This window comes from Thalassovita taeanensis, assembly GCF_900110775.1.
Taxonomy (GTDB): domain Bacteria; phylum Pseudomonadota; class Alphaproteobacteria; order Rhodobacterales; family Rhodobacteraceae; genus Litorimicrobium; species Litorimicrobium taeanense.
This window is the reverse complement of the sequence record NZ_FOEP01000014.1, coordinates 55,664-108,880: the sequence shown is the minus strand read 5'-3', so window position 1 is coordinate 108,880 and position 53,217 is coordinate 55,664. Positions and strand designations below refer to the sequence as shown.

The window sequence follows — 53,217 nt, the reverse complement described above, 5'->3', positions numbered from 1 at the left end:
TGAAAACGACTACGCGGCACTCGGAGACACTTCAACACTCGCAGATCCAACCGTCGTCAACGACCTGATCCAAAACAGAATGAATAGGGGGTAACGGCAATGAATGCGACAAGTACACCCACCCCTGCTGTTCTGATCCTGCTGGGCCCGCCGGGGGCTGGCAAGGGCACGCAGGCCCGAATGCTGGAACAGCGTTTTGGCATGGTTCAGCTCAGCACCGGCGATCTGCTTCGCGCCGCGGTGGCGGCAGGCACCGAGGCTGGCAAAGCTGCCAAAGCGGTAATGGAGGCGGGCGGTCTGGTGAGCGACGACATCGTTGTCGCTATCCTGCGTGACCGCCTTGCCGGGCCGGATTGCGCGAAAGGTGTGATTTTGGACGGGTTCCCACGTACCACGGTACAGGCCGAAGCACTGGACGGACTTCTTGCCAGCACCGGCCAAAAAATCAACGCCGCCATTAGTCTTGAGGTCGATGACGCCGCCATGGTGGACCGGATTTCAGGCCGGTTCACCTGCGGTCGTTGCGGCGAAGGGTATCACGATGCGTTCAAGCCGCCGATGCAGTCGGACATTTGTGACAACTGCGGCGGCACTGAGATGAAGCGGCGTGCCGACGACAACGCCGCAACCGTCAGTCAGCGGCTTGAGGCTTATCACGCTCAGACGGCTCCCCTGATCGCCTACTATGGCGGGCAGGACGTTTTGCGACGCATCGACGCCATGGGCGCGATTGATGCGATTGCCCAAGATCTTGCAGTCATCGCCAAACAGGCGACGGCGTAAGTGTCACCGCCCCGCCGCGAGACATCCGGTCGGGCACAGGAGGAAGAGGAGGACCGCAATGGCGGAAAAACACACCACGAGCGCAGGGGATCAGGCCTATTGGTCGGCCAACGTGCGCATCATTCTGATCAGTCTGGTCATCTGGGCGATCGTGCCCTTTGGCTTTGGTATTCTACTGCGTCCGGCCCTGTCGGGCATCATGATCGGCGGCAGTGATTTGGGCTTCTGGGTTGCTCAGCAAGGCAGCATTTTGGTGTTTCTGGCGCTGATCTTTTTTTACGCCTGGCGCATGAACAAGCTGGACCGTGAATTCGGCGTCGAGGAGGAATAAGAAACATGGATCAGTTTACCCTTAACCTGCTGTTTGTGGGCGCATCTTTCGCGCTCTATATCGGCATTGCGATCTGGGCTCGCGCCGGGTCGACCGCAGAATTCTATGCCGCCGGCCGCGGGGTTCACCCCGTCACCAACGGTATGGCCACCGCTGCTGACTGGATGTCTGCCGCCTCGTTCATCTCGATGGCGGGTCTGATTTCGTTCGTCGGCTATGACAACTCGACCTACCTGATGGGCTGGACCGGCGGCTATGTACTTCTGGCTTTGCTGCTGGCGCCATATCTGCGCAAGTTCGGCAAGTTCACCGTGCCGGAATTCATCGGCGACCGTTTCTATTCGAAAACCGCGCGCATGGTTGCCGTGATCTGTCTGGTGGTTGCATCGACCACCTATGTGATCGGTCAGATGACCGGCGTCGGCGTGGCCTTTGGCCGCTTTCTGGAAATCTCGAATGAAGCCGGTCTGCTGATCGGGGCCTGCGTCGTGTTTGCTTATGCCGTTTTCGGCGGCATGAAAGGCGTGACCTATACTCAGGTGGCACAGTACTGCGTGCTGATCATGGCCTATACCATCCCGGCGATCTTTATCTCGCTGCAACTGACGGGCAACCCGATTCCGGCGCTTGGCCTGTTTGGCGATCACCAGGCGTCTGGCACTTCGCTGTTGCTGAAGCTTGACCAGATCGTGACCGAGCTTGGATTCAGCAGCTACACCGGCCACCACGGGGATACGCTGAACATGGTTCTGTTCACGCTGTCGCTGATGATCGGTACCGCGGGTCTGCCGCATGTTATCATGCGCTTCTTCACAGTCCCCAAAGTGTCCGACGCGCGTTGGTCGGCTGGCTGGGCCTTGGTGTTCATCGCGCTGTTGTACCTGACGGCTCCGGCGGTTGGCGCCATGGCACGTCTGAACATCACCGAGCTGATGTGGCCGAATGGCACCAACGGCGACGCCGTGTCGATGGAAACCATCAAGTCGGATGAGAAATACGGCTGGATGGAAACCTGGGAAAAAACCGGCCTGCTGGGCTTTGAAGACAAGAACGGCGACGGCAAGATCCAGTACTATAACGACAAGAACCCCGCCATGCAGGCCAAGGCGGAAGCCAACGGCTGGCAGGGCAACGAGTTGACCAAGTTCAACCGGGATATCCTTGTTCTGGCCAACCCCGAAATTGCCAACCTGCCGGGTTGGGTGATCGGTCTGGTTGCGGCGGGTGGTCTTGCGGCGGCTTTGTCCACGGCGGCGGGCCTGTTGCTGGCGATCTCTTCGTCGGTCGCGCATGACTTGATCAAGGGTCAGCTTAACCCGAACATCTCGGAAAAGGGCGAGCTGATGTCGGCGCGTGTGTCGATGGCGGTGGCAATCGCTGTGGCGACCTATCTGGGTCTTAACCCCCCGGGTTTTGCGGCGCAGACGGTGGCCTTGGCCTTTGGTCTGGCGGCGGCGTCGATCTTCCCGGCGTTGATGATGGGGATCTTCTCGACCCGCATCAACAACAAGGGTGCCGTGGCAGGGATGCTGACCGGTCTGATCTTCACGCTGGTTTATATCTTCCTGCACAAGGGGTGGTTGTTCATTCCGGGCACCAACAGCTTTGCCGATACAGTTGATGGATCACTTCTGGGCATTCAGTCCACTGCCATCGGATCCGTTGGGGCCGCGCTGAACTTCATCGTTGCCTATGTCGTTTCCAACGCAACCGAGGACACGCCGCAAGAGATCAAAGAACTGGTCGAAAGCGTGCGTGTGCCGCGGGGCGCTGGAGCGGCTCAGGACCACTAAATCTCATCGGGGCGGGTGCGAAAACGTGCCCGCCCCTTGATCCTTTCCCTTCCGCCTGAAACGCTCGGGCGGAAGGCGGCGTTTAAATCACGCCGCATTTTATGCCTGACCGGAGGGGACAATGCCGACGCGCCTGCCTGATCTGCACAGATTTCTGTCGTCGGTGCATCCCTATGATGTGCTGCCGCCCCAGGCCCGCGATGCGCTGGCGGCAACGCTGCGTCTGCGCCGGGTCGCTGCGGGCGACCGCGTCTATACTCTGGGCGAGCCGCTCGAGGGGCTGTATCTCATCCACCACGGTCAGATCGAAATTCGCGATGCCAATGATGTGCCGGTGTCGCTGCTGGGGGTGCGCAACAGCTTCGGCGAACGCGGGCTGCTGCGCGACGGGCTGGCAGCGACCACCGCCACCGCAACCCAAGACAGCGATCTTCTGCTTCTGCCGACGCCTGCCTTCATTGCGCTGCGGGCCGAGCACGCTGCCGTGCGCCGATTCTTCGACCGCTCGCGCGCCGACAAACCGCGCAGCAATGACTTGAGTACGATCAAGGTCGAAACCCTGATGGCCCGCAATCCTGTCACCTGCGCGGCTGACGCGACCGTGCAACAGGCCGCACGGCTGATGCGCGATCACCGGATATCTTCGCTGTGCGTCACCGATGGGGCGTCGCTGATCGGCATCCTGACCATCCGCGACCTGTCAAACAAGGTGCTGGCCGATGCGCTGCCGCTGACCACGCCGGTGGCACGGCTGATGACCAAAGCGCCACTCACGCTTGGCCCGAGTGCCATTGGGTCGGACGTGCTGCACGCGATGATGGAGCAGCATATCGGCCACATCCCGGTGTGCGAGGGCGGCAAACTGGTGGGCATTGTCACCCAGACTGATCTGACCCGGTTTCAGGCTGTCTCCTCTGCCGAGCTTGTATCGGAAATTGCTCGCGCCAGTACGGCCGCGGATATGGCGCGGGTCACTGCGCGCATCCCGCGGCTGTTGGTGCAACTGGTCGCCGCAGGGAGCCGCCACGAGGTCGTGACGCGCCTGATCACCGACATTGCAGACACCACCACCCGCCGCCTGCTGACGCTGGCTGAGGCGCAGCTGGGCAAGCCGCCCGTGCCCTATCTCTGGCTCGCCTGCGGCAGTCAGGGACGGCAGGAGCAAACTGGCGTTTCGGATCAGGACAACTGCCTGTTCCTTGACGATGCGGTGACACAGGCCGACATGCCCTATTTCCATGCGCTGGCGAAATTCGTCAGTGATGGGCTGCACATCTGCGGCTATGTTTATTGTCCCGGTGACATGATGGCGACAAACCCGCGTTGGTGCCAACCGCTGCGCGTCTGGCGCGACTATTTCCGCAGCTGGATCGCCACACCGGACCCGATGGCGCAAATGTTGGCCAGCGTCATGTTCGACTTGCGTCCGATCGGCGGGAACGCAGAGCTGTTTGACGACCTGCAAGCAGCGACCCTCAAGGCTGCGAGTGGCAATTCGATCTTCGTCGCCCATATGCTCAGCAATTCGCTGAAGCACACGCCACCGCTGGGCCTGCTGCGCGGCTTTGCCACAATCCGGTCGGGCGAGCACAAAGATACACTTGATCTGAAACACAACGGTGTGGTGCCGGTGGTTGATTTGGGGCGGATCTATGCGTTGCAGGGGCGGCTTGAGGCCGTCAATACTCGTGCCCGGATCGAGGCGGCAAGCGGGGCAGGGGCGCTGAGCACGTCTGGTGGGCGTGATCTGCTCGATGCCTATGACCTGATCGCCGAAACCCGACTGTTGCATCAGGCGAACCAGGTCAAACGCGGCGCACCTCCGGATAACTTCATGCCGCTGGCCGAGCTGTCGGATTTCGAACGCAGCCATCTGCGCAACGCCTTTGTCGTGGTTAAAACTCTGCAATCGGCTGCGGGGCATGGGCGGGGCATGATAGGCTAGCATCTGCCACTGTAATAAATGTCGCCATTCAGGCGGCAGGAGGAGGAGGGAAAATGTTTCTGGAACTGATTGCGACCTTTATCGCAGGCGTGGCCGGGGCTGGTATCGTCATGCTGTTGAACAAAGGCCTGAGCGGGCGTTTGCCGCGCTGGCTGGTGCCGGTGGGCGCCGGTGCCGCAATGATCGCAGCAACAATCTCGAATGAATACAGCTGGTATGGCCGCACAACCGCCAACCTGCCGGGCGGTATCGTGGTCGCCCAAACCGTCGAGAGCAAAGCGATTTATCGCCCCTGGACCTATGCCTGGCCCTTTGTCGAGCGGTTCATGGCGGTCGATCTGGCCAGCCTGCGTAGCAACCCTTCGGTGCCCGGTCAGCGCATTGTGGACTTGCTGTTTTTTGGCCGCTGGGCCCCGGTGAACAAGTTGCCTGTTCTGATCGATTGCGCGGGGCAGCGACAGGCACAGCTTATTGATGGTGCCGAGTTTGACGCGACCGGTGCTGTCACCGATGCCGATTGGGCTCCGGTCGCGGCTGACAACCCCGCGTTCAAGATTGTCTGCGAGGCCACTTGATGCTGGCCCGGCTCAGCCTTCGCCTGCGGGTCTTTCTGTTCTTTGCCTTTCTGGGGCTGGGGGCCGTGGCCATTGTGCTGGGCGCGCTGGGGGTCGGGTATGGTCGGGCGCAGTCGGGGGATATGACTTCGGCCTTTGTCTTTGTGGCTGTCTTGTCGGTGTTCGGGGTGCTGGGACTGACGGCTGGCGTCTGGCTGTTGTTCGATGAAAACCTTGCCAAGCCGATTGAACGGCTGGCCGCCGACATGCGGGTGCGTGCCCATACTGACGGCGCGACGGCCATCGATATGCAGGCGACGCGCTATCTGGGCGATCTGGCCCCGGCAGCCGACGCCGTGGGCCGCCAGTTGAGCGAAAGTGCCACCTCCACTGCCGCGACCGTGGCCAGTGAAACCGCCCGGCTTGCGCTTGAGCGTGACCGACTGACGGCCCTTCTGACGGATATTCCGGTGGCCATCATCCTGATCAGCCCGGCGCATCGTATTGTGCTTTACGATGGGCAGGCGGCGGCGGTGTTGGCGCAGGTCCACACCCCGCGCCTGAATGCCTCGATCTTCGACTATTTCGATCCGACTGAAGTCGAGCGCGCTTGGGCCAGTGCCGTACGCTTTGGCCGCGAGATCAGCTTCACAATGTCGGGGGCCGATGGGCAGCAGACCTATACCGCGCGGATGAAGCCGCTGGAAAATGGCGCGGGCTACATGTTGATGATCGACGAGGCCGCAGCGATGATTTCACCCGAGACCGCCCGGCCTCTGATCTATGATTTCGACCTGCTCGAACAGGCCTCTGGCACCTCGGCGGACGACAAGCTTCTGTCGGATCTCGTCTTCGCCGTATTCGACACAGAAACCACCGGGCTGCTGCCGCACAAGGACGAAGTCGTTCAAATCGGCGCAGTACGGATCGTTCGGGGTCGTATTGTTGCGGGTGAGAAGGTCGACATGCTGGTCGATCCACAAATTCCGATCCCGGTCGTGTCTACCAAAGTACACGGGATCACGCAGGCGATGGTTCAGGGGGCACCGACGATCGACGTGGCGGCGCGGCGATTTCACCAATTTGCGCAGGATGCTGTGATCGTCGCACACAACGCGCCGTTCGACATGGCTTTTCTGCATCGGCACAGTAAGCGGATGGGGCTGAGTTGGGATCATCCGATTCTGGATACGGTTCTGGTGTCGGCTGTGCTGTTTGGGGCCAGCCAGACCCACACGCTGGATGCGTTGTGCGACAGGCTGGGCGTGACCATCCCCGCCGCGCAGCGCCACACGGCGATGGGCGATGCGCGTGCCACCGCCGAGGTCCTGTGCAAGATGTTGCCAATGCTGGAGGCGCGCGGGATTGGAACCTTTGGCGGCATCCTGACCGAAATGCGTCGCCATGGTCGGCTACTGGAAGACCTCAACTGACAATGTCTGCGGAATGCTATAGTTCTGTGCCAATCCTGCCGCAATTTTAGGCCATACTCTGCCGTATCCTAGGAACGAGCAGGAGTGCATACCCCGATGTTACAGCCAGCTATGAAGCCGCCACTTGACCCGTCGCAGGCGCTGGCGCGCCATATGCGGCTGTTTGAACTGATCCGCCAACAAAACCTTGGCACCATCCGCGAGGGGACCGGTCGCGATATGCCGCTGCCCGTTGCCACCGCTGATTTGTTGGCGCGGTCAGCAGTTCAGTCCTTGCGCCCGGTGGCAGGTCTTGCCGCCGCTGGCCGGGCGATCCTGTAGTCAGGCGTCGTCGCCGCGAAATCCTGTGGCGACCACAAATTTTTCCGAACTGTCCGAGCGCGACGCCGGCGGCTTGACGTTCATCACCTTGGTGAATTTCAGCTTGAGCAGCTTTTGAAGATCGCCCTCGGCACCACCGGCCAGAACCTTGGCGACGAATGTGCCACCGTCCTCCAGCACATCAAAGGCGAAGTAGGCCGCCGCCTCGCAAAGCGAGATGATGCGCAAATGGTCGGTCTGTTTGTGCCCTGACGACGACGCCGCCATGTCGGACATTACCACATCGGCCTTGCCGCCCAGCCATTCCTTGACCTGTTCATCGGCGCCTTCGTCCATGAAATCCAGTTGGTGAATTTCGCAGCCTGCAATCGGCTCAACCTCTTGCAGATCGACGCCAAGAATGGTGCCGATTTTCTTGCCCGGCTTTTCGCCCAACGCGTTGACCCGTTTGACCGCCACCTGGCACCAGCCGCCGGGGGCACAGCCCAGATCGACGATGCGCGCACCGGGGACCAGAAACCGGAACTTCTCGTCTAGCTCGAGGATCTTGAAGGCCGCACGTCCGCGATAGCCTTCGATCTTGGCGCGTTTGACATAGGGGTCATTCAGTTGCCGCTGCAGCCAGCGGGTCGAGCTGAGCTTGCGCCCACGGGCAGATTTCACCTGAACCTTGAGGTCGCGCTGTCCGCGGCCCGAGATATTCTTGCCCGAAGGCGTTTTCCCCGAAGGGGTTTTGCCGGAGGAGGGTTTGTCGTTCATCAGAAAGGTCCGTCTTCGAGAACGCCATCAGCGCTCATTTGTGCATATAAAAGCCCTTCGCGCAGGCCACGGTCCGCCACAGACAAGCGATCTGTGGGCCAGCAGCGCAACAAGGCCTGAAGAATGGCCGCGCCCGACATGATCAGCGTTTGCCGGTCCTGTCCAATGCGCGGGTCGCGGCGGCGTCCGGCGGGGCCAAGATTCAAATACCCCCGGATCACCTTGTCAATTTGATCCGAGGTCATCCGCAGCCCGTCCACCTTCGTCCGGTCATACCGTTTCAGCCCCAGATGCGAGGCCGCCACAGTGGTCACGGTGCCGCTGGTGCCGACAATCTGGAACCCCTCGCGGGTCTGTTCGTCCTTGTACGGCGTGAACTCGGCCAGGTTTTCCTCGAAAAACCAACTCATCAGCGCAAACCGGGCAGCGTCATCCTCAACATCGTTGAACTGATCGCGCAATGTCGCCACCCCCAAGGGCACCGAGATCCAGTCCACGACCTTGGCTGCGGGAAACGGGCTTTCGGCGGGGTGAAACCCGGCATGCAGCCGCATGATCGCGCGCGGGCGCTCGCGGTTCGGCACCGAAGTCAGGTCGATCCACACCAGCTCGGTCGAGCCGCCACCAATATCAACCACCAACAGTTGTTCGGTTCTTGTGCTGACCAAGGGCGCACAGGAAATCACCGCCAGCCGAGCTTCTTCCTCGGGTTGGATGATCTCAAGCTGTAACCCGGTTTCACGCCGAACCTGCCGAATGAAATCGCCGGCATTTTCGGCCCGTCTGCACGCTTCTGTTGCCACCAGACGCATCCGCTGCACCTTGTGCCGCTTCAGCTTTTGCTGACAGATGCGCAGCGCCTGAATGGTACGACCCATCGACGCCCGACCCAATAGGCCCGTGCTTTCCAAACCCGATCCAAGCTGGACGGATTTAGAGAAACTGTCCACCACATGAAACTGGCTGCCCTTGGGTTGGGCAATCAGCATGCGGCAGCTATTAGTGCCCAGATCCAGCGCGGCATACAGTTCGGCTGGGTCCGGTGTATTGGGCGCGGGGCTCTCAACCGGTTTCGGGAACGCGCCCGCACCTTTGGGACGCTTGGGCGTCATCAGTCACGCCCTCCATTTTCGAGTTACCCACAAGGTAGTGGTAACTGGGCGCCCGTGCAAGCGTTGCCGCTGCGCTCATGTTGATGATGAGGATTTTTCCAATCAGCCCCCATAGCCCTTAGGGCGGGTCAACCGATACAAGCGGATACTGGGAATTGGTCGCTGGATGTGGCCGAGTTGTCGAAATCCGCCCATATGTCGCAAACGGGCTGGATTAGAGATGGACTGAGCGATCAAAGGGAATCATCGAATGCCTGACGTGACTATCGTGTATTGGCGGGACATTCCCGCGCAGGTGATCGTCGGCAAAGGCCGTCGTGGCGCCAAAAAGCAACTGCACGAGCGGTTTGAGCAGGCAATCGACCGCGCTGCCATGAAAACAGGCGCCGCCGACACCGATGACTATCTGGCGGAATGGCGCAAAGCTGCGCCCTATGTCGTTGATGGTGACCAATCCGAGATCGTTCTGGCCGAAGCCGCAAAGCTGGAGGCCGAATACGATCAGGACCGCCTAAAGACCCTGATCGCCAATGATGGGTGGGCGGCGTCTGAATGACCCCGCGCACCGCTGCTTTATGGGAGGCCATGATGGCTCTGCTGAATTTCCGCAAACGCGACGACATGGTGAAACCCGCAAGTGCTCAGGTCGAGGCTTTCCTGAATGGCTATTCGATCGAGGTGATGCCGCGCACCGCTGAAAAGGTTGATAACTTTCGCGATCTGCTGCCTGCGGGCACCCGCGTCTATATCGCCCATATCGACGGCACCCCGATCGAGGACATGGTCGCCACGGCCAAGCGCCTGGCCGCTGATGGCTTTACAGTGATGCCGCATTTCCCGGCGCGGATCATCAAGGATAAGACCACGCTGGCGGACTGGATCGCGCGGTATCAGGGCGAGGCGGATGTGAAACAGGCGCTGCTGCTGGCCGGAGGCGTGGCACAGCCGGTCGGCGAATTTCATTGCTCGATGCAACTGATGGAAACTGGCCTGTTCGACAAAGCCGGGTTCACGCGCCTGCACGTGGCGGGCCACCCAGAGGGCAACCGCGATATTGATGCTGACGGCGGTGATACGTTGGTGATGGAGGCGCTGCGCTGGAAGCAGGCATTTTCTGCCACGACAGATGCGCAGATGGCACTGGCCACGCAGTTCTGCTTCGATGCGAAGCCGATCATCAAATGGGCCGACGGCCTTGCGGCGGCAGGCATCGACCTGCCGATTCACATCGGCATTGCTGGGCCAGCCAAACTGCAAACGCTAATCAAATTTGCCATCGCCTGCGGTGTTGGTCCCTCGCTGAACGTGCTGAAAAAGCGCGCGATGGACGTGTCCAAGCTGCTGCTGCCGTATGAACCCACCGATGTGGTTGCTGAACTGGCCGCACACAAAGCCGCCAACCTGGCCTTTAACATCGAAAGCGTGCATTTCTTTCCTCTTGGCGGTATCAAGACCAACGCCGCCTGGGCCACCCAACATGGCGGCGCTTCAGGCGTTCCGGCCAGCCAACAAGGATAATTCATGACCCGCACCATCGTTGAATCGAAAACCAAAACCGCCATCATCGGCTTTGACCAACCGTTCTGCGTGATCGGCGAGCGGATCAACCCGACCGGCCGCAAGAAGCTTGCTGCCGAGCTTGAGATGGGTGATTTTTCCACTGTAGAAAAAGACGCGATCGCCCAGGTTGCAGCCGGGGCCACGGTGCTGGATATTAACTCGGGCGCGGTTTTTTCCAACAAGATGGGTGAAGACCCGCGCTATGCCGACAACAACTTTGTCGAGCCGCCGCTGATGAAAGAGCTGATTGAGCGGGTGCAAGCCATCGTTGACGTGCCTTTGTGCATCGACAGCTCGGTTCCCGGTGCGCTTCAGGCCGGGCTTGAGGCCTGCGAAGGCCGCCCGTTGCTGAACTCGGTGACAGGCGAAGAAGAGCGGTTGGAGCTGGTCTTGCCGCTGGTCAAGAAATACAACGTGCCGGTTGTGGCCATCTCCAACGACGATACCGGTATCTCCGAAGACCCCGACGTGCGTTTTGAAGTGGCGAAAAAGATCGTTCAGCGCGCCGCCGATTTCGGCATTCCCGCGCATGACATCGTGGTTGATCCGCTGGTCATGCCGATCGGTGCAATGGGCACTGCGGGCTTGCAGGTCTTCGCACTGGTGCGCCGTCTGCGCGAAGAGCTGGGCGTGAATACCACCTGTGGCGCGTCGAACATCAGCTTCGGCCTGCCAAACCGTCACGGTATCAACAATGCGTTCCTGCCGATGGCGATGACCGCAGGCATGACCTCGGCCATCATGAACCCGGTAGCCCTGCCGGTGCCGATGGCCAAGATCGAAGAGCGCAAGCTGGAGCTTGCCGCCGCCGGGATCATCCTGCCCGACGACATCGATCTGGAACTGTTTTGCCAGCTAACCGGGTTGGGCAGCACCAAACCCCGCGCAGGCAAGGAAATGGAGGCGATCCGGGCAGCCAATTTCCTGACCGACAATGATGCATCGGGGGCCGAATGGATCCGCTTCAACCGCGCGCCTGCCAAGCCGGGCGAAGAGGGCGGTCGTGGTGGTCGCGCCGGGGGGCGTCGTCGTCGCGGCTGACCAACCTGTCGGTGTGACAAAAGGCCGTGCATCTGCGCGGCCTTTTTCTTTGTCTGCCCCCGCGATAGAAAGAGACAGGGCAGGGAGGACGTACATGACAGCGTTGGTGGGCGATATCGGAGGCACCAATACGCGGCTTGCGCTTGCGCAGGATGGCCACCTGCTTGGCAACAGTATGCGGGTGATGGCCAATCGCGACCATGCGGATTTCTCGTCAATGCTGACGGGCTACCTGCGCGCGCTTGATCTTTCATCGGTGTCGGCCGTCTGTTTGGGCGCTGCAGGCCCGGTTCAGGACGGTGCCGTACAATTGACCAATGCCCCGTGGCGGATAGAATCTGCTGCGGTAACCGCGCTGACAGGAGCATCAAACACCATCCTTCTCAACGACCTGCAGGCCATGGCTCATGCGCTTCATGGTTTGGGTGGGCAAGACCAACACACCATTCTGGCTGGCGCAAAAAACGTGCCCACAGCCGCCCCGCGCCTGATCGTGGCCCCCGGCACCGGCATTAACGCCGCAGTGGCTCATATGACCAGGACTGGCGTGTTTGTTCCGCCCTCAGAAAGCGGGCATGTTGCGCTGTCGGCTCACGACAGCATCGACCTGGCGTTTTGCGACTTCGCCCGTGCTGAGCTGGGCCATTGCCCGGTCGAAGCCGCACTTTGCGGTCCGGGGTTGGAGCGGCTGTATCGCTTCTTTGGCGGCAAAGACGCGGCCAAAGCGCCCGCGATCCTTGGCAACTTTGAGACCGGGCAAGACCTTGCAGCGACCCGCGCTGTTGATCTGTTTGGCCGATATCTGGGGCGCTACTGCGCCGATCTATCGCTGATCCATCTGCCCTTTGGGGGGATTTTTCTGGCCGGGGGCGTTGGGCGCGCCATCGCCTCGATCCTGCACCGCACGGGGTTTGCCACATCTTTCCATCGCGGCGGGCCATATGCCTCGATCCACAAGTCGATCACGATTTCCGAAGTGACAGTGCCACAATTGGCGTTGCTGGGCTGTGCCCAACGGTTGATGCAGTCCTAGAGCAGATCCAGATCCCGACCGATCATCGCCGCATGGGTACGATTACGCGCATTCAACTTGCGGCATAGCGTTTTGACGTGCAGCTTGATTGTGACCTCCTGCACTTCCAGATCGCGGGCAATTTCTTTGTTGGCTTTGCCCTCGCAAATCCCCCGCAACACATCCAGCTCGCGCGGTGTCAGGTGCAGGTTCTTGCGATTCTTCTGATCGGATTCGAGAAATTGTTGCGGCGCATAGGTGCCACCATTTAGCAAATGCCGCACGGCTGTGATAAGCGTTTCAGGTGCCATTGTTTTTGGCAGAAACCCCGCAGCCCCCGCCGCAAGTGCCCGGCGCGCGGTGTCGGGCGAGGCGGTGCCGGACAGCAGAGCCACCGGATTGGGGGCATTTGCGTCAATTGCCCTGTGCACCCCCTCGGGCAGGCTCATTCCGGGCATTGTGTAATCAAGCAGCACCAGATCAACCGGCCCGGTTGACGCCAGGCGCACCAATGCATCCTCCAGATCAGCCGACTGAATGACTTCAAGCTGTCCAGCTTCGGCGAGATATGCAGCGATGGTTTCGCGCACAAGTTCATGGTCGTCTGCGATAAGAAGTCTGGTCATGGCAACCGCTCAATAAATCAGCACATGGGGAAGAGACAAACCGAAAGTGGGTCGCAAGGTTAGAAGATTGCAAATATTCGACCGCTCGGGCGCCCCGAACACATCTTATGTAACCTATACGGAGGGATAGGGCTATGGACCTGTTTGTCCGGTTTCGACCATAGTGCGCTCGTAGTGATCGGGGGCGGTGATATGGTAAAGCTGTGGACAATACTGGCATGCTTTACGGCATTGTTGGCATGGTCAGGGGGGGCAGGGGCGACGGATCGGCAAGCGGAGCCGTGCCCGACGGCTCTAGATGTGGTGTTACAGGTCACCTTCGAAGACGGAAGCGCACGTGCCGCACGCGCGCTCACGATGGCGGATCTGATGGCCTTGCCCCGCTCTGGATTTTTCACCACGACAATCTGGTCCGAGGGCACGCAGCATTTTCAGGGCGTGTGGTTGAAGGATTTGCTCGGCGCTCTGGACGTGACGGAGGGTGTTCTTACGCTGAGCGCCTTGAACGAATATCTGATCGACATTCCGGTGGCCGAAGTGGATGAAAGCGACGCGCTTATTGCGTATGAACGCAATGGAGCCCCGATGTCTGCACGGGACAAGGGGCCGCTCTGGATGGTCTTCCCGTACGACAGGGATTTGAGGTTTCAAACGGAAACCGTCTTCGCTCTGAGTGTTTGGCAGATGGATCGCATCGAAGTCGGCCGCTGAGTCGATCCAAGGCCGGGTATCCCCGCACACTCACCGCAATTTTACTGTTTCGGCACGAAAATTCCCTGGATTTTGGCGTTTTATCGATTCAGGAGCGCGACAAAACACATTAACCTGCCGCGATGCATCAACAGGAGGCACGCCGAATGTGGCCGAAGGTGACTCGCCTGGGCAGAAAATGGGGACAGGCAGTGCTGCTTGTCTTTGGCGTGCTGCTTTCGCTGGTGCTGGCGATTCAGCTTTGGCTTCAGATTTCGTCAAGACTTGAGGAGTTGCGCTCGGCGCGGCTGGACAACGCGATTTGGACCGTAACCCAGCTTGAGGTCGAGTTCCTTGAACTGGATATGGCTGTACTCGAACTGTTTCGAAAGGGCGATGTGGGCGCGATCAATCTGCGCCGCAGGTTCAATGTATTCTACAGCCGTGTTGATACGTTGTTGCAAAGCCCGATATATCGCGAGTCAATCCGCCGTATCGGAAATCTGGATGCTCTGTCTGATATTGCGTCAGAAAATCGACGCATCGCGAAGATGATTGATGACTCCGGTGGTATGCTGATGCCAATCGCTGACGGGCTGTCCCGGCGCGTGGAAGCCCTTAGGCCAATCGTGCGGCAGATATCAACCAACGGCAATTTTCTGTTGGCGACGCAGGGCGAGCGTAAACGCGAAGAGGTGGCTGCCGTTCTGAAGCAGTTAACGGTGGTGTCTTCGGTGCTTTTTGCATCGCTGGCCGGTTTGGCGCTGCTGTTCTTCCGGCTTTATGTCCAGAACAAGCGCCGCGCGCGGGACAACCGGCAGACCAGTGCGCGACTTTCCACGATTGTCTCAACCTCGCCCGACGCGATCGTCGTGACGGACGAGGCAGGGCACATCATGGAGTTTAATCCGGCGGCGGAGCAGATCCTTGCCATGTCGCGCGATAAGGCGCTTGGGCGGACGCTGAGCGAGTTTTTGAGCAACCCCGACGGCACTGCAGTACAGTTGCCAATGCAGCTGGAACCCGGGCCGACGCGACGGCAGTTTCTGGGGCTTGGAGCCGACGGCCACAAATTTCCGGTTGAGGTTTCGCAGGGGATTGCGCGCATTCGGTCACGGCAAGTCGTCGTGTATTTCCTGCGTGACATCACGACCCGTCTTGATTCCGAGCGTACCCTGAAAACGTCGCGCGACAGGGCGCTGGCCGGTGATCGCGCGAAATCGCGATTTCTGGCTGTGATGAGCCACGAAATGCGCACGCCTCTGAATGGTATCTTGGGCATCGTGGAATTGATGCGTGATGCGCCGGGTCGGCGGGAGGATGCCCATTATCTGAGCTTATTGCAGACGTCCGGGCAGATCCTTCTGAATCATGTGAATGATGTGTTGGACATAACACAAATTGAAGCGGCCGGGGTCAAGCTCTCGAACGCGCCCTTTGATCTCGACACGATGCTGGCTGAGCTGATTGCGGCCATGGGGCCATCAGCACAGCGGCGCGGCAACAGCCTGAGCTTGAGCAGGCCAGAGACACCGCTGGGCTGGTTCTCTGGCGACGTGCAGCGATTGCGGCAGGTCTTGGCCAATCTTCTTGGGAATGCGATCAAGTTTACTGAGAACGGAGATATCACGCTTTTAGCCAGCGTCGGCCCCATTGATCAAGGCGGATCGCAGGTTCTGGAATTTCATGTGTCCGATACTGGCGTCGGTATTGCCGAACAGGAGCAGACGCGGATTTTCGACGACTTCGTGCGGTTGGACTGTGGGGTTCATTCACAAACCGAAGGGACGGGACTCGGGCTTGGCATTACCAAACGCCTGATTTCGGCCATGGGCGGCACCATCGACGTGGAAAGTATTCACGGCGAGGGAAGCCTGTTCTGGGTCACGCTAAGCTTGCCACAGGTAAATCCTGACGATTTGGTCGCCGAGGTCGAGGATGAACATCCTCTGGAACTGGGGCGTGCTCTGCGTGTTCTTCTGGTCGAGGACAACCCGACCAACCGGTTCATTCTGCGTGAGATGCTTGAGCGCGATGGCCATGAGGTGTTTGAGGCCGTCGACGGGCTTGAGGGTGTCACGGTGGCACAGGCTGAACTGTTCGATCTGATTCTGATGGATATCAACATGCCGATTATGGGCGGGATCGAAGCCACACGCCGGATTCGCGTCTCCGGGGCCTCGATGAATTGTCGGATTGTGGCCTTGACCGCACATGTGATGGATCGCGATGCTGGGCTTTACCGCGAGGTGGGGATTGATGATGTGGTGCCAAAGCCCATTAGCCGCAATAACTTGCGCCGTGTCCTGACGGGAAATGCAGCCGAGTGGTCAGGCAGTTCTGATCGGGTCACTGTGGATGTTGTCGTTCTTTTGCAGTTGGTGCGGATGATCGGGCCGGTTAAGGCCGACCGTATGCTGGAAGGGGTTCTGGATCAGGGCAACGAATTTGTCGCGGACCTTGACCGCGCGGATGCGCTTTCGCCGGACGAAGTGCTTGATATGGTGCACGCGTTTTCCGGATCGGCGGCAATGATTGGCGCCCGTCGCCTGCGCAATACGCTGTCACACATGGAAAAGCGTCTGCGCGTTGACACGGATGTTGATATCAAGCCGTGGGTGGAGCCTCTTCAAATGCTGTGGGATGAAACTCAGCTGGGTATTTCCGAATTCCGCGAACAGCAATCCGCCCTCTAATTTTACCCCGTCGTGGCCGAGACGGTGGCATCCTTCAGCGTTTTGCTGTCGCTGGCAGGTGGTTGAGGCATGTGGGCGTGGACTCGGCGCGCGCGTTGGTCTATCGGGGGCGCAAAATCATCGGGGAAATGTCATGAGCTCTGGTAAGAACGGTCTGACCTATGCGGATGCGGGTGTGGATATTGACGCAGGCAATGCGCTTGTGGATCGGATTAAGCCTGCCGCCAAGCGCACTGCACGGCCCGGCGTGATGTCGGGGCTGGGCGGATTTGGCGCGCTGTTCGATCTGAAAGGCGCGGGATATGTCGATCCGATTTTGGTTGCGGCCACGGATGGGGTTGGCACCAAGCTGAGGATCGCCATCGACACCGGCAATGTCGATACGATCGGCATTGATCTGGTTGCTATGTGCGTCAATGACTTGGTGTGCCAAGGCGCCGAGCCGTTGTTCTTCCTCGACTACTTCGCCACCGGCAAGCTTGAACTGGACAGTGCAGCGCGGATCATCGAGGGCATCGCTGAGGGTTGCGCGCAATCCGGCTGTGCGTTGATCGGCGGCGAGACGGCCGAGATGCCGGGCATGTACCACGATGGCGATTTTGACCTTGCGGGTTTTGCCGTGGGTGCGATGGAGCGCGGTGCAGATTTGCCCGCGGGTGTTGCACCGGGCGATGTTCTCTTGGGCCTTGGGTCCAACGGTGTGCATTCCAACGGCTATAGCCTTGTGCGCAAGCTGGTCGAGGTATCCGGGCTGAGCTGGGACACTGACTGCCCTTGGGATGAGGGTACCTTGGGTGAGGCGCTGCTTGCGCCGACACGCCTGTATGTGACGCAGGCGCTTGAGGCGGTACGCGCCGGGGGCGTCCATGCGCTGGCACATATCACCGGTGGCGGGCTGACCGAAAACCTGCCGCGGGTTCTGCCCGAGGGCATGGGCGCCACGATCGACCTGAACAGCTGGGACCTGCCGGGCGTTTTCGCTTGGTTGGGGCAAGTAGGCGGCATGGCGCAGGCCGAAATGCTCAAGACCTTCAACTGTGGCGTCGGCATGATTCTTGTGGTCGATGCGGAGCGCGCCGAAGCGTTGAGCGGCCTTCTTACAGCGGCAGGTGAGCGCGTATTTGTTTTGGGCGCGGTGACGGGTGACGAAGGCGTGGCTTACACTGGGTCTCTGGTGTGACAACCCGCGTTGCGATCCTGATTTCAGGCGGTGGGTCGAATATGATCAAGCTGGTCGAAAGCATGGTGGGCGACCACCCTGCGCGGCCGGTATTGGTGGGGTCAAACGACCCTGAAGCGGGCGGTCTGGCCAAGGCTGCCGCATTGGGCGTGCCGGTGATGGCGGTGGATCACCGTCCCTTCAAGGGGGATCGCCCCGCGTTCGAAGCCGTACTGCAGGCGCGTCTGGAAGAGGCGGCACCTGATGTGATTTGCCTGGCTGGGTTCATGCGCGTGCTGACCGAAGGGTTTGTGCGGCGTTGGGAGGGGCGGATGTTAAATATCCACCCCTCGTTATTGCCCAAATACAAAGGCCTGCACACTCACGCCCGCGCGCTTGAGGCCGGAGAGACTGAGGCCGGATGCAGCGTGCACCTCGTCACGCCCGCGTTGGATGACGGGCCGATCCTTGGACAGGCCGTCGTGCCGATCCTAGAGGGCGACACGCCTGACACCTTGGCAGCGCGGGTATTGGTGCAAGAGCATCGGTTATATCCGGCGGTGCTGGAGCGCTTTGTGCGGGGCAATCTGACGCCGTTGCAACTGAGTTGACGCAGAGTGCTTTGCATTGGCGGAAACTATGGCGTATGTCTGTAGAACAGGCCGCATATGACTGCCCCAAAGCAAAAAACACGAAAAACAACGGCATATGATCACAATCACAACGACGGACGAACTTGCCGGTTTCTGCAAAGAGGCCCGCACCCATGACTATGTAACGGTCGATACGGAATTTCTGCGCGAACGCACGTATTATTCCAAGCTCTGCCTGATCCAGCTGGCCATGCCCGGCGACACCGATGATGGTGCGGTTCTGGTTGATCCTCTGGCCGACGGGCTGTCGCTTGAGCCGCTGTACGAGCTGTTTCGCGACACCTCGGTTGTGAAGGTGTTTCATGCCGCGCGGCAGGACCTTGAGATTTTCTATGTTGATGCGCGGGTGTTTCCCGAACCATTGTTCGACACGCAAGTCGCAGCAATGGTTTGTGGCTTCGGCGAGCAGGTCGGGTACGAGACTCTGGTGCGTAAGATCGCCAAGGAGAGCGTCGACAAGACATCGCGGTTTACGGATTGGTCGCGCCGTCCGTTGACTGAAGCACAGAAAACCTATGCCTTGGCGGATGTGACGCATCTGCGCAGCGTTTATGAATATCTGGCGGCGCAGCTGAAGAAGAACAACCGCGAGAAATGGGTGCAGGAAGAGATCAGGATTCTGACCAATCCAGACACCTATATAATCAACCCAGCAGATGCTTGGCAGCGCGTTAAGACGCGGACAACATCGGGAAAATTTCTGGCCATCGTGCGTGAACTGGCGCGGTTCCGTGAGGATTTTGCCCAGTCGCGCAACGTCCCGCGCAGCAGAGTGTACAAGGATGATGCGCTGGTCGAACTGGCTTCGACAAAGCCGCTGACACTCACGGATCTGGGGCGGTCGCGGTTGTTGTTGCGCGAGGCGCGTCGGGGCGAGATTGCGGATGGTATTCTGGCGGCAATCAAGGCCGGTGTCGAATGCCCGGCGGATCAGATGCCGCGACCCGATACCAGCCGAGACAAGCTTCAAGTCAATCCGGCGCTCGCAGATCTTCTGCGGGTGCTGCTGAAGGCCAAGACCGAAAGTTCGGGGGTGGCGTCTAAGCTGATTGCATCGGCCTCGGATCTGGATGCAATTGCGGCGGGGGTGCGCGAAGTGTCGGCACTGAGCGGTTGGCGGCGCGAAGTGTTTGGCGAGGATGCGCTGCGGCTGTGCAACGGCCGGATTGCGCTGGCCGCCAAGGGCAAGGATGTCCGCATCGTCGAGCTTTGATCAGCGGCGACGGCTGCTGCGGACGTTCTGGTTGCCGACCACCTGAATGGTTTTGACGCCGATCAGCGTTTCCTCGCTGAGGAAGCGCGCCACTGTTACAGTGCGCCCGGCAGCGGGGCCCACGACAGGGCGACGGTAGGCAGGCTGCAGAGCGCGCAGCTCATAGCTGAGTACGCCATCGTCCGGCTTGCCGCCGTTCTGCGCTATCAGACGTACATCAAAGGCGCCTTGCGCGGCGGAAACCCCGGTCACACGCACCAGCGCGCCGCCGGGCACCTTTTCGATCACCAGATCGGAAACCTGATCCACGAGTTGCCCCTGATACGGCAGGTCTTTGCGTTTGAGCTTGCTGCTCTGCGGGATCAGCGGATTGGCCGTTTGCTCTGAGGCAACCGTGGTGGGGGTGGATTGGCTGCGCCCGAACCAGTTGAATGGGTTCAACCGCGACTCGCGCGCCGCGCCGCAGCCAGAGACCACTAGGGTCGAAATCAAGAGGGCCGAAAGGGTTGTCCGCATCACATCCGCCTTTGTCACTTCCCCATCGGGTTACCCTATCCGGGCGGGCTTGAAAAGACGCAAGCGGGGCTGGACCTTTGTGCCGGGCCTGCCTAACTGAAGGCAAGCGAGCGAAAGGATAGATCATGGCGACAGAGGCATTCGAAGCGATTGTCGAGGATTTCGAGTTTCTGGACGACTGGGAGGACCGGTATCGCCATGTGATCGAGCTTGGCCGGGCGATGGCGCCGCTGGACGAGGCGTTTAAAGTGCCCTCGACCAAGGTTGAGGGCTGTGCCAGTCAGGTCTGGTTACATCCGCGGATCGAGGCCGGACGCTTCAGCTTTGATGGCGACAGCGATGCGCTGATCGTGCGCGGCCTGATTGCGGTCCTGCACGCGCTTTACGCCGATCTGCCGCTGGCCGAGGTCGGCAAGGTGGATGCTCCGGCAGAGCTGGGGCGGCTGGGTTTAAATGAGCATCTGTCGGCACAGCGGTCGAACGGGGTGCGGGCGATGGTCGAGCGAATTCGAATGGTTGCGGCAGAGGCCGCCATCTGAGGCATACGCCCTAGCGCAGCGCGGCGAGGCTGGCTTTTAGGTCGCCATAGCCGGTAAGGCGCCGCTCAAACGCCAGCCCCAGCCGGGCGGCGCAGTCACGGGCCGTGGCCGTCAGGGCCGGATCATCGGTTTGCGCCTGATAAACAAGTTTGGTGTAATTTCCGAAATACATCTCGCGCAGCTGTGGATGGCGATCAAGGCCCAGCGGTTTCCACACGAAGGCATCAAATTGTCGGACCAGAAAATCGGTCAGATAGAAGGCTGAGAAGTCACTTTCGCTATTGGCGGCAAACTTTTCATTCCCTTCAAAAAAGCTATAGCAGTGCGGGCCTGCGACCATATCGACGCCCATATCATGGCACAGGGCTTCAAGCTGCCCGCCGGTGCCGCAATCGGCATAGACGACAAAAATCCGGGCATATGTGCTGCGATGCTTTTCGATGGCGGCGCGCACGGCTGGCGTGATTCTTTCGGGGTGATTGTGCAGGATCGCGGGCAAGCATACTAAGTCCAAGTGGCTCCAATTGTTGGCCGCTTTCAGATCAAGGATTTCACGCGCAAGCGCGCCGCAGCCGATCAGAAGGACTTTGCCGCTGGTATGATCCAGCAGCAAGCCTTGGGTGGTCAGCATATCGTCGCTTGGCAGGTTCATCCGGTCCTTCGCCGCTGAACGGAATGGCCCGCCGAAGCGGGCCGGGCCTGAGCGGTCAGGCCAGAGCAGTTAAGCCTGTGCGCCGGAATTGTGCTTGCGGGCGACAAAGGTTTTGGCGGTTTCCACGGCAACCGCCGCGTCGCGGCAATAGGCATCGGCGCCGATGGCTTTGCCAAACTCTTCGTTCAACGGCGCACCACCGACCAGCACGATATAGTCCTCGCGCAGGCCTTTTTCGATCAGCGTGTCGATCACGACTTTCATATACGGCATCGTGGTTGTCAGTAGCGCGGACATGCCCAGAATGTCGGCGTCTTCGGCCGCGAGCGCATCAAGATAGGCGTCGACCGAGTTATTGATGCCCAGGTCGACGACTTCGAACCCGGCGCCCTCCATCATCATGCCGACAAGGTTCTTGCCGATGTCGTGGATGTCGCCTTTGACGGTACCGATCACCATTTTGCCGACGCGCGGCGCGCCTGTTTCGGCCAGAAGCGGTTTGAGGATGGCCATGCCACCTTTCATCGCGTTGGCCGCCAGAAGCACCTCGGGGACGAAGAGGATACCGTCGCGGAAATCGTTGCCGACGATGGTCATGCCGCCGACGAGCGCCTTCGTCAGCACGTCGTAGGGGGTCCAGCCACGGCCAAGCAGGATGGTCACGCCTTCTTCGATCTCTTCGCGCAAGCCGTCGTAAAGATCGTCAAACATTTGTGGCACAAGTTCATCGTCGTCGAGTTCGGACAGGATGATGTCGTCTTGGTCTTCCGACATGGGCGCGTTTCCTTGGCTGGTGCGGGCGGGCCGCAGCTGATTGTCTCTTTGCCAGATTTCGTCAATTCGCTGCCAAAGCACTTGGCGGATTGCGACAGGACTGGCTTCGGTTCCGACCTATAGTCGGTATTGCCGGGAAACGGCATTGAAAAATCTTCATTTTCATTGTGACCCAGCTTGCAATTGTTCGCTTTATGTTCTCATCTGGCGAAATGAGTAGTGAGCGGTCATATCCGGTGGCAAAGGATCTGCGGCGCGGGCGGGGCGCGGGAAGCAATGCGGCGGGCCGGTTCGAGCGGCTGGCGCACGAGCCAGAGAATGACGGTTGGGATATCGAGGAAGAGCGTGCGCCTGTGCGCACCGAGGTGCGGATCGAAGTGCCGCGGCGGATCATCACCTATAACCGGTCACCGGATCTGCCGTTTGATCGCTCGATCAACCCTTATAGGGGATGCGAGCACGGGTGCATCTATTGTTTTGCGCGGCCCAGCCACGCGTATCTGGGGATGTCGCCGGGGTTGGATTTCGAAACCCGACTGGTGGCACGCCCTGACGCGCCGGAGGTTCTGGCGCGTGAGCTGTCAAGCCGGGCCTATCGGGTGGCACCACTGGCGATTGGCACCAATACCGATCCGTATCAGCCGATCGAGCGCGACTATGCCATCACGCGCGCCTGCCTGAAGGTGCTACACGCCTTTCGGCACCCGGTGGCAATTGTCACCAAAGGGGTTCTGATCGAGCGGGACCTGGATATTCTGACCGAGATGGCGCGCGACGGGCTGGTACGGGTCGGTATTTCGGTAACGACGCTGGACCCCGTATTGTCGCGGCGGATGGAACCAAGAGTCCCATCGCCTGCGCGGCGGTTCGAGGTGATCAGGACGCTGAGTGGCGCAGGCGTGCCGGTGCGGTTGATGGCCTCGCCGATCGTACCGGGGCTGAGCGACCACGAGACCGAAGCGCTGCTGGAGGAGGGCAAGGCCGCAGGGGCGGGGTCGGCGAGTTGGATCATGCTGCGGTTGCCGCGCGAAGTGTCGCCGTTGTTTCAGGATTGGCTGGCCGAGTACTACCCAAACCGGGCGGCGCGGGTGATGGCGCGGCTGCGCGAAATGCACGGTGGCAAGGACTATGACGCGCGCTGGGGGCGCCGGATGCGAGGCGAGGGGCGCTATGCCGAGATGATCGGAGCGCGGTTCAAACTCGCAGCGCGGCGGCTGAGGTTGGATCAGCCGCAACCGCTTTTGCGCTGCGATCTGTTCAGGGTGCCGCCAAAATCGGGGGATCAGATGAGCCTGTTTTAGCGGCTCAGGCCCTCCTCAGTCAGTCACCTTCGAGCATCTTGTCGCAACCCTCGTAGCAGCGGGTCAGGCGTTTGGTGACTTTTTCGGCGCATTTCAGTAGTTTTTCGTCGTCGTCGCCGAATTTTTCGAGGCAGGCATTCGTTGCCTCCATCTCTTTTTCGGCGCACATATCCATACAGCTATCGTAATAATCGGGCGCGTTGCGCAGCTTTTCTGCGGGGACGCCCATTTGAATCAGCAAAGCATTGCGCTGTTCTCTATCGGCAGTTCCCCACGCGTGCAGGGCATGCAGCACGGCAATATGATCCATCTGAAGGCTCCTCTCATTGCAGAAGTGTCTGCTAAGATGAGTCTAGCTGAAGGAGGGCGCGCCGCTTTGATCGGGATCAAAGGGTGCGCGGTGGCGTCTTAGCTACGGCGACCGCGCCGGGTGGTGCGGCGCGCAGGGCCTTCGTCATCGCCGGTGCCGTCCGAGGCGGAGGAGAAGCCGCCGAGCACGGCAGTGATCTGCTCTAGCGTTGGGCGCGGGCCACGCGGGCGGGTCGAGAGGGCCTTGTGCATCGCTTCAAGGTGCTCGGGCATGGTGCCACAACAGCCGCCGATGATTGTCGCCCCGGCGTCGCGGGCCAGTACGGCGTATTCGCCCATCAGTTCGGGCGTGCCATCATAGTGGATATGGCCGTCGTGATATTTGGGAATGCCTGCGTTGCCCTTGGCAATAATCGGGCGCTCTGCGCCCTGTGCGGCAAAGCCCAGCACGGTGCGCAGCAGGTCGGAAGCCCCGACGCCGCAATTAGCACCATATGCCAGCGGCGGATTCGGCAGCTTTTCAACCATCGCAACCATGGCAGCACTGGTCAGGCCCATCATGGTACGCCCGGCGGTGTCAAAGCTCATCGTGCCGCACCAAGGCATATCCGCCAGAGCGAAAGCCTCGGCCGCGGCTTTGTATTCCTCGGCCGCCGAAATGGTTTCGAGCCACAGCACATCGGCGCCGCCCTCTTTCAGGCCTTCGGCCTGCTCGTGGAAGATTTCCACGGCGGCGGAATGGGTGAGCGGCCCCATCGGTGCGAAAATCTCGCCCGTCGGCCCGACCGATCCCGCAACAACCACGGTGCGGCCTGAGGCATCGGCGACTTCGCGGCCCAACTCGGCGCTGATCCGTGACAATTCGCGGGCGCGTTTTTCGGCGCCGTGCAGTTTCAGCCGCGACGCGTTTCCGCCGAAGCTGTTGGTCAGGAAAATGTCGCTGCCTGCATCAACGGCGTATTTATAGAGCTTTCTGATCCGGTCGGGATGCTCTTCGTTCCACATTTCGGGCGCGTCGCCCGAGCTGAGGCCCATGTTGAACAGGTTGGTTCCGGTCGCGCCATCGGCCATCAGCCAGTCGCGGGACTTCAGAAGGCGGGAAAGGGCGTTGGTCATTGATCTGTCCTGACGGAGTTGCGGCTTTTGCCCGGTTCCCTGTCATGATTACCTGGTTGAGGCAAATTCATTCTATGCAGGATGATTATGAACCGTGCAGAGCACGGGAGTGTTCAGAATGCGCCATACGCGGCACGAAAGCGCCGCGTATTGTTTGATGTCACATCCGATAAGCTGCGGCGCAGCTTATCCGGCTTCGCCCATCAGTTGGGTTTTGGCCAGCGGCAGAAGTTCCGCCATTTTGGCACGGATCGTGTCGGCATCGGATTTGTCGCCAAGATCGGCGGCAACCTTGCGGACGACATCTTCGTGGCCGGCTTCTTCGAAATCGGCACGCACGACGGTCTTGGCATACTCTGCCGCTTCGTCGCCCGAAAGCCCCATCAGTTCGGCCGCCCAGAGGCCCAGCAGCTTGTTGCAGCGGGCTTCGGCTTTGAATTTCATTTCCTCGTCGTGGGCATATTTTGCCTCAAACGCATTTTCGCGGTCGTCAAAGGTGGTCATTCTCGATCCTCGGCTGACGTTGCAGTTGCCCCTGATATGCCCGTATGGCGCGCGCGGTGCAAGAGGCTGGCGTCTCTTGCGACAATGCTGCCCATGCACTATGACAACGCAGGCCCAGAGGACTCAGCCTCTGGAGAGCGACGGAGTGGCCATGGCACGGCGCAAGAAAATATACGAAGGCAAGGCAAAAACCCTGTATGAAGGGCCCGAGCCCGGCACAATCGTGCAATATTTCAAAGATGACGCAACCGCGTTCAATGCCGAGAAGCGCGCTGTGATCGAAGGCAAGGGGGTGCTCAACAATCTTCTGTCAGAATATTTCATGACCGGACTGAACAATATCGGCGTGCCGACGCATTTTCTGAAGCGGCTGAACATGCGCGAACAGTTGGTGCGTTCCTGCGAGATCATTCCGCTTGAAGTTGTGGTGCGCAACTATGCGGCCGGGTCCATGTCAAAGCGTCTTGGGGTCGAGGAAGGCATGCAACTGCCGCGCCCGATCATAGAATACTATTATAAAGATGATGCTTTGGGCGATCCCTTGGTCACCGAGGAGCATATCGCGGCCTTTGGCTGGGCCAGCCAGCAGGACATGGATGATATCCTGAGCCTTGCATTGAGGGTAAATGACTTCCTGTCGGGGGTCATGTTCGGGGTTGGCATCAAGCTGGTGGATTTCAAGATCGAGATCGGCCGGGTCTATGAGGGTGATTTCCAACGCCTTGTTGTGGCTGATGAAATCAGCCCCGATAGCTGCCGTTTGTGGGATATCGAAACAGGTCAGAAGCTGGACAAGGACGTGTTCCGCCGCGATCTGGGGAGCCTGACGGATGCCTATACCGAGGTGGCGCGGCGTCTGGGCGTGATGCCCAAGACCTCGACCCCGATTGGTAAACCAACGCTGATCAATTGAAAGCCAGGCTCGGCATCGCCGGGCGGCACAATCCACTCGATCGAACAAGGCCGCGCCAGATTGCGCGGAAAGAAAAAACCGGAGAGACGCAAATGAAAGCACGGGTTCACGTGATGCTGAAAAACGGGGTTCTGGACCCGCAGGGCGAGGCGGTGCGCCACGCGCTTGGCTCGCTGGGGTTTGACGGGGTGCAAGGCGTGCGCCAGGGCAAGGTGATTGAGCTGGATCTGGCCGAGGGCACAACCGAAGCCACGGTGCGCGACATGTGTGAAAAGCTTTTGGCGAATACGGTTATCGAAAGCTACAGTATCGAACTTGGCTGAGCAGGCCGCCGAAGAACGGACAAAAGCCGCGTTCCCGAGGGGGAGCGCGGCTTTTTATTTGCGCCGGGTGACCTTGACCTTTCGGGTGGAGGCCGGCTTGACTTGCGCTCAGGCAAAATGAATTCGGGGAGGGATTCCAATGCGCGCAGCGGTTCTGAGAGAATACAATAAAGATTTGGTGATCGAGGACGTACCGACCCCGGAGTGCCCGGAGGATGGCGTGGTGCTGAAGGTTTTGGCCTGTGGCGTATGTCGGTCTGACTGGCACGGCTGGATCGGCGAGCACCCTCGGGTCAAGCCGGGGCAGATTGGCGGGCATGAATATTGCGGCGAGGTGGTCGAGGCCGGGCCAAGATCAAGTTGGAAGCTTGGCGACAAGTTGGTGGCCCCTTTCATTCTGGCCTGCGGCATGTGCCCCAGCTGTCAGTCGGGGAATCAGAATACCTGTCCGAATCAGCGTCTGCCGGGTTTCATCGAACCGGGGGCATTCGCTGAGTATGTCGCGGTGCCGTTTGACCACAATCTGGCGCGTCTGCCCGAAATGTTGTCGCCGACGGTGGCGGCGGGGCTGGGGTGCCGGGTGACGACAAGCTGGCACGCGCTGACCGGGCGGGCGGCGTTGCAGGCCGGTGAGTGGCTGGCGGTGCACGGGACCGGCGGGATTGGTCTGTCTGCAATGTTGCTGGGCAAGGCCTTGGGGGCCTATGTGGTGGTGGTTGATGTGGTTCAGGAAAAGCTGGATCATGCGCTGAGCCTTGGGGCTGATGCGGCGGTGAATGCGCAAGATGGCGGCGCAGCTGAGAAGATCCGCGAGATTACCAAGGGCGGTGCTCATGTCAGCGTCGAGGCATTGGGGATTGCCGCGACCACGAATGCAAGCATTGAGTGCCTGCGCCCGCTCGGGCGGCATGTGCAGGTGGGCATGCCTGTGGGCCACACCGCCCATATGGAGATCAATATGTCTGCGGTTTATCAGGGCAATCTGGCGCTCTATGGCACGCGCGGCATGCCGAGCTGGCGCTATCCCAGCCTTCTGGGCTTGATCACCAGTGGCACTGTCGATATGTCGCCCTTGATCGCACGCGAAATTCCGTTGTCGCGGACCGGGGCAGAGTTGGCGGCCTTCAATGGCCCAACCCCGCCCGGCGTGGCCGTGATCACGGATTTCACCAGCTAGGAGCCTTGTGCCATGAAAGCCGCCGTCATCGTTTTTCCCGGGTCCAACTGTGACCGTGATCTTGCCGTCGCCTTCGAGCGCGCGGGCATGGATGTCACGATGGTGTGGCATAAGGATACGGCGCTGCCTGAGGGCATGGATATCATCGGCATCCCCGGCGGCTTTTCTTTCGGTGACTATCTGCGCTGCGGCGCAATCGCCGCCAATTCGCCGATTTGCCGTTCGGTTGTCGGGCATGCCGAGCGGGGCGGGTATGTGCTGGGCATTTGCAACGGGTTTCAGGTGTTGACCGAAACCGGGTTGCTGCCAGGCGCACTGATGCGCAATGCGAACCTGAAGTTCATCTGCAAGTCGGTTGGGCTGAAGGTCGAAACTTCAGACAGTGCATTTACCGCTGGGTACAATGCGGGGCAGGTTCTGTCGATTCCGGTGGCGCATCACGATGGCAACTACAATGCCGATGCCGAGCTGGTCGCGCGTTTGACAGGTGAGGATCGGATTGCCTTCACCTATATGGACAATCCTAACGGCTCTGTCGCTGATATTGCCGGAGTCCTGTCAGAAAACCGTCGGGTGCTGGGAATGATGCCACACCCTGAGCGGGCAGTGGACGAGCGCCATGGCGGCACCGACGGATCGGCGATGTTCCGCGCTTTGATGGATCAGCTGGCCACAGCGTGACTTGAGGCGGGACGCCCGACCGCCTAAGTTTGCTCATGGCCTCGGTTCCGCAAACAGTGATTTCGACCAGCAACACCCGCACTATCAGTTGGCGGGTGCGTCTGGCATTGTTTGTCGTGATCCTGATGGCGGTGATCACGGTGGTGGTCACCAATAATCTTCTGACTGACCGGTTTACCCAAAATACCCGCAACCGGGCCGAGCTGCGGCTGGCGCTTTATAGCGGCAACCTGTTGAGCGAGCTGCGCCGAAATGCGATTGTGCCGCAGCTTCTGGCGCGCGACCCGGCGCTGATCGGGGCGTTGAATTCGGATGATTTTTCGCAATCCAGCCAGCGCTTGATTTCATTCGTCGAAGAGATTGGCGCGGCCTCGTTAATGTTGCTGGATAGTGACGGGCGGGCGGTGGCGGCGACGGATCGCAACAGATTGGGGTCGCAGCACCGGACCGAGCCGTATTTTGTCAACGCCATTCGCGCCAGTGAAACTCTGTTTTCAGTGCTTCAGCGCGAAAGTGGTGGATACAGTTTTACCTATTCTCGGCGGCTGGAAAGTCAGAATTCAACAGTTGGCGTAATCCTGGTCGAGGTCGATCTGCAAAAGTTCGAGCGCGCTTGGGCGGGGATCTCGGACGCGGTGTTGGTGACGGACAGTGTTGGCACGATAATCCTCGCAACCGAACCGCGCTGGCGCGGGCAGACCGAGGAGCAGGCGCTGGTCTCGGCACCTGCAGGCAGCGCAATTGAGCGGGCAATCAAGGCCACCGCTGATTGGACAGCCCTGCCGGCTGACGCTTATGTTCAGGGTGAGGCGGTGATGCGGATGGAAAGCCGGATTCCGTTCCAAGGCTGGCGGATCGCAAGTTTTACCACCTATGACAGCGTGCGCGAGCGGGTGAACGGCGTTCTGGCGCTGGAAATCATGGGATTCGCGATGTTCCTGGCGCTGGCGTTCTATTTTCTCAGCCGCAAGACCGCGCTGCGCATGGCGCTGTTTCAACGCGAGTCGGCGGAACTTCGCGCGCTGAACGTGCGCCTACAGCGGGAAATCGCCGAACGAGAACGGGTGCAAAAGACCCTCGCCGTGGCCGAGCAGACGCTGGCGCAAAGCTCGAAGCTGGCGGCGTTGGGCGAGATGTCGGCAGCGGTCAGCCACGAGCTGAACCAACCGCTGGCCGCGATGAAAACCTATCTGGCGGGCGCGCGGCTTTTGCTGCGGCGCAACCGGCCCGACGAGGCGCTGTCATCGTTCCAGCGGATTGATGATCTGATCGAACGGATGGGCTCGATCACGCGGCAATTGAAAAGCTATGCCCGAAAGGGCGGCGAGACGTTTTCCCCAGTGAATATGGGCGATGCGCTGGCTTCTGCCCTCTCGATGATGGAGCCTCAGCTTAAGAAGCGCAAAGTGCGGATCAGCCGTGCTGTGCCCTCGGATCCGGTGCGGGTCATGGGGGACCGGGTGCGGGTTGAGCAGGTGATGGTTAACTTGTTGCGCAACGCATTGGACGCGACCCAGACAGTGCCGGACCCAGAGATTGATCTGATCCTCGCGGCGGGAGAAACCGCCACGCTGACGGTGCGCGACAATGGCCAAGGGATTGATGATCTGGAGGCGCTGTTCGAGCCGTTTTACACCACAAAGAAGCCGGGCGAGGGTGTTGGGCTGGGGCTTGCCATTTCTTCGGGGATCGTGAACGACCTTGGGGGACGGCTGACGGCGCGCAATGCCGAAGGCGGGGGGGCTGTATTTGAAATGCAACTTCCTATCTTAACAAATGAAACAGAGACCGAAGCGGCGGAGTAACAAGCCATGTCGAAGGTGATGAAGATCGCCATCGTGGACGATGAGCAGGATATGCGGCAGTCAATCAGCCAATGGCTGGCGCTGTCAGGATACGACACCGAAACCTTTGCCAGCGCCGAGGATGCACTGAAGGCGTTGGGGCCAGATTATCCGGGCATCGTGATTTCCGATATCAAGATGCCGGGCATGGATGGGATGCAGTTCCTGAAGAAGTTGATGGGCAGCGACAGCGCCTTGCCCGTGATCATGATCACCGGGCACGGTGATGTGCCGATGGCGGTCGAGGCAATGCGCGTGGGTGCGTTCGATTTTTTGGAAAAGCCGTTCAACCCGGACCGGATGACCGAATTGGCCAAAAAGGCCACCAACACCCGGCGCCTGACGTTGGACAACCGGGCGCTGCGGCGTGAGCTATCTGATGGCGGGCAGTTGATGAAAAAGCTGATCGGGTCGAGCCCGGTCATGGAGCGGCTGAAAGAAGATATTCTGGATCTGGGGCAGGCGGATGGCCATGTTCTGATCGATGGTGAAACCGGAACCGGCAAGACGTTGGTGGCGCACGCACTTCACGCCGTGGGCGCGCGGGCGGGCAAAAAGTTTGTGCTGCTATCTTGTGCTGCTTGGGATGAAGATGCGCTGGCCAAACGTCTGTTCGGCCCGATGATGCCCGAAGACAGCCGCTTGCCTGCGGTCGAGGAAGCGCGAGGCGGTACGTTGGTGCTGGAGGATATCGAGGCGCTGTCAGATAGCCTTCAGGCGCGTCTGCTGGGGCTGATCAACGAACAGGGCACACCCGCAGAAACCCGGATCGTGGCAATTTGTAACCTGCAAGAGCAGAACCGCACGATCGAGGACGCGTTGCGCCCCGATCTGTTTTACCGCTTGGCGGCGCTGCGGATCACGCTGCCGCCGCTGCGCCAGCGCGGCGAGGATATTCTGACGCTGTTTACCCGCCTGTCCGAACAGTTTTCCGAGGAATACGGCTGTGACGCGCCCAAAGTCAGTGCGCAGGAAGCAGCACAGTTGTTGCAGGCCCCTTGGCCGGGCAATGTGCGGCAGCTGATCAATGTGGCCGAACGCGCGGTGCTGCAATCGCGCCGTGGCAGCGGCACAATCACCTCGTTGCTGATGACCGATCACGACGACATGCAGCAGGTGATGACCACCGAAGGCAAGCCGTTGAAGGAATATGTCGAGGCGTTCGAACGGATGCTGATCGACAACACGATGCGGCGCCACAAAGGCTCGATTGCCAATGTGATGGACGAGTTGTGCCTGCCGCGTCGAACCCTGAATGAAAAGATGGCCAAATACGGATTGCAGCGCTCAGATTACCTATGAGGGAATTTTCCCCATTGTCATCGGCGCGCTCCTGCCATTATGGTAAAAGAACGGCAAGAGGCGCTTAATCGGCGTCCGCCGCGTGAGTTTCGCTGTTTCAGACATGTGTAGGACAAAAAAACCGGCACGTCTGGGCAGACCGATTGGTTCCTGAAAACAGGGCCGCGAAAATTGCCCGACGTTTCCAAGAAAGAACGCGGGCCTTGAATGGGCGTTCCCGCTATTGGGTAACGTCGGAGAAGAAACGCGATGAGGCGCGCGACATCACCAAAAGTGAGAGCAGGGGCTGAGATCAGCTTGCCCTGCCGCGCGTCCGCACTCGCCCATATCAGACATCTGCCGCAACGCCCCCGCCCTCCGGGTCAGGGGGTTTTGCCGCGATGCAGACGGACAACATGGCAAAGAAAATGCTTATCGACGCCACCCACGCCGAGGAAACTCGCGTCGTTGTGGTTGATGGAAACAAAGTCGAGGAATTCGATTTTGAATCAGAAAATAAACGCCAGCTAGCTGGCAATATCTATCTGGCAAAGGTCACGCGGGTTGAACCCTCGCTGCAAGCGGCGTTTGTGGATTACGGCGGAAACCGGCATGGTTTTCTGGCGTTCTCGGAAATTCATCCCGATTACTATCAGATTCCGGTCGCGGACCGTGAAGCCCTGATGGAAGAAGAGCGCGCATATGCCGAGGCTCAGCGCGCTGAAGAGGATGATGAAGAAAAGCCCAAGCGCTCGTCCCGGTCGCGTCGTCCGTCATCGTCGCGGTCGCGGGCCGAATCCACACGATCGAAGGATGCGACAGCCACCAAAGAGGTGAGTAGCCCGGAAAATTCGGGGTCTGAAATCTCGGGGATGGAGACAATCGATCTGGAGGACGAGGCAACGCCTGAAGGCACCTCTCCGATGGAAACGGTTGCGGAAACACCGGTCGAAGAGCCGACGGACGAGACCACAGTAGAGGCCACCGTCATAGTAACGACAGAGGCCAAAGCCCCAGAGACCGAGCCTGCGGAAGGTGATAAAGACAATGGCACCGACCTTGGTACGGTCGAGGCAATGGACAAGGACGACAGCATCGAATCCGTTTCGGATGACGACGATGCCGAAGATATCCGTCCGGTGCGCAAACCACGTCCGCGCCGCTATAAGATTCAAGAAGTTATCAAAGTGCGTCAGATCCTGCTGGTGCAGGTCGTAAAGGAAGAGCGCGGCAACAAAGGTGCGGCGCTGACCACTTATCTGAGCTTGGCAGGCCGGTATTGCGTGTTGATGCCCAACACCGCACGCGGGGGCGGCATTTCGCGTAAGATTACCAACGCTGTGGACCGCAAGAAGCTGAAGGAAATCGCGGGCGAGATCGACGTGCCGAGCGGTGCGGGGCTGATTATTCGCACAGCGGGGGCCAAGCGCACCAAGGCCGAGATCAAGCGCGACTATGAATATCTCTTCCGGCTGTGGGAGCAGATCCGCAAGCTGACGCTGGATTCGATCGCACCTGCGAAGATTTACGAAGAGGGCGATCTGATAAAACGCTCGATCCGCGATTTGTATAATCGTGACATCGACGAGGTGTTTGTTGAAGGCGAGCGCGGGTACCGCATTGCCAAAGACTTCATGAAGATGATCATGCCGTCGCACGCGGTAAATGTGAAACATTACCGCGAGTCGATGCCGTTGTTCGCGCGATATCAGGTCGAAAGCTATCTGAGCAGCATGTTCAATCCGACGGTGCAGCTGAAATCCGGCGGCTATATCGTGATCGGCGTGACTGAAGCGCTGGTGGCGATTGACGTGAACTCTGGCCGGGCCACGAAAGAAGGCTCGATCGAGGAAACCGCGACCAAGACCAACTTGGAGGCTGCCGAGGAGGTGGCCCGCCAACTGCGTCTGCGCGACCTTGCTGGCCTGATCGTGATCGACTTTATCGACATGGATGATCGGCGCAACAATGCCGCCGTCGAGAAAAAGATCAAAGACAAGCTGAAAACTGACCGTGCGCGCATTCAGATCGGCCGGATTTCCGGCTTTGGTTTGTTGGAAATGTCGCGCCAGCGTCTGCGCCCTGGCATGATCGAGGCGACGACTCAGCCGTGCCCGGCCTGTCATGGGACCGGCTTGATCCGGTCGGATGACAATCTAGCGCTGTCAATCCTGCGTCAGATCGAAGAGGAAGGCGTGCGTCGCCGTTCGCGCGAGGTTCTGGTGAAATGCCCAGTGGGGATCGCCAACTTTATTATGAATCAGAAGCGCGAGCATGTGGCGCAGATCGAAGGCCGCTATGGTTTGTCGGTGCGGGTCGAAGGTGATCCGATGCTGATCAGCCCGGATTTTTCGCTCGAGAAGTTCAAGACCGCGACCCGTGTGGTGATTGAACAGCCAATGCCGGTTGTGTCGGTTGATACCACCCTGATGGATCAGGTCGACGAAGCCTCTGTCGAAGAAGAAGATGAGGTCGAGGCGGTCGCCGTGATTGAGACCTCTGAAGAGGACAACAAGCCCAAAAAGCGCCGTCGTCGGCGTCGGCGGAGCCGGTCGAAATCTTCGGAAGGATACGATGCAGAGTCCGAGGGCGAAAGCTCGGAAGACGCTGTCGAAGATGCGACCGAGGCTGACACGGATGAAGAGGCGGCCAAAAAGCCGTCAACTCGTTCGAGAAGCCGCAGCACAAAGCCCAAGGCCGACAAGGCGGTTGAGGCTGAAACCCCAGTCGAGCCTCAGGCAGCCGAGCAGGAAACGCCCGTAGAGGTGACGGAAACGTCAACGACTGATGTGCGTGAACCGGCTGAAGTCGAGGCATCTGCAGAGCCGGTTGCGGAGCAAGAACCTGTGTCGCCTGAGCCTGCGCAGCCGGAGGTTCCTCAACCCGCGCCCGAGCTGCCTGAGCCGGTGCAACCTGAGATGCCGCAAGAATCCGAGCCTGTGCCGGAAGCGCCAATTGAGGTTGAGCCTGTGACGCCGGTCGAAATTCCGCCAGAAGCCGTAGCTGAGCCTGAGGTCGAGATTGAAGATCCCAACAGGCCCAAGCGCCGTGGTTGGTGGTCGCTGGGCGGCTAAAACTAGGATCAATTGTTGAAGATCACGCCGCGCAGTTCTCTGCGCGGCGTTTTCGTTATGTGAGAGGAGATTGCGCGCCGCAGCGGATGCGAAAGATCTGATGCGCGTCTGCGGTTTCCATTCCCAGAAACGTGTGCCCGGTTTCGGAGCAGTAGTGGGGAATGTCGATCACGGCCACGGGGTCGTCTGCCAAAAGCTGCACAACGGTGCCTGGCTGGACCGACAGCAGTGCCTTACGCAGCTTGAGTACCGGCAGCGGGCAGAGCATTCCGATGGTGTCGATTTCGATCTCGCTATTCATGCGGCAGTGGGTAATCGGCGCACGCACTGCTGTCTACTAAGTTGTGACAATGCGTCAGGTGACGCCGCCGCAGCAATCACCTAAGAAAGGCCTATGTTCGGAATAGAAATCATCGACGCGGGATTGATGCCCGCCATGTTCGTGGCGCTGATGGCGGGGGTTATCTCGTTCGTCAGTCCTTGTGTTTTGCCCATCGTGCCGCCCTATCTGGCCTATATGAGTGGGGTGTCTTTGGGCGACCTGACCGAAGGGAAGGGCGGGCGAAACAAGGCTCTTCTGCCTGCACTCTTTTTCGTGATGGGTCTGTCGACGGTATTTTTGTTTCTTGGGTTTACGGCATCGGCCATTGGCGCGGTGTTTCTGGGCTATCAGGATTGGTTCAATACCATTGCCGGGTTGTCGGTGATGGTATTTGGCGCGCATTTCATTGGGGTGTACCGGATTCCGTTTCTGGACCGCGAAGCGCGTCTGGATGCGGGCGACCGGGGCGGGTCTGCTTTGGGGGCGTATGTTCTGGGCTTGGCCTTTGCGTTCGGCTGGACGCCGTGCATTGGTCCGCAGCTAGGGGCGATTTTGTCGCTAGCGGCCGGGGAAGGGTCGGTTGCCCGGGGAACTTTGCTGCTGGCGGTTTATGCGTTCGGGCTGGGCGTGCCATTTTTGTTGGTGGCAGCGTTTTTGCCGCGGCTTACCGGGGTGATGGGCTGGATGAAGCGCCATATGGAGCAGATCGAGCGGGTGATGGGGCTTTTGCTGTGGACCATCGGCTTGTTGATGCTGACGGGCGGATTTTCGGCATTTTCATACTGGCTGCTGGAGAAATTTCCATCACTGGCCGCGCTCGGATAAGTCATGTTCCTGCCCCAAATCTGCGCTAAACTATGCGTAAGAGGGAGCAGATGAGCAAAGATAACCAACACAGGGTTTCGCGCCGCCGGGTGTTTTATATTCCCGGCTATGATCCGATTCATCCGCGCCGATATCGCGAGCTTTACCGCAAGGAGAGCGCGGAGCAGGCGGCGATTTCGGGGTATGAGATCGCGCTGCGCCCTAAAACCACCAAAGGGGCCTATGGCTGGCATGTCTCCGCGTTGATCGACGGTCGGGCAACCGACACGGATGTTGAAGTGCTGGTTTGGTCCGACATCGTGCGTGACAGCATGGCGCAGGGGATAGCCGCGACATATCTGCAGCTGATCCGCACCGCGTGGGTCTATATTGGCACGGGGGCGTTATGGCGGCTGATGCGGCTGCGCAAGGGGCCAGTGATAGCTGCACTCTATCCTATCGTATTTCTGCTGGCGCAGCTTGTACTTGCGCTGGTGGTGGCCTTCGGGCTGGGTCAGGTTTTGGCGCTTATCCACCCATGGATGGGGTGGACCGGACTTGCGGTTGTACCTTTTGTGCTGGAATGGTTCCGCAAGCGCGACGGCAAGTTCTTTGCCTACTACCTGATGCACGATTATGCATATTCCGCGCGTTCGATGGGGGCCAACACGCCGGAGCTTGAGGCGCGGATGGTCGAGTTCACCACGATCATCGCCGAGGCACTGACGGCGGATGTTGATGAGGTTCTGGTCGTCGGCCATTCCTCAGGGGCGCATCTTGCCGTGTCGGTCCTGTCGGATCTGATCAGGGCCGGGCAGGTGCCGGGGGATGGTCCTGCGCTGAATCTGCTCACGTTGGGGCAGGTGGTGCCGATGGTATCGTTTTTACCCAAGGCGCACAGGTTGCGTGCCGATCTTCGGTTTTTATCAGAAACCGAGGAGCTTACTTGGGTTGACGTGACAGCCCCCGGCGATGGCTGTGCCTTTGCCTTATGCGATCCGGTAGCAGTGTCGGGCGTGGCGACGGCGGCGAAACGCGGGCCTTTGGTGGTGTCGGCTGCGTTTACCCAAACGCTGAGCCCCGCGCGTTGGGCTGAACTGCGCTGGCGGTTTTTTCGGCTTCATTTTCAGTATCTTTGCGCATTTGACCGACCGCGAGATTATGACTACTTCCAGATCACTGCCGGACCGCTGACACTGTCGGACCGATATGCCGGGCGATCCCCGTCGAAATCACGGATTGAGGCGTCAGTAAATAAATTTACGTCGGTGCAGCCGACATGAAGCCGCCAAAACCCCCGGTGCGGCAGGGGAAAACCTCGCTCTGGTCGTATTTGCGGTTGTTCCGACAGGACATTCTCTCGGCCCAACCGGCGCGACTGTATCGGGCTTGGATGGCCGAGTTTCGCACGCCGTTTTTCCGCTCGTTCCTGTGCAATGATCCGGCGCTGGTCGAATTGGTGTTGAAGGGGCGGCCTGACGATTTCCCTAAATCAAACCGTGTTAGCGAGGGGCTGCGGGTTTTGCTGGGAAATTCGGTATTTGTGACCAACAGCGCGGTCTGGAAACGCCAGCGTCGTATCATTGACCCGGCCTTTGAGGGCGGGCGGTTGCGCGATACGTTTCCGGCGATGTGGCAGGCTGGGCAGGCGGCAGTAGCGCGGTTGGCGCGGCTGGCCAATGGGGAACCGGTCGAGATAGAGGTTGAGGCCAGCCACGCTGCAGCTGATGTGATCTTTCGTACGTTGTTTTCCATTCCGATCGAAAATCAGCTGGCGGGGCAGGTGTTCGGGGCATTCCGCGAACATCAACGTACGCAACCGGTGCTGAATTTGGGGGCGTTTGTTCCGCTGCCGCGTTGGGTGCCACGGTTTCACAAGCGCAAAACCCGGCAGACGGCGCGCGAAATTCGCGGTCTGATCACGCAGCTGACAGCTGAACGGATGGAGGCGATCCAGTCCGGGACTGCGCCTGATGATCTGGCGACGAAAATCATGACCACGGCGGACCCGGAAACCGGCGATGTGTTTGATACCGAAGAAATGGTCGATCAGGTCGCGATTTTCTTTTTGGCCGGGCATGAAACCAGCGCCTCGGCACTGGCTTGGGCGCTGTATATGCTGGCGATGTATCCGGACTGGCAGGCGCAGGTTTCGGATGAGGTTGCTGCGGTCGACCTGGATACTCCCGACTTTTCAGTGATGTCGAAGTTGAGGCTGACGCGCGATGTATTTCGGGAAACGCTGCGGCTGTATCCGCCAGTGCCGATGATGGTACGCGAGGCGGCCTGCCCAGAGCAGTTCCGCGCGCGTGCGGTGCCGCGTGGTAGTCAGATCGTGCTGAGCCCATGGCATTTGCACCGGCACGAGCGTATGTGGGAACGCCCGGATGATTTTGATCCGGCCCGTTTCACCACACCGAATGGCAAAGAATGCCTGCGCAACGCATTTTTGCCGTTCTCGGCCGGGCAACGGGTGTGCCCCGGAGCCGGATTTGCCATGGTCGAGGGGCCGTTGTTACTGGCAATGCTGGTGCAGGCCTATCGGTTTGATCTGGTGGCAGACCGCCCGGCGATGCCCGTGGCGCATCTTACGGTGCGCGGCAAGGATGGGATCTGGTTGCGGATCAGTCCGCGCTAGCCGCGAAAGTGACGCAGCACATATAGGCGAATGGCTGAAGCCAGGCCGGTGTCGGCTTCGCGTGAGGCATCGATTTCGGCGGCCAAGACATTGATTGGCTTTTTCTTTTCGGCGCAAATTTCACGAAAAGCCTGCCAAAACTCATCTTCTAGCGACACGCTGGTGCGGTGACCTTTCAGGGTCAGCGAGCGTTTGATGGGGCGGGTGCTCATTCGCGTTCGTGCCCCTCAAGATCACGGCGGGCCTTTTCGGCGAGGGCGTGCTCTTGCTTTTTTTCCGACTTGGACCGCCCGAATTTCACGGCGTTCTGATCTGCGCGGGCCTTTTTCTCGGCCCGCGCCTTTTCTTTTCTGACCCGGTTCAGATTGACCGGTTCAGGCATCACTTTGGCCCGATCATATCTTCGGGGCGGACCACGCGGTCGAAGGTTTCCGCGTCGACAAAGCCAAGCGCGATTGCCTCTTCTTTCAGGGTTGTGCCGTTTTTATGGGCGGTCTTTGCCACTTTGGTGGCGTTGTCATACCCGATGGTCGGGGCCAGCGCGGTGACCAGCATCAGTGATTCCTTCATCAGCTTGTCGATCCGCACCACGTTGGCCTGAGTACCGACAACCATGTTGTCGGTGAAGCTGCTGGCGGCGTCACCAAGAAGTTGCATGGATTGCAGGACGTTATAGCTCATCATCGGGTTATAGACGTTGAGTTCAAAATGCCCTTGAGACCCTGCAAAGCCAACGGCAGCGTCGTTGCCCATGACGTGGGCGCAGACCATGGTCAGGGCCTCGGCCTGAGTCGGGTTGACCTTGCCGGGCATGATCGAGCTTCCGGGTTCGTTTTCCGGCAGGATCAGCTCGCCCAGACCCGAACGCGGACCAGAGCCGAGAAGACGCATGTCATTGGCGATCTTGAACAGAGAGGCGGCGATGGTTTTCAGTACGCCCGAGAACATTACCATGGCATCATGCGCGGCGAGGGCTTCGAATTTGTTGGGCGCGGTCACGAAGGGTAAGTCGGTGATCTCGGCGATCTGTGCTGCGACGCGGGTGTCCCAACCTTTTTTGGTATTCAGCCCGGTGCCGACGGCAGTGCCGCCCTGCGCCAGTTCGTAGATCTCGGGAAGTATTTTATTCACCCGCATCATGCCCTGAGAAACCTGATGTGCGTAGCCGCCGAATTCCTGACCCAGTGTCAGTGGGGTTGCATCCTGCGTATGGGTGCGCCCGATCTTGATAATATTGTTGAATTCCTTGGACTTGGCGGACAGGGCGGCGTGCAATTTTTCCAGTCCGGGCAGCAGGGTGTCGCGCGCCATCATGCCAATGGCGACGTGCATCGCGGTCGGGAAGGTGTCGTTCGAGGACTGGCCCATGTTGCAATGGTCATTGGGGTGTACTGGCTTTTTTGAGCCCATCACTCCGCCCATCATTTCAATCGCGCGGTTCGAGATCACCTCGTTCGCATTCATGTTCGATTGGGTGCCAGAGCCAGTCTGCCAGACGACCAGCGGGAAATTGTCATCAAACTTGCCGTCAATCACCTCGGTTGCGGCGGCGGCGATATTGTTGCCCAGCTCGGCGGGCATGTCACCCTGCGCGATGTTCACCAGCGCGCAGGCCTTTTTGATCACGCCAAGGGCGCGGATGATCGCCACAGGCTGACGCTCCCAGCCGATAGGGAAGTTTATTATGGAGCGCTGTGTTTGCGCGCCCCAATATTTATCTGCGGGAACCTCAAGCGGGCCGAAGCTGTCGGTTTCGGTGCGGGTCATGGTCATCAGTCAGCCTCCAAACGGGAATTTGCCGACTTGTTACCTGTTTTGCAGAGAATTTCAATGTTGCATACGACGGAATACAAACACGCGGGCCGGCGGCAAATTGGCCCAGACAGTCGCGCGCTTTTCAGCTGAGACACCAAGCTCGGCCTGCATCTCATCCGAGATCGGAGCGTTTGTGCTGTAAGTGATCTGAGTGAAAATGCCTTCTGGCGCCATGACGCGGAAGGCGCGACCGACCACGTCGCGCTGAATCTGCGGTCGTGCCAGCACTGGAACGCCAGAGATCACCGCGCCGATATCACGTAGTCCGATTAGTTCGATATCCTGCGCAGGCCGGTTCAACACAGTCACGCCGGGAAATTTTTCGCGCAGGGTTTCGCAAAAGCGTGGGTTCATTTCCATCAGGGTCAGACGTTCAGGCGCAACGCCCTGCGCCAGAATGGCTTTGGTGAAACTGCCGGTGCCGGGGCCGATTTCGACAATCGGACCTTTGACCTTGTCCATCCCTTCGGTCATGCGCCGTGCAACGGCGGCAGATGAAGGGGCGATCGCCACAACTTCGGTGGGGCGGCGCATCATCTCGCCAAAAAATACCGCGAAATCGCTTGCCATTCTGGGTGTCCTCTCCCGCATTTATCCTGCGGGTGACTGTGACCAAGTCGCGGTTTCGCGCAATATACCGTGATCAGAATTTACAAAAAATTCACGGATCGGCGTCACTGCTTGCGAAAACTGTCGAGGCGAACCACTTCGGCGTCGTGCGAGCGCGGAGTGTCGTCTGTATCATCGTTGTTCGGCGGCAGGGGGTCGTCGTCGTCATCATCGTCTTCGTTGGTTTCAAACCGAAGTCCGAATTCCACCGAGGGATCAACGAAGGTTTTTATGGCGTCATAGGGCACATAGAGCGGCTCGGGTTTGTCGCCGAAGTTGAGCGTGATATAAAACCCATCATTGGTAACCTCAAGATTGTCGTACCAATGCTGCATCACCACAGTCATTTCCTTGGGATACCGCTGGCGCAGCCAATCTGCCAGTTCAGCCTGCGGGTGGGTGGTGTCGAACGTAATGAAGAAATGATGCGCGCCGGGCAGACCGCGCGCTGACACGTCCTCCAACACCTGTTGGATCAGGCCGCGCATCGCCTGGTGCATGAGGTTGCCGTAATCAATGGATCGGGCCATCAGTCTTCCCTTTGACATCTGGCGTCAGAGCATAGGGGATTCGGGGTAAAACAAAAGAGTGGCAGGCGAAAAAATCACAGCCGCTCAAAGCACCGTTGCGGCTGCTCCGGCGAGGGCCATGAGTGCAAGTGTCGGCAGCATCCCGACTCGCAAGATCAATAGAAGTGCTGCGGCCAGGCAGGTCAGCGCAAACGCGGTCGGATTGAAGCTGGACCAGTCAGGCAGTGGGGCAAATCGTGTTTGGGTAACCGTCCCGAACAGAATGTGCAGGGCGAACCACAGAGACAGGTTGAGGATGACCCCGGTGACGGCCGCAGTGATGGCACGCAGGGCACCCGACAGGCGGGGTTGCGAGGACAGGTGCTCGATATAGGGGGCGCCAGTGAATATCCACAAAAAGCAAGGCACAAAGGTCATCCACAGGGTCAGCCCTCCGGCGATCAGCGCCAGCGGCACGCCGCCCTGAATATGCCCAGCCAACATGCCGACGAATTGCGTCACCAAGATCAACGGGCCAGGCGTGGTTTCCGCCAAGCCGAGAGCATCGATCATCTGTGGCAAGGTCAACCAGCCATAGTCGTCAACCACAGCTTGGGTCATATAGGCCAGCACGGCATAGGCTCCGCCGAAAGTGACAACGGCCAGTTTGGCAAAAAACAGTGCAACTCCGGCTAAGAATGTTTGGCCACTGAGCGCCAGAACAGCCATTGGAGCCAGCCAGAGAACCAACCAGAGCAGTACCGTGCGAGTTGGAAACTGCGGCATTTTTTTGGGGGTCGCCGCGAGATGTATTGGGGCGCTGGTGGCATAGCCCCAAAGTGCAGCAACGAAGATCAGCGCGGGAAACGGCAGGTGCAGTATAAAAATGGCAAGAAAGGACAGCGCGGCGATGGCATAGGAATCGCGCCCGGTCAGGGATTTTTTCGAAATCTTTTGAAGGGCTTGCAGCACGATGATCACCACTGCGGCTTGAACACCCACAAAGACCGCCTGCACCATTGGAAGCTGGCCGAACTGGGCATAAGCCAGCGCCAGAGCGGCGACAAGAATGGCGCCGGGCAACACAAAAAGCCCGCCTGCGATCAAACCGCCAAGCGGGCCGCGCTGACGCCAGCCAGCGTAGGTGGCCAGTTGCATCGCCTCGGGGCCGGGCAGGAGCATACAGAACGACAGGGCCGAGAGAAAATTCTCCTCACTCAGCCAAGGACGTTCTTCAACCAACTCTCGGTGCATCAGGGCGATTTGCGCGGCGGGACCACCGAAGGACAACAGCCCGATGCGGCCAAAGACGCGGAACAGATCGGCGTAGGTTGGGGCGATCATGTCGGTATCCCCGCTGGCCAATCGTGGCCTTCGTCGCGCCCGTCCCGAGCCCAGCGATACAGGGCATCATAGACGATAAATCCCGCCTGCATCTGTTCCAGGTCTGATTTGAAGAGCTTTGATAGCCCGACGGAGATCGCGAGAAGGCCTGCGGCTTGCGGTGCTAAATCATGGGAATTGGTATCCGCCGCGCGCACAATAAGCGCGAGCGCATCAAGAGTCTCACTGTGCAGGGCAAAGCGACTGAGCATCGTGTCGAAGGTACAGGCCCTACCTTGATGGGACCATTCACCGCCCTCGATGTCGAACGGAATCGCTGCAAATCGATCAGCCACGTCCCGCACTTCCGCAGGGGGCACGAATAAAAACTGTGCATGTGGATCAATGAACCGACGGATCAGCCACGGGCAGGCGATGCGGTCAATCTTGGGCCGGTGGCGCGTGACCCATCTGGTGGGGTACTGCCCCAAGCCCGGCAACGCGGTGGTGGAAACACATGGATGCCCCGCGCTGACCCAGGCGACCATTCCGCCCTCAAGAACCTCTGCTGTGCTTCCTGCCAGGCGCAGCAGGGCGGCCGCGCCATGGCTGATTTTCTTGCCCTTGTGGCAGATCAGAATGACGGTTTCGCCTGCCCACTCCGCAGCATGATCGCCGACCCGATCATAGGCAAAGCGCCGGGCGCCGGGGATCAGAACCGGGGCTTCGGAAAAGTCTTCGTCGAGGCGCAGATCTAGCAAGATAGGGGCATAAGGTGTGCCGATCAGGCGGTTCAACTGTGCTGGGCTGATTTCGGTAAACGACGGCATAAGACATCCTTCCAGAGATGGGAAACAAAGGATGCGAGCCTTGGGCCTGAGCCTCACGGGGTGGACGCAGACCCCATGAGTAGGGTGATAGACCGTGCACTTCCAATCCGTCAATCGGAAACGCTGTGCGTGTTTTTTACGACGGGCCCCACGTAGCAGGGTAGGAAGTGCCTGCTGTATATAGGATCAGCCGATTTCGACCCCGGACATGCACAGCGCGATGGTGTTTGCCGGAAGCAAACCTAGCTGTTCGAAAAATCCAACAAAATCAAATGCATTATAGGTTTCGACGATTTTACCATCGTCGATCCGGCACAAGACCATCCCTGAGACATGCACGGGTTTGCGCTTGTCTTGTGTTTCGGCCTGCATGGTCATGAACCCAGACACCCAATTGTCTTGCTCGACCGTTTTTTCGACCGAGACGCGGGGCAGGGTGATCAGTTCTTGAATCGTGGCGACGAGGATCTTGAACTCTTCGGTGCCAACTTCCATTTCGGGCACTAGGCCATCGGCTGTTGCATCAGGCACAAATAGTTCGTCAACGGCACTTAGATCGCCTTTTTCCCAAACACGGGCATACCATTCACGCAGAATATCGGAGTTGGTCATTTTGACAGTCCTGTGAAATTCGGTTCAACGAACACAGGCATAAAACCAAATGCTTTCCAGACTCTGAACAGCAGGGCACAAAAATGTATGCGGGCGGGAAAATGCAGGTTTCTGTTGCCAGGTACCTGCGAACCCCGCCTTACACTGCTAGGCGCAAGGACTTAAGTTTTCGGTTGCTTCTGCCGCTTACGCGGCCATTGCTACCGGAGCACGATTGTCATTTGCAATTGTACTTTTCGGACCGATAACGGTGGTACCTCACCGAGACAAAGCTAACCCCTTTAGACGTTCGTCGATCCTGTTTCGACCCCATTGCCGCCAAATGAGCGGGATTTGGTGGAGTCGCCGGGTACCGCCCCCGGGTCCGATCCGCTTATGACGAGCGCATTTATGTCCATAGTCCCCGAAGAGACAGAACAGATATAGGGCGGCAGCGGAAAAGTTAGAAGGGCAAACTGACAATTTTTCGCAGCCCACATACCAATTACAGATCATAAGAGCCGATGAATGTCGGCAGCCTTTGTCAGGAGTCCTGCCAGATGTCCGACCGCAACCAGGCTGGTGGTTTTTGAAAATCGGGGGGCATGTCGAGTGCGCTGACGTGATGTTTCATTGATTGAAATGCCGAGGTGCGGCACCTGAGCTAGTTTCCCGAAGCCCAGAGCGGTGCGGCCATTTCCGCCCGCAAGGCGGTGCCAAAGGCGCTCGCACGATCAGGTGCTTTGCATTCACGGCGTTGCGGGATGTGAATTGCCGCTCTGAGCGTCATCGGGATTGCACTTTGGCTGGTTTCGGGCTGAACTGCTGCTTGAACAGCGGATTGGGGGAAGGGCCAAACGGATGATCTCGGTGCAATATTGCCTGACGATGGCGCGCTACAATGCTTGGCAGAACAAGATGATGAAAGCCGTTCTGGAGAGCATGGATGACGTTGCGTTGCATGCTGATCGTGGGGCATTTTTCGGCTCGATCTGGGCAACAGCGAACCATGTGCTATGGGCTGACAGGATGTGGATGTCGCGCTTTGAGGGCAAGGTGCCGCCGACGGGGGGCATCGCGGGCAGTGTAACGATGACGCCGACGCTGCCAGTTTGGGGGGCTGAGAGGTTTCGCACCGATGCGCACGTAATTCTGTGGGCCGAGCAGTTGCATGCGTTGGATCTGGTCGGCGATCTGAGGTGGCATTCCGGGGCATTGGGGCGCGATGTAAGTAAGCCGGTAGCTTTGTGCATCGCACATATGTTCAATCATCAGGCGCATCATCGTGGGCAGATCCATGCGATGGTGACAGCTGCGGGCCACGAGGCTTGGGTTAGCGATGTGTTTGTGATGCCGGAGGCGGGGCCTTGGCTTTGAGCGGCGAGTGCTGTTGGCGGGCGAAGCCTCCGGCAGGGATATTTGGCAAATGTGAAATCAGAGGATTCAGTCCGCAGGGCTGAGGGCCGGGAAGAGGGAGAAGATATGTTTAACGCGATGGTTGTTGAGAAGGATGCCGAAGGGCAGACCCATGCGGCGGTTCGGCAGATTGGGCTGGATGATCTGCCAGAGGCCGAGGTAACGGTGGCGGTGGAATATTCCACGGTCAATTATAAGGACGGTCTGTGTCTCGGTTCCGGGGGCGGTTTGGTGCGGAAGTATCCGCATGTTCCGGGGATTGATTTTTCTGGAACCGTCGAGGCGTCAAGCGATGCGCGCTATGCTCCGGGTGACAAGGTCGTCTTGACGGGGTGGCGCGTGGGGGAGGCACATTGGGGTGGCTATGCGCAGAAAGCCCGGGTGCGAGCCGATTGGCTGGTGCCGTTGCCGGAAGGGTTGAGTACGCGATCGGCGATGGCGGTGGGCACGGCGGGGTTTACCGCGATGCTGGCGGTGATGGCGCTGGAGGATCACGGGCTGAAGGATCTGCACGGGCCGGTTTTGGTGACCGGGGCTGCAGGTGGTGTCGGATCGGTGGCGACGGCAATTCTGGCCCATCTGGGATACGAGGTGGCGGCGGTGACCGGGCGGCCTGAGACGGAGGGCTATCTTCGGGAGCTTGGGGCGACGCAGATCGTTCCGCGCGCGGATCTGGCCGAGACGGTCAAGCGCCCGCTGGAAGCCGAAAGCTGGGCGGGCTGTATAGATGCGGTCGGTGGAGCGATGCTGGCGCGGGTGCTGGGACAGATGAAATACGGCGGGTCGGTTGCCGCTGTGGGACTGGCCGGAGGCGCGGGATTGCCTGCCACTGTGGTGCCGTTCCTGCTGCGCGGGGTGAACCTTCTGGGGATTGATTCGGTGATGCAACCCTACGACAACCGCGTACGCGCTTGGGCGCGGATCGCGCGTGATCTGCCGATGGGCAAGCTGGAGGCAATGGTGCAGCCAGCAACGCTGGCGGATCTGCCAAAGCTAGGGGCGGATATTCTGAAGGGGCAGGTCAAGGGCCGTGTCGTGGTGGACGTGAACGCCTGAAGGTTGGGGCTGAAAGTGGGTGATGAGGGACGCAGCCAAGGCAGCGCCCTTTTTCGGGCGGAGGGGGGGCGGCGCGTCCGCTAGGCTAGTGTTGTGCTTTGCCGATGCGAACGAAGCCGCTGGTCTGGCCTTCGAGGGGGCCGTGTTTGGCAGATGTCGGCTTGACCATGGCCGCCAGCAGGGTGGGCACCGACGTCCAGTAGGGCACATTCCATTCCTGATCGACTTCGAGGATCAACACCTGATCCGTCATAGCGTCATAGGCGCCGATCAGTGACACATGTGGGCCGTCTCCGTCGCCGGTCAGAACACCCCTGATTGCAGTAGCTCAACAAGGCATCCTGAGCGCTTTGTTCGTTGCTGGCGAGCATGTCGCGGGTGGTGCTCAGCGCCGCCTCATCGGCAGTTTCGGGGTGGAACGAGGTGATGCGGTACCCCGCCATGCCCAGTTTTTTTCGACCGCCAGCGCGGCAAAGTTTTGCAATTGATCAAAGTGCACGCCGCCGCCGCCTTCGGCCGAGAGTGCCGCCCACTCGGCGCTGCCTGTCAGTTCGCGCAGAACGGGTTGGGTTATCACGGTCTCGTAAGCGGCAGCGGGCAGCCCACGCAGGCCGTTCGCAGCAGCGGTGAAGGCGGCGACGGAGCAGGCCAAGGTGGTTAACTGCGGCTTCACGAAAGCGGAGAACGCCAGTAACCCGGCGCGGCTTCCTGCCTTAGGTAATCAGTCTGCTGGGTGATGGGGGTGGCTTCGGGGCCGAGCTTGGAGGCGTTGGTCTCTTCTGCCCCAAGGGGCGGGCAGGTGGACAGGGCCAGCAGGCAGATTGCGGTCAGGTGGGGGGAATCTACGCATGGCAAAGCTCTGATGAAAAAGCCGGTTGAACCCCAGCAGATTATTCTAGAACCACCTGCGATTCTGACAATTGCGCTATTGCACTCGAAAGCTTGCACGGGCTGGGTTTTTCGGTTTGAGTGCGGGGTATGAAACTGGATCTGGCATTCGTCCGGGCGCAATTCCCGGCCTTCACGGACCCCTCGTTGCAGGGGCAGGCGTTTTTTGAAAACGCGGGCGGGTCGTATACCTGCAAACCGGTGATTGACCGGCTAATACGGTATTATCACAGCCGAAAGGTGCAGCCCTATGCGCCCTATGAGGCCAGCCGGTTGGCGGGTGAGGAGATGGATGAGGCACGCGTGCGTCTGGCGGCGGTACTGGGCGTTGAGACAGATGAGCTGAGCTTTGGCCCATCGACGACGCAGAACACCTATGTGCTGGCGCAGGCGTTCAGGCAATGGATGCGCCCCGGCGAAGCGATTGTGGTCACCAATCAGGATCACGAGGCGAATTCCGGCCCGTGGCGGCGGCTCGCCGAGGAGGGGATCGAGATCCGCGAATGGCAGATCGACCCAGAGACAGGCCATCTGGACCCAGCCAAGTTGGAAGAGCTGCTGGACGAAAACGTGCGTCTGGTGTGCTTTCCCCACTGCTCGAACGTGGTGGGCGAGATCAATCCGGTGGTGGAAATCACCGCAATGGCCCATGCGGCAGGCGCGTTTGTTTGTGTCGACGGGGTCAGTTATGCGCCGCACGGCCTGCCTGACGTAGGTATGATCGGGCCGGATATTTACCTGTTTTCAGCCTATAAAACCTATGGCCCGCACCAAGGCGTGATGGTGATCCGTCGCGCTTTGGGGGAACAACTGCCCAATCAGGGGCATTATTTCAATGCTGATTGCCTGTACAAACGCTTGACGCCCGCCGGACCGGATCATGCGCAGGTGGCGGCCAGCGCAGGTATGGTGGATTACATTGATGCGCTTGCGGCTCATCACGGGGTCACCGGCAGCGCGGCAGAACGGGGAGCGGGTGTGCATGATCTGATGCGTGCGCAGGAAGTAGAGCTTTTGCAACCTCTTCTGGAGTTTTTCGGCACCAAGAACTCCGTCCGTCTTCTGGGGCCGTCACGGGCCGAAGATCGCGCCCCGACGGTGGCGATCGAGCTTGGGCGCAATGCCGAAGCTGTTGCGGCAGAGTTGTCGACACATGGCATCATGACGGGCGGTGGTGATTTTTATGCGGTGCGCGCGCTCGAGTCGATGGGGGTGGATCCCGCGCAAGGGGTGCTGCGGCTTAGCTTCACGCACTACACAAGCAAGCCGGAAATAGAACAACTCCTTAAAGGGTTGGATGCTGTTCTTTGAGTGGGATACAACTGAAACCCTTTTGCGAAGGTATGGCGCGGTTTCCTCGGGACCGGCTTGCGACGCAGTTCGCGACTGGTGGAACGTTCGGGCGATTTCGGCCAGTAGTCAGGCGTAAAACCGCGATCAAGGCCCATCTGGCTCGCTGATTTTCCCGCCCGCGCACGAAAAACTTGCCCGCCGCTCGATTTCTTGCCAGCCTGTCAGAGTTAATCGCAGTTGGAGAGGCTCGGATGATCCTGACCACAACCAAGCAGCAGGGGGACCTGCCGCGCTATTTCGCGCCGGTATTCGAGGCGGCTAAGACAATGGCATGCGGGCGGCTGGATTTTATTCTACCAGACGGGCGAGTGTTTAGGGCCGAGGCTGCGGCCCCCGGTCCGGTGGCTGAATTGCGCGTGCACAACACCGACACATTTGCGCGGCTGATGCGCGAAGGGGATTTGGGCTTTTGCGATGCTTATCTGGATGGTTGGTGGGACACCCCCGATCTTCAGGCGTTTCTGGATCTACTGCATTCGGGAAATGAGGAGCTTTACGATGGATTTCCGGGCATGTTTCTGGTCCGCGCATACGAACGGATGCGCCACTGGATGAATGCCAACACGCGCAAGCAGGCGCGCAAAAACATCAGCTATCACTATGATCTGGGCAATGACTTCTATGCGCTGTGGCTGGATGACACGATGACGTATTCCAGCGCGCTGTTCCGATCTGGGCAGGAAAATCTGGAACTGGCGCAGACCCAGAAATACGCCAGTATGGTGGATCAGATGGGCTTGCAGGCGGGGGATCATGTTCTGGAAATCGGCTGTGGCTGGGGTGGGTTTGCGGAATATGCCGCGAAAGAGCGTGGCCTGCGGGTCACAGGGCTGACGATCAGCAAGGAACAATTCAACTACGCTTCGCAGCGCATTGAAAGGTCTGGGCTTTCTGATCTGGTGGATTTTAAGCTTCAGGATTATCGCGACGAGGCGGGGCGCTATGACGGGATCGCCAGCATCGAGATGTTCGAGGCCGTGGGCGAGAAGTACTGGCCGATCTATTTCAACAAGGTGCGTGATTGTTTGCTGCCCGGGAAAAGCGCTACCCTTCAGATTATCACGTTGCAGGAAAAGCGTTGGGAAAAGTACCGCAAGGGCGTTGATTTTATCCAGAAATATATCTTTCCCGGCGGAATGTTGCCCAGTCGTTCAGCGCTGACGGCCGAAGTGGCACGCGCGGGGCTGGACCTGAGCCGCTCGTTCGAGTTTGGCGAAAGCTACAGCCAGACGTTGCGGCGCTGGCATGAGCGGTTCAATGGTCACTGGGACGAGGTCTCGGCCTTGGGATTCGACGACCGTTTTCGCCGGATGTGGAATTTCTACCTCACCTCTTGCGCTGCGGCCTTTCATGGCGGTAACTGCGACGTAACACAGATCACAGTGACAAGGCCCACCTTTTGATGATGCCCACCGCAGCAAGGCTGGTTGCCGCCGTAGTGCTGGCCGCGCTGGCTTGGTTCGTTTCCGATCTGATCCGACCGCTGATGCCCGAAGGGTTGTATTTTGGCTGGTTCAACTACGTCAATGCCGGATTGGGTCTGATTTGCGGTTGGCGGGTTATTGGTGCGCGGGCCGGGCGCGGGATGAGCGACGCGATTGGCAATGGGCTGACGGGCGGTGTTGTGCTGGTGTTTTGGGCGATTTTCCTTCAATCGCTGAACGAAATGCTACGGTTGTCGATGCGGCACGCCTATAAAGGGCCGGTTGACGGACTGCAGGATATGTTCCGTATTGGCTTTGACTATGCGCGGGTTCTACTGGATCCAGGCGTGGCGACATCGCTGGTCGTCGGCAGTATTGTGGTCGGCATTCTGGCGGAACTTAGCAATCGCATTTGGCGTTAGGATGGCCCGGTAACATCATGGCAAACCTATATTTCTATGGTACATTGCGGCATGTGCCTTTGTTGGAAATAGTGCTTGGGCATTCGGTGGATGCAACTGCGCTGATCCCGGCGATCTTGCCGGAGTTTCAGGCATATTGGGCGCAAGGCGAGGCGTTTCCCCTGCTTGCAGAAGCACCGGGCGAGGCCGCGCCGGGGCTGATTGCAACTGGGTTGAGTGACGAGGACATTGCCCGGTTGGACTACTACGAAGGTGGGTTCGGGTATGACCTGCGGCCAGTTGTAGCGAAGACCAATCAAGGCAGCGAAGATGTGCTGGTTTGGTGGTCGTGCGGCGGACAGTGGGCACGCGGCGCGGTCTGGGAACTGGCGGAATGGCAGGCCAAATGGGCGTCAGTGAATTGTCGGGCAGCCGCTGAAATGATGGGGTATTACGGTCGGAAAACGCCCGAAGAGGTCGTAGCGATGTACCCGATGATTCAGGCCCGGGCCGCAAGCTGGGTCATGGCGCAGAACGAGACGCCGGTGCTTAGTCTGAGTGGGTTGGGGCGCGAGGCCGTAACACAGGTTACTCTGGAACGCCCCTATGCCGAGTATTTCGCGGTCGAAACGCATGAGTTGAAATTTCGGCGGTTTGACGGATCGGACAGTGAAGTGGTGCGACGTTCGGCCTTTGTATCGACCGATGCCGCGCTGGTGCTGCCTTATGATCCAGTGCGTGATCGCGTGTTGTTGATCGAACAGTTCCGTATGGGACCTTGGGCGCGCGGTGATCACAGCCCCTGGCAGTTGGAGCCGATTGCCGGACGGGTGGATGCGGGCGAAAGCCCTGAGGCCTGCGCCCGACGCGAGGCACTAGAGGAAGCCGGGCTGGCCCTGTCGCGGCTTGAACTAATCTCAGGTAGCTATCCGACGCCGGGTTGCAGCAATGAGTTTTTTCACAATTTCATCGGCTTGGCAGACTTGCCTGATACGATTGTCGGGGTCGGTGGCGAGCAAAGCGAGCAGGAAGATATCCGCAGTCACTTGATCAGCTTTGATGATCTGATGCTGATGCTTGAAACGCAGAAGCTGCGCATTCTGCCGCTGGTCATGGCCGTGTTGTGGCTTGCACGCCATCGTGAGCGGTTGCGCGCGGGATCTTGAGTTCCAAGCTACGTCAGCCTAGACCAATAGGGAATGCGAAAGGAACCTTCACATGCGTATTGCACATGATCTGGCCGATGCTGTTGGGAAAACACCACTGATCCGTTTGAAACGGGCCAGCGAGGAAACCGGATGCGAGATTTTGGGTAAGGCCGAGTTCTTGAACCCCGGACAGTCGGTCAAGGATCGGGCGGCGCTCTATATCATTCGCGACGCGGTAGCCAAGGGGCAGTTGAAGCCGGGCGGTACGATTGTTGAAGGGACGGCGGGCAACACCGGCATCGGGCTGGCGCTTGTCGGTGCCTCGATGGGGTTCAAAACGGTGATCGTGATCCCCGAGACCCAGAGCCAGGAAAAGAAGGACATGATCCGCCTTGCGGGCGCGCATCTGGTCGAGGTGCCGGCGGCGCCCTACAAGAACCCCAACAACTATATTCGGTATTCGGGGCGGCTGGCGGCAGAACTGGCCAAGACCGAACCCAACGGCGCTATCTGGGCCAACCAGTTTGATAACGTGGCGAACCGTCAGGCGCACATCGAAACAACTGGGCCGGAGATCTGGGAACAGACGGGAGGTAACGTTGATGGGTTCATTTGCGCTGTCGGGTCTGGCGGGACGCTGGCGGGCGTTGGCATGGCGCTTCAGCCCAAGGGCGTGAAGATCGGGCTGGCTGATCCGATGGGCGCGGCACTTTATTCCTATTACACCACGGGCGAGTTGAAGTCCGAAGGCAACTCAATCACCGAAGGCATCGGGCAGGGGCGGATCACAGCCAATCTTGAAGGCTTCACGCCCGATTTCAACTATCAGATCCCGGATGCCGAGGCGCTGCCGGTGGTGTTTGACCTGTTGCAGGAAGAGGGACTTTGCCTTGGCGGATCGTCGGCGATCAATATTGCGGGCGCGATCCGCATGGCGCGCGAGATGGGGCCGGGGCACCGGATTGTAACCGTGTTGTGCGATTACGGCACGCGCTATCAGTCGAAACTGTTCAATCCTGAATTTCTGGCTTCGCAAAATCTGCCGCAGCCGCGCTGGCTGCTGGATGAGCCTCCGGCGGTTCCATCGGTTTTTGAAGCCGTCTGATCATGCGCCGGGGCTTGTGCACCAAAGGTGTGGCTTTGTGGCTGGTGGTATGGCTGGCTTTGGTGGGTATGTCCGGCGGGGTCTGGGCTCAAGAAGTCAGCGGGCCTGAAGATTCTGCAGCGGTTGCCGCCTCGATAAACTATGAAGTCTGGAACATCACCGCTGAGCGGGCCGAGACGTCGATTGAGGCCGGGAAAGCCTCGGATCAGGCACTGGAAACGCTGCGCGGGCAGATCGCCGAGTGGCGCGAGAAGTTTCTGGTCGCACAAGGGGCCAACAAGCAACGTATTGCAACGATCC

At 59.4% G+C, this 53,217-nt stretch carries 56 protein-coding genes and 1 other RNA gene (1 of these 57 running past the window's edge); 36 read left to right on the top strand and 21 right to left on the bottom strand.

Annotation, left to right across the window (positions count from 1 at the left end):
- Positions 1-99 precede the first annotated feature (99 nt).
- The 7 genes from BSF79_RS16090 (at position 100) to BSF79_RS16060 (ending at position 7,160) form a co-directional block, all read left to right on the top strand.
- Positions 100-783, top strand: coding sequence for an adenylate kinase (locus BSF79_RS16090; protein WP_090270839.1), 684 nt, complete (start codon positions 100-102; stop codon positions 781-783).
- A gap of 58 nt (positions 784-841) precedes the next feature.
- Positions 842-1,114 (top strand): DUF4212 domain-containing protein, encoded by a 273-nt coding sequence (locus BSF79_RS16085; RefSeq protein WP_090270838.1) that lies wholly within the window; start codon positions 842-844, stop codon positions 1,112-1,114.
- Between the two features lie 5 nt (positions 1,115-1,119).
- Positions 1,120-2,907 carry a sodium:solute symporter family protein gene (locus BSF79_RS16080; protein WP_090270837.1) on the top strand — a complete coding sequence of 596 codons (1,788 nt, stop codon included), beginning with the start codon at positions 1,120-1,122 and terminating at the stop codon, positions 2,905-2,907.
- A 121-nt stretch (positions 2,908-3,028) separates the two neighbouring features.
- On the top strand, positions 3,029-4,852 hold the full coding sequence (locus BSF79_RS16075) for a DUF294 nucleotidyltransferase-like domain-containing protein (protein WP_090270836.1): 1,824 nt from the start codon (positions 3,029-3,031) through the stop codon (positions 4,850-4,852).
- A 53-nt stretch (positions 4,853-4,905) separates the two neighbouring features.
- The gene (locus BSF79_RS16070) at positions 4,906-5,427 is read left to right on the top strand and encodes a hypothetical protein (protein ID WP_090270835.1); all 522 of its coding nucleotides are present in this window, start codon (positions 4,906-4,908) and stop codon (positions 5,425-5,427) included.
- Positions 5,427-6,839: a 3'-5' exonuclease gene (locus tag BSF79_RS16065; RefSeq protein WP_090270834.1), complete on the top strand. Its 1,413-nt coding sequence runs from the start codon at positions 5,427-5,429 to the stop codon at positions 6,837-6,839. Before BSF79_RS16070 ends, BSF79_RS16065 begins: the two co-directional genes overlap by 1 nt.
- A 96-nt stretch (positions 6,840-6,935) precedes the next feature.
- A complete protein-coding gene (locus tag BSF79_RS16060; protein ID WP_139246470.1) occupies positions 6,936-7,160 on the top strand; it encodes a hypothetical protein in 225 nt (74 codons plus the stop codon).
- On the opposite strand, the gene BSF79_RS16055 is transcribed toward BSF79_RS16060, so the two are convergent.
- A complete protein-coding gene (locus BSF79_RS16055; protein WP_090270832.1) occupies positions 7,161-7,919 on the bottom strand; it encodes an RlmE family RNA methyltransferase in 759 nt (252 codons plus the stop codon). It lies immediately after the preceding gene.
- Entirely contained in the window at positions 7,919-9,031 is a 1,113-nt protein-coding gene (locus BSF79_RS16050; protein WP_090270831.1) for a Ppx/GppA phosphatase family protein, read from the bottom strand. The genes BSF79_RS16055 and BSF79_RS16050 overlap by 1 nt, the downstream gene beginning before the upstream one ends.
- Before the next feature lie 250 nt (positions 9,032-9,281).
- Between BSF79_RS16050 and BSF79_RS16045 the strand changes: the two genes are divergently transcribed.
- From BSF79_RS16045 to BSF79_RS16030, 4 genes are all read left to right on the top strand, one after another.
- Entirely contained in the window at positions 9,282-9,587 is a 306-nt protein-coding gene (locus BSF79_RS16045; protein ID WP_090270830.1) for a virulence factor, read from the top strand.
- A 32-nt stretch (positions 9,588-9,619) separates the two neighbouring features.
- Positions 9,620-10,549 (top strand): methylenetetrahydrofolate reductase, encoded by a 930-nt coding sequence (locus BSF79_RS16040; protein ID WP_090270853.1) that lies wholly within the window; start codon positions 9,620-9,622, stop codon positions 10,547-10,549.
- Positions 10,550-10,552: 3 nt separating this feature from the next.
- Positions 10,553-11,632 carry a methyltetrahydrofolate cobalamin methyltransferase gene (locus BSF79_RS16035; RefSeq protein WP_090270829.1) on the top strand — a complete coding sequence of 360 codons (1,080 nt, stop codon included), beginning with the start codon at positions 10,553-10,555 and terminating at the stop codon, positions 11,630-11,632.
- A 94-nt stretch (positions 11,633-11,726) separates the two neighbouring features.
- Entirely contained in the window at positions 11,727-12,665 is a 939-nt protein-coding gene (locus tag BSF79_RS16030) for a glucokinase (RefSeq protein ID WP_175545357.1), read from the top strand.
- Here the strand turns inward: BSF79_RS16030 and BSF79_RS16025 are convergent.
- Positions 12,662-13,270, bottom strand: a complete 609-nt coding sequence (locus BSF79_RS16025; RefSeq protein ID WP_090270827.1) for a response regulator transcription factor — start codon at positions 13,268-13,270, stop codon at positions 12,662-12,664. The two genes, BSF79_RS16030 and BSF79_RS16025, sit on opposite strands and share 4 nt — an antisense overlap.
- A gap of 192 nt (positions 13,271-13,462) precedes the next feature.
- Between BSF79_RS16025 and BSF79_RS16020 the strand changes: the two genes are divergently transcribed.
- From BSF79_RS16020 to rnd, 5 genes are all read left to right on the top strand, one after another.
- On the top strand, positions 13,463-13,981 hold the full coding sequence (locus BSF79_RS16020; RefSeq protein WP_139246469.1) for a putative pterin-binding protein: 519 nt from the start codon (positions 13,463-13,465) through the stop codon (positions 13,979-13,981).
- 191 nt (positions 13,982-14,172) lie between these two features.
- On the top strand, positions 14,173-16,656 hold the full coding sequence (locus tag BSF79_RS16015) for an ATP-binding protein (RefSeq protein WP_175545356.1): 2,484 nt from the start codon (positions 14,173-14,175) through the stop codon (positions 16,654-16,656).
- A gap of 133 nt (positions 16,657-16,789) precedes the next feature.
- Complete coding sequence (purM, locus tag BSF79_RS16010; protein ID WP_090270824.1) at positions 16,790-17,836, top strand: phosphoribosylformylglycinamidine cyclo-ligase; 1,047 nt, start codon at positions 16,790-16,792, stop codon at positions 17,834-17,836.
- Positions 17,833-18,426: a phosphoribosylglycinamide formyltransferase gene (gene purN, locus BSF79_RS16005; RefSeq protein ID WP_090270823.1), complete on the top strand. Its 594-nt coding sequence runs from the start codon at positions 17,833-17,835 to the stop codon at positions 18,424-18,426. Before purM ends, purN begins: the two co-directional genes overlap by 4 nt.
- Positions 18,427-18,523: 97 nt before the next feature.
- Entirely contained in the window at positions 18,524-19,681 is a 1,158-nt protein-coding gene (gene rnd / locus BSF79_RS16000; RefSeq protein WP_090270822.1) for a ribonuclease D, read from the top strand.
- Here rnd and BSF79_RS15995 read toward each other — a convergent pair whose 3' ends face one another.
- On the bottom strand, positions 19,682-20,197 hold the full coding sequence (locus BSF79_RS15995; RefSeq protein WP_090270852.1) for a hypothetical protein: 516 nt from the start codon (positions 20,195-20,197) through the stop codon (positions 19,682-19,684).
- Between the two features lie 125 nt (positions 20,198-20,322).
- Between BSF79_RS15995 and BSF79_RS15990 the strand changes: the two genes are divergently transcribed.
- Positions 20,323-20,736, top strand: a complete 414-nt coding sequence (locus tag BSF79_RS15990) for a SufE family protein (RefSeq protein ID WP_090270821.1) — start codon at positions 20,323-20,325, stop codon at positions 20,734-20,736.
- A gap of 10 nt (positions 20,737-20,746) precedes the next feature.
- Here the strand turns inward: BSF79_RS15990 and BSF79_RS15985 are convergent, their stop codons facing one another.
- Positions 20,747-21,388, bottom strand: a complete 642-nt coding sequence (locus BSF79_RS15985) for a DUF1638 domain-containing protein (protein WP_090270820.1) — start codon at positions 21,386-21,388, stop codon at positions 20,747-20,749.
- A gap of 69 nt (positions 21,389-21,457) precedes the next feature.
- Positions 21,458-22,162, bottom strand: a complete 705-nt coding sequence (locus BSF79_RS15980; RefSeq protein WP_090270851.1) for a corrinoid protein — start codon at positions 22,160-22,162, stop codon at positions 21,458-21,460.
- Positions 22,163-22,374: 212 nt separating this feature from the next.
- On the opposite strand from BSF79_RS15980, the gene BSF79_RS15975 reads away from it, so the two are divergent.
- Positions 22,375-23,463 carry a PA0069 family radical SAM protein gene (locus tag BSF79_RS15975; protein WP_245776432.1) on the top strand — a complete coding sequence of 363 codons (1,089 nt, stop codon included), beginning with the start codon at positions 22,375-22,377 and terminating at the stop codon, positions 23,461-23,463.
- Between the two features lie 19 nt (positions 23,464-23,482).
- Here the strand turns inward: BSF79_RS15975 and BSF79_RS15970 are convergent, their stop codons facing one another.
- The 3 genes from BSF79_RS15970 to BSF79_RS15960 form a co-directional block, all read right to left on the bottom strand.
- On the bottom strand, positions 23,483-23,773 hold the full coding sequence (locus tag BSF79_RS15970; protein ID WP_090270818.1) for a hypothetical protein: 291 nt from the start codon (positions 23,771-23,773) through the stop codon (positions 23,483-23,485).
- 98 nt (positions 23,774-23,871) lie between these two features.
- Positions 23,872-24,888 (bottom strand): betaine--homocysteine S-methyltransferase, encoded by a 1,017-nt coding sequence (gene bmt / locus BSF79_RS15965; RefSeq protein WP_090270817.1) that lies wholly within the window; start codon positions 24,886-24,888, stop codon positions 23,872-23,874.
- Positions 24,889-25,074: 186 nt separating this feature from the next.
- Entirely contained in the window at positions 25,075-25,392 is a 318-nt protein-coding gene (locus tag BSF79_RS15960) for a DUF1476 domain-containing protein (RefSeq protein ID WP_090270816.1), read from the bottom strand.
- A gap of 151 nt (positions 25,393-25,543) precedes the next feature.
- Here BSF79_RS15960 and purC point away from each other — a divergent pair, with 151 nt between their 5' ends.
- The 7 genes from purC (at position 25,544) to BSF79_RS15925 (ending at position 34,685) form a co-directional block, all read left to right on the top strand.
- Positions 25,544-26,305 carry a phosphoribosylaminoimidazolesuccinocarboxamide synthase gene (gene purC, locus BSF79_RS15955; protein ID WP_090270815.1) on the top strand — a complete coding sequence of 254 codons (762 nt, stop codon included), beginning with the start codon at positions 25,544-25,546 and terminating at the stop codon, positions 26,303-26,305.
- Positions 26,306-26,397: 92 nt separating this feature from the next.
- Positions 26,398-26,628, top strand: a complete 231-nt coding sequence (gene purS / locus BSF79_RS15950; RefSeq protein ID WP_090270814.1) for a phosphoribosylformylglycinamidine synthase subunit PurS — start codon at positions 26,398-26,400, stop codon at positions 26,626-26,628.
- Between the two features lie 139 nt (positions 26,629-26,767).
- Positions 26,768-27,805 carry a zinc-binding dehydrogenase gene (locus BSF79_RS15945; RefSeq protein ID WP_090270813.1) on the top strand — a complete coding sequence of 346 codons (1,038 nt, stop codon included), beginning with the start codon at positions 26,768-26,770 and terminating at the stop codon, positions 27,803-27,805.
- A 12-nt stretch (positions 27,806-27,817) separates the two neighbouring features.
- The gene (gene purQ / locus BSF79_RS15940) at positions 27,818-28,486 is read left to right on the top strand and encodes a phosphoribosylformylglycinamidine synthase subunit PurQ (protein ID WP_090270812.1); all 669 of its coding nucleotides are present in this window, start codon (positions 27,818-27,820) and stop codon (positions 28,484-28,486) included.
- 35 nt (positions 28,487-28,521) lie between these two features.
- Positions 28,522-30,291 carry a sensor histidine kinase gene (locus tag BSF79_RS15935; RefSeq protein WP_090270811.1) on the top strand — a complete coding sequence of 590 codons (1,770 nt, stop codon included), beginning with the start codon at positions 28,522-28,524 and terminating at the stop codon, positions 30,289-30,291.
- A 6-nt stretch (positions 30,292-30,297) separates the two neighbouring features.
- A complete protein-coding gene (locus tag BSF79_RS15930; protein WP_090270810.1) occupies positions 30,298-31,632 on the top strand; it encodes a sigma-54-dependent transcriptional regulator in 1,335 nt (444 codons plus the stop codon).
- 395 nt (positions 31,633-32,027) lie between these two features.
- Entirely contained in the window at positions 32,028-34,685 is a 2,658-nt protein-coding gene (locus BSF79_RS15925; protein WP_090270850.1) for an Rne/Rng family ribonuclease, read from the top strand.
- A gap of 55 nt (positions 34,686-34,740) precedes the next feature.
- Here the strand turns inward: BSF79_RS15925 and BSF79_RS15920 are convergent, their stop codons facing one another.
- Complete coding sequence (locus tag BSF79_RS15920) at positions 34,741-34,986, bottom strand: sulfurtransferase TusA family protein (protein WP_090270809.1); 246 nt, start codon at positions 34,984-34,986, stop codon at positions 34,741-34,743.
- Positions 34,987-35,079: 93 nt separating this feature from the next.
- On the opposite strand from BSF79_RS15920, the gene BSF79_RS15915 reads away from it, so the two are divergent.
- From BSF79_RS15915 to BSF79_RS15905, 3 genes are read left to right on the top strand one after another with little or no spacing between them, the layout of a single operon-like run.
- The gene (locus BSF79_RS15915; protein WP_090270808.1) at positions 35,080-35,832 is read left to right on the top strand and encodes a cytochrome c biogenesis CcdA family protein; all 753 of its coding nucleotides are present in this window, start codon (positions 35,080-35,082) and stop codon (positions 35,830-35,832) included.
- A gap of 50 nt (positions 35,833-35,882) precedes the next feature.
- Positions 35,883-37,094, top strand: a complete 1,212-nt coding sequence (locus tag BSF79_RS15910) for a hypothetical protein (RefSeq protein ID WP_090270807.1) — start codon at positions 35,883-35,885, stop codon at positions 37,092-37,094.
- On the top strand, positions 37,091-38,449 hold the full coding sequence (locus BSF79_RS15905) for a cytochrome P450 (RefSeq protein WP_090270806.1): 1,359 nt from the start codon (positions 37,091-37,093) through the stop codon (positions 38,447-38,449). Before BSF79_RS15910 ends, BSF79_RS15905 begins: the two co-directional genes overlap by 4 nt.
- On the opposite strand, the gene BSF79_RS15900 is transcribed toward BSF79_RS15905, so the two are convergent.
- The 9 genes from BSF79_RS15900 to ssrA form a co-directional block, all read right to left on the bottom strand.
- Positions 38,446-38,661 (bottom strand): ribbon-helix-helix domain-containing protein, encoded by a 216-nt coding sequence (locus BSF79_RS15900; protein WP_090270805.1) that lies wholly within the window; start codon positions 38,659-38,661, stop codon positions 38,446-38,448. The genes BSF79_RS15905 and BSF79_RS15900 overlap by 4 nt on opposite strands.
- Positions 38,658-38,831, bottom strand: a complete 174-nt coding sequence (locus tag BSF79_RS15895) for a DUF4169 family protein (RefSeq protein ID WP_090270804.1) — start codon at positions 38,829-38,831, stop codon at positions 38,658-38,660. The genes BSF79_RS15900 and BSF79_RS15895 overlap by 4 nt, the downstream gene beginning before the upstream one ends.
- Positions 38,831-40,222 (bottom strand): class II fumarate hydratase, encoded by a 1,392-nt coding sequence (fumC, locus tag BSF79_RS15890; RefSeq protein ID WP_090270803.1) that lies wholly within the window; start codon positions 40,220-40,222, stop codon positions 38,831-38,833. The genes BSF79_RS15895 and fumC overlap by 1 nt, the downstream gene beginning before the upstream one ends.
- A 54-nt stretch (positions 40,223-40,276) precedes the next feature.
- Positions 40,277-40,834 (bottom strand): class I SAM-dependent methyltransferase, encoded by a 558-nt coding sequence (locus BSF79_RS15885; protein ID WP_090270802.1) that lies wholly within the window; start codon positions 40,832-40,834, stop codon positions 40,277-40,279.
- 104 nt (positions 40,835-40,938) lie between these two features.
- A complete protein-coding gene (locus BSF79_RS15880) occupies positions 40,939-41,403 on the bottom strand; it encodes an SspB family protein (RefSeq protein WP_090270801.1) in 465 nt (154 codons plus the stop codon).
- An 84-nt stretch (positions 41,404-41,487) separates the two neighbouring features.
- Complete coding sequence (chrA, locus tag BSF79_RS15875; RefSeq protein WP_090270800.1) at positions 41,488-42,726, bottom strand: chromate efflux transporter; 1,239 nt, start codon at positions 42,724-42,726, stop codon at positions 41,488-41,490.
- A complete protein-coding gene (locus BSF79_RS15870) occupies positions 42,723-43,535 on the bottom strand; it encodes a chromate resistance protein ChrB domain-containing protein (RefSeq protein WP_090270799.1) in 813 nt (270 codons plus the stop codon). Before BSF79_RS15870 ends, chrA begins: the two co-directional genes overlap by 4 nt.
- Before the next feature lie 186 nt (positions 43,536-43,721).
- Positions 43,722-44,147 (bottom strand): ester cyclase, encoded by a 426-nt coding sequence (locus BSF79_RS15865; RefSeq protein ID WP_090270798.1) that lies wholly within the window; start codon positions 44,145-44,147, stop codon positions 43,722-43,724.
- Positions 44,148-44,247: 100 nt separating this feature from the next.
- Positions 44,248-44,599: a transfer-messenger RNA gene (ssrA, locus tag BSF79_RS15860) on the bottom strand.
- Between the two features lie 388 nt (positions 44,600-44,987).
- On the opposite strand from ssrA, the gene BSF79_RS15855 reads away from it, so the two are divergent.
- Positions 44,988-45,503 carry a DinB family protein gene (locus BSF79_RS15855; RefSeq protein WP_090270849.1) on the top strand — a complete coding sequence of 172 codons (516 nt, stop codon included), beginning with the start codon at positions 44,988-44,990 and terminating at the stop codon, positions 45,501-45,503.
- Between the two features lie 105 nt (positions 45,504-45,608).
- Complete coding sequence (acuI, locus tag BSF79_RS15850) at positions 45,609-46,598, top strand: acryloyl-CoA reductase (protein ID WP_090270797.1); 990 nt, start codon at positions 45,609-45,611, stop codon at positions 46,596-46,598.
- A gap of 85 nt (positions 46,599-46,683) precedes the next feature.
- Here acuI and BSF79_RS15845 read toward each other — a convergent pair whose 3' ends face one another.
- Complete coding sequence (locus tag BSF79_RS15845) at positions 46,684-46,878, bottom strand: cysteine peptidase family C39 domain-containing protein (protein ID WP_175545355.1); 195 nt, start codon at positions 46,876-46,878, stop codon at positions 46,684-46,686.
- A 105-nt stretch (positions 46,879-46,983) separates the two neighbouring features.
- The gene (locus BSF79_RS15840) at positions 46,984-47,271 is read right to left on the bottom strand and encodes a hypothetical protein (protein ID WP_139246468.1); all 288 of its coding nucleotides are present in this window, start codon (positions 47,269-47,271) and stop codon (positions 46,984-46,986) included.
- 305 nt (positions 47,272-47,576) lie between these two features.
- Here BSF79_RS15840 and BSF79_RS15830 point away from each other — a divergent pair, with 305 nt between their 5' ends.
- From BSF79_RS15830 to BSF79_RS15805, 6 genes are all read left to right on the top strand, one after another.
- Positions 47,577-48,797: an aminotransferase class V-fold PLP-dependent enzyme gene (locus BSF79_RS15830; protein ID WP_090270793.1), complete on the top strand. Its 1,221-nt coding sequence runs from the start codon at positions 47,577-47,579 to the stop codon at positions 48,795-48,797.
- A 233-nt stretch (positions 48,798-49,030) separates the two neighbouring features.
- Positions 49,031-50,242: an SAM-dependent methyltransferase gene (locus tag BSF79_RS15825; RefSeq protein ID WP_090270792.1), complete on the top strand. Its 1,212-nt coding sequence runs from the start codon at positions 49,031-49,033 to the stop codon at positions 50,240-50,242.
- Positions 50,243-50,244: 2 nt separating this feature from the next.
- Positions 50,245-50,685, top strand: coding sequence for a TrgA family protein (locus tag BSF79_RS15820; RefSeq protein WP_090270848.1), 441 nt, complete (start codon positions 50,245-50,247; stop codon positions 50,683-50,685).
- Between the two features lie 17 nt (positions 50,686-50,702).
- Complete coding sequence (locus tag BSF79_RS15815) at positions 50,703-51,830, top strand: NUDIX domain-containing protein (protein ID WP_090270791.1); 1,128 nt, start codon at positions 50,703-50,705, stop codon at positions 51,828-51,830.
- A 52-nt stretch (positions 51,831-51,882) separates the two neighbouring features.
- Positions 51,883-52,917, top strand: coding sequence for a cysteine synthase A (locus BSF79_RS15810; protein ID WP_090270790.1), 1,035 nt, complete (start codon positions 51,883-51,885; stop codon positions 52,915-52,917).
- Between the two features lie 2 nt (positions 52,918-52,919).
- Positions 52,920-53,217 carry the beginning of a DUF3772 domain-containing protein gene (locus BSF79_RS15805; protein ID WP_090270789.1) on the top strand. 2,132 nt of this gene lie beyond the right edge of the window, so 298 of the gene's 2,430 nt are visible here — the first part of the coding sequence; the start codon lies at positions 52,920-52,922; the stop codon falls past the right edge of the window.

Bases quoted from the DNA above. Each gene is read 5' to 3' on its own strand.
- BSF79_RS16090 (WP_090270839.1), top strand. From the start codon at position 100: ATGAATGCGACAAGTACACCCACCCCTGCTGTTCTGATCCTGCTGGGC.
- BSF79_RS16085 (WP_090270838.1), top strand. From the start codon at position 842: ATGGCGGAAAAACACACCACGAGCGCAGGGGATCAGGCCTATTGGTCG.
- BSF79_RS16080 (WP_090270837.1), top strand. From the start codon at position 1,120: ATGGATCAGTTTACCCTTAACCTGCTGTTTGTGGGCGCATCTTTCGCG.
- BSF79_RS16075 (WP_090270836.1), top strand. From the start codon at position 3,029: ATGCCGACGCGCCTGCCTGATCTGCACAGATTTCTGTCGTCGGTGCAT.
- BSF79_RS16070 (WP_090270835.1), top strand. From the start codon at position 4,906: ATGTTTCTGGAACTGATTGCGACCTTTATCGCAGGCGTGGCCGGGGCT.
- BSF79_RS16065 (WP_090270834.1), top strand. From the start codon at position 5,427: ATGCTGGCCCGGCTCAGCCTTCGCCTGCGGGTCTTTCTGTTCTTTGCC.
- BSF79_RS16060 (WP_139246470.1), top strand. From the start codon at position 6,936: ATGTTACAGCCAGCTATGAAGCCGCCACTTGACCCGTCGCAGGCGCTG.
- BSF79_RS16055 (WP_090270832.1), bottom strand. From the start codon at position 7,919: ATGAACGACAAACCCTCCTCCGGCAAAACCCCTTCGGGGAAAACGCCT.
- BSF79_RS16050 (WP_090270831.1), bottom strand. From the start codon at position 9,031: ATGACGCCCAAGCGTCCCAAAGGTGCGGGCGCGTTCCCGAAACCGGTT.
- BSF79_RS16045 (WP_090270830.1), top strand. From the start codon at position 9,282: ATGCCTGACGTGACTATCGTGTATTGGCGGGACATTCCCGCGCAGGTG.
- BSF79_RS16040 (WP_090270853.1), top strand. From the start codon at position 9,620: ATGGCTCTGCTGAATTTCCGCAAACGCGACGACATGGTGAAACCCGCA.
- BSF79_RS16035 (WP_090270829.1), top strand. From the start codon at position 10,553: ATGACCCGCACCATCGTTGAATCGAAAACCAAAACCGCCATCATCGGC.
- BSF79_RS16030 (WP_175545357.1), top strand. From the start codon at position 11,727: ATGACAGCGTTGGTGGGCGATATCGGAGGCACCAATACGCGGCTTGCG.
- BSF79_RS16025 (WP_090270827.1), bottom strand. From the start codon at position 13,270: ATGACCAGACTTCTTATCGCAGACGACCATGAACTTGTGCGCGAAACC.
- BSF79_RS16020 (WP_139246469.1), top strand. From the start codon at position 13,463: ATGGTAAAGCTGTGGACAATACTGGCATGCTTTACGGCATTGTTGGCA.
- purM (WP_090270824.1), top strand. From the start codon at position 16,790: ATGAGCTCTGGTAAGAACGGTCTGACCTATGCGGATGCGGGTGTGGAT.
- rnd (WP_090270822.1), top strand. From the start codon at position 18,524: ATGATCACAATCACAACGACGGACGAACTTGCCGGTTTCTGCAAAGAG.
- BSF79_RS15995 (WP_090270852.1), bottom strand. From the start codon at position 20,197: ATGCGGACAACCCTTTCGGCCCTCTTGATTTCGACCCTAGTGGTCTCT.
- BSF79_RS15990 (WP_090270821.1), top strand. From the start codon at position 20,323: ATGGCGACAGAGGCATTCGAAGCGATTGTCGAGGATTTCGAGTTTCTG.
- BSF79_RS15985 (WP_090270820.1), bottom strand. From the start codon at position 21,388: ATGAACCTGCCAAGCGACGATATGCTGACCACCCAAGGCTTGCTGCTG.
- BSF79_RS15980 (WP_090270851.1), bottom strand. From the start codon at position 22,162: ATGTCGGAAGACCAAGACGACATCATCCTGTCCGAACTCGACGACGAT.
- BSF79_RS15975 (WP_245776432.1), top strand. From the start codon at position 22,375: ATGAGTAGTGAGCGGTCATATCCGGTGGCAAAGGATCTGCGGCGCGGG.
- BSF79_RS15970 (WP_090270818.1), bottom strand. From the start codon at position 23,773: ATGGATCATATTGCCGTGCTGCATGCCCTGCACGCGTGGGGAACTGCC.
- bmt (WP_090270817.1), bottom strand. From the start codon at position 24,888: ATGACCAACGCCCTTTCCCGCCTTCTGAAGTCCCGCGACTGGCTGATG.
- BSF79_RS15960 (WP_090270816.1), bottom strand. From the start codon at position 25,392: ATGACCACCTTTGACGACCGCGAAAATGCGTTTGAGGCAAAATATGCC.
- purC (WP_090270815.1), top strand. From the start codon at position 25,544: ATGGCACGGCGCAAGAAAATATACGAAGGCAAGGCAAAAACCCTGTAT.
- purS (WP_090270814.1), top strand. From the start codon at position 26,398: ATGAAAGCACGGGTTCACGTGATGCTGAAAAACGGGGTTCTGGACCCG.
- BSF79_RS15945 (WP_090270813.1), top strand. From the start codon at position 26,768: ATGCGCGCAGCGGTTCTGAGAGAATACAATAAAGATTTGGTGATCGAG.
- purQ (WP_090270812.1), top strand. From the start codon at position 27,818: ATGAAAGCCGCCGTCATCGTTTTTCCCGGGTCCAACTGTGACCGTGAT.
- BSF79_RS15935 (WP_090270811.1), top strand. From the start codon at position 28,522: ATGGCCTCGGTTCCGCAAACAGTGATTTCGACCAGCAACACCCGCACT.
- BSF79_RS15930 (WP_090270810.1), top strand. From the start codon at position 30,298: ATGTCGAAGGTGATGAAGATCGCCATCGTGGACGATGAGCAGGATATG.
- BSF79_RS15925 (WP_090270850.1), top strand. From the start codon at position 32,028: ATGGCAAAGAAAATGCTTATCGACGCCACCCACGCCGAGGAAACTCGC.
- BSF79_RS15920 (WP_090270809.1), bottom strand. From the start codon at position 34,986: ATGAATAGCGAGATCGAAATCGACACCATCGGAATGCTCTGCCCGCTG.
- BSF79_RS15915 (WP_090270808.1), top strand. From the start codon at position 35,080: ATGTTCGGAATAGAAATCATCGACGCGGGATTGATGCCCGCCATGTTC.
- BSF79_RS15910 (WP_090270807.1), top strand. From the start codon at position 35,883: ATGAGCAAAGATAACCAACACAGGGTTTCGCGCCGCCGGGTGTTTTAT.
- BSF79_RS15905 (WP_090270806.1), top strand. From the start codon at position 37,091: ATGAAGCCGCCAAAACCCCCGGTGCGGCAGGGGAAAACCTCGCTCTGG.
- BSF79_RS15900 (WP_090270805.1), bottom strand. From the start codon at position 38,661: ATGAGCACCCGCCCCATCAAACGCTCGCTGACCCTGAAAGGTCACCGC.
- BSF79_RS15895 (WP_090270804.1), bottom strand. From the start codon at position 38,831: ATGCCTGAACCGGTCAATCTGAACCGGGTCAGAAAAGAAAAGGCGCGG.
- fumC (WP_090270803.1), bottom strand. From the start codon at position 40,222: ATGACCATGACCCGCACCGAAACCGACAGCTTCGGCCCGCTTGAGGTT.
- BSF79_RS15885 (WP_090270802.1), bottom strand. From the start codon at position 40,834: ATGGCAAGCGATTTCGCGGTATTTTTTGGCGAGATGATGCGCCGCCCC.
- BSF79_RS15880 (WP_090270801.1), bottom strand. From the start codon at position 41,403: ATGGCCCGATCCATTGATTACGGCAACCTCATGCACCAGGCGATGCGC.
- chrA (WP_090270800.1), bottom strand. From the start codon at position 42,726: ATGATCGCCCCAACCTACGCCGATCTGTTCCGCGTCTTTGGCCGCATC.
- BSF79_RS15870 (WP_090270799.1), bottom strand. From the start codon at position 43,535: ATGCCGTCGTTTACCGAAATCAGCCCAGCACAGTTGAACCGCCTGATC.
- BSF79_RS15865 (WP_090270798.1), bottom strand. From the start codon at position 44,147: ATGACCAACTCCGATATTCTGCGTGAATGGTATGCCCGTGTTTGGGAA.
- BSF79_RS15855 (WP_090270849.1), top strand. From the start codon at position 44,988: ATGATCTCGGTGCAATATTGCCTGACGATGGCGCGCTACAATGCTTGG.
- acuI (WP_090270797.1), top strand. From the start codon at position 45,609: ATGTTTAACGCGATGGTTGTTGAGAAGGATGCCGAAGGGCAGACCCAT.
- BSF79_RS15830 (WP_090270793.1), top strand. From the start codon at position 47,577: ATGAAACTGGATCTGGCATTCGTCCGGGCGCAATTCCCGGCCTTCACG.
- BSF79_RS15825 (WP_090270792.1), top strand. From the start codon at position 49,031: ATGATCCTGACCACAACCAAGCAGCAGGGGGACCTGCCGCGCTATTTC.
- BSF79_RS15820 (WP_090270848.1), top strand. From the start codon at position 50,245: ATGCCCACCGCAGCAAGGCTGGTTGCCGCCGTAGTGCTGGCCGCGCTG.
- BSF79_RS15815 (WP_090270791.1), top strand. From the start codon at position 50,703: ATGGCAAACCTATATTTCTATGGTACATTGCGGCATGTGCCTTTGTTG.
- BSF79_RS15810 (WP_090270790.1), top strand. From the start codon at position 51,883: ATGCGTATTGCACATGATCTGGCCGATGCTGTTGGGAAAACACCACTG.